General features: G+C 72.4%; 47 protein-coding genes, 1 tRNA gene and 2 pseudogenes (1 of these 50 running past the window's edge). 33 read left to right on the plus strand and 17 right to left on the minus strand.

Annotated elements, in window-relative coordinates; all coding sequences use genetic code 11:
- Positions 1–789, minus strand: partial view of a DEAD/DEAH box helicase gene (locus AB0N31_RS13490; protein ID WP_366058506.1) — the 5' end (the start) only. The gene continues 1764 nt to the left of window position 1, outside the view; only the first 789 of its 2553 coding nucleotides appear in the window; the start codon lies at positions 787–789; the stop codon falls past the left edge of the window.
- An 81-nt stretch (positions 790–870) separates the two neighbouring features.
- Between AB0N31_RS13490 and bldG the strand changes: the two genes are divergently transcribed.
- The 11 genes from bldG (at position 871) to AB0N31_RS13545 (ending at position 17324) form a co-directional block, all read left to right on the plus strand.
- Positions 871–1212 (plus strand): anti-sigma factor antagonist BldG, encoded by a 342-nt coding sequence (bldG, locus tag AB0N31_RS13495; protein ID WP_009189842.1) that lies wholly within the window; start codon positions 871–873, stop codon positions 1210–1212.
- Positions 1213–1323: 111 nt separating this feature from the next.
- Positions 1324–1755, plus strand: coding sequence for an ATP-binding protein (locus AB0N31_RS13500; RefSeq protein ID WP_366058507.1), 432 nt, complete (start codon positions 1324–1326; stop codon positions 1753–1755).
- A 327-nt stretch (positions 1756–2082) separates the two neighbouring features.
- On the plus strand, positions 2083–4488 hold the full coding sequence (locus AB0N31_RS13505) for a sodium-translocating pyrophosphatase (RefSeq protein WP_366058508.1): 2406 nt from the start codon (positions 2083–2085) through the stop codon (positions 4486–4488).
- A 194-nt stretch (positions 4489–4682) separates the two neighbouring features.
- Positions 4683–5285, plus strand: coding sequence for a small secreted protein (locus tag AB0N31_RS13510; RefSeq protein WP_366058509.1), 603 nt, complete (start codon positions 4683–4685; stop codon positions 5283–5285).
- Positions 5286–5349: 64 nt separating this feature from the next.
- Positions 5350–6867, plus strand: a complete 1518-nt coding sequence (locus AB0N31_RS13515; RefSeq protein ID WP_366058510.1) for a methyltransferase — start codon at positions 5350–5352, stop codon at positions 6865–6867.
- A 482-nt stretch (positions 6868–7349) separates the two neighbouring features.
- Positions 7350–7547 carry a hypothetical protein gene (locus AB0N31_RS13520; RefSeq protein ID WP_366058511.1) on the plus strand — a complete coding sequence of 66 codons (198 nt, stop codon included), beginning with the start codon at positions 7350–7352 and terminating at the stop codon, positions 7545–7547.
- Positions 7548–7826: 279 nt separating this feature from the next.
- Positions 7827–10658 (plus strand): type I DNA topoisomerase, encoded by a 2832-nt coding sequence (topA, locus tag AB0N31_RS13525; RefSeq protein WP_366058512.1) that lies wholly within the window; start codon positions 7827–7829, stop codon positions 10656–10658.
- A gap of 124 nt (positions 10659–10782) precedes the next feature.
- Positions 10783–13998 carry a dTMP kinase gene (gene tmk / locus AB0N31_RS13530; protein ID WP_366058513.1) on the plus strand — a complete coding sequence of 1072 codons (3216 nt, stop codon included), beginning with the start codon at positions 10783–10785 and terminating at the stop codon, positions 13996–13998.
- Between the two features lie 201 nt (positions 13999–14199).
- A complete protein-coding gene (locus tag AB0N31_RS13535) occupies positions 14200–15405 on the plus strand; it encodes a DNA polymerase III subunit delta' (protein WP_366058514.1) in 1206 nt (401 codons plus the stop codon).
- 166 nt (positions 15406–15571) lie between these two features.
- Complete coding sequence (locus tag AB0N31_RS13540; RefSeq protein ID WP_366058515.1) at positions 15572–17143, plus strand: alpha/beta hydrolase; 1572 nt, start codon at positions 15572–15574, stop codon at positions 17141–17143.
- A gap of 107 nt (positions 17144–17250) precedes the next feature.
- Positions 17251–17324, plus strand: a tRNA-Thr gene (locus AB0N31_RS13545).
- 162 nt (positions 17325–17486) lie between these two features.
- On the opposite strand, the pseudogene AB0N31_RS13550 reads toward AB0N31_RS13545, so the two are convergent.
- Both AB0N31_RS13550 and AB0N31_RS13555 read right to left on the minus strand, forming a co-directional pair.
- Positions 17487–17722 (minus strand): annotated as a pseudogene (locus AB0N31_RS13550) (DNA-binding protein); the annotation flags it as partial.
- 125 nt (positions 17723–17847) lie between these two features.
- Positions 17848–18300, minus strand: coding sequence for a DUF5707 domain-containing protein (locus AB0N31_RS13555; protein ID WP_366058516.1), 453 nt, complete (start codon positions 18298–18300; stop codon positions 17848–17850).
- A gap of 267 nt (positions 18301–18567) precedes the next feature.
- On the opposite strand from AB0N31_RS13555, the gene AB0N31_RS13560 reads away from it, so the two are divergent.
- The gene (locus tag AB0N31_RS13560; RefSeq protein WP_366058518.1) at positions 18568–20907 is read left to right on the plus strand and encodes a histidine kinase; all 2340 of its coding nucleotides are present in this window, start codon (positions 18568–18570) and stop codon (positions 20905–20907) included.
- Positions 20904–21587, plus strand: coding sequence for a response regulator transcription factor (locus AB0N31_RS13565; RefSeq protein ID WP_366058519.1), 684 nt, complete (start codon positions 20904–20906; stop codon positions 21585–21587). Before AB0N31_RS13560 ends, AB0N31_RS13565 begins: the two co-directional genes overlap by 4 nt.
- 280 nt (positions 21588–21867) lie before the next feature.
- Here the strand turns inward: AB0N31_RS13565 and AB0N31_RS13570 are convergent.
- Positions 21868–22827 (minus strand): annotated as a pseudogene (locus tag AB0N31_RS13570) (D-2-hydroxyacid dehydrogenase family protein).
- Between the two features lie 694 nt (positions 22828–23521).
- Here AB0N31_RS13570 and AB0N31_RS13575 point away from each other — a divergent pair.
- The gene (locus tag AB0N31_RS13575; RefSeq protein ID WP_366058521.1) at positions 23522–26791 is read left to right on the plus strand and encodes a BTAD domain-containing putative transcriptional regulator; all 3270 of its coding nucleotides are present in this window, start codon (positions 23522–23524) and stop codon (positions 26789–26791) included.
- Here AB0N31_RS13575 and AB0N31_RS13580 read toward each other — a convergent pair whose 3' ends face one another.
- Together AB0N31_RS13580 and AB0N31_RS13585 are read right to left on the minus strand one after the other, a co-directional pair.
- On the minus strand, positions 26792–28480 hold the full coding sequence (locus AB0N31_RS13580) for a bifunctional 3'-5' exonuclease/DNA polymerase (protein WP_366058522.1): 1689 nt from the start codon (positions 28478–28480) through the stop codon (positions 26792–26794). It lies immediately after the preceding gene.
- A 130-nt stretch (positions 28481–28610) separates the two neighbouring features.
- On the minus strand, positions 28611–29375 hold the full coding sequence (locus tag AB0N31_RS13585; RefSeq protein ID WP_366058523.1) for a Clp protease N-terminal domain-containing protein: 765 nt from the start codon (positions 29373–29375) through the stop codon (positions 28611–28613).
- An 85-nt stretch (positions 29376–29460) separates the two neighbouring features.
- On the opposite strand from AB0N31_RS13585, the gene AB0N31_RS13590 reads away from it, so the two are divergent.
- The gene (locus AB0N31_RS13590; RefSeq protein WP_366058524.1) at positions 29461–30567 is read left to right on the plus strand and encodes a DUF2786 domain-containing protein; all 1107 of its coding nucleotides are present in this window, start codon (positions 29461–29463) and stop codon (positions 30565–30567) included.
- 239 nt (positions 30568–30806) lie between these two features.
- Here the strand turns inward: AB0N31_RS13590 and AB0N31_RS13595 are convergent, their stop codons facing one another.
- The 4 genes from AB0N31_RS13595 to rpmB all read right to left on the minus strand — a co-directional run bounded on the left by AB0N31_RS13595 (position 30807) and on the right by rpmB (position 32657).
- Positions 30807–31340 (minus strand): DUF4232 domain-containing protein, encoded by a 534-nt coding sequence (locus AB0N31_RS13595; protein WP_366058525.1) that lies wholly within the window; start codon positions 31338–31340, stop codon positions 30807–30809.
- Positions 31341–31435: 95 nt separating this feature from the next.
- A complete protein-coding gene (locus AB0N31_RS13600; protein WP_366058573.1) occupies positions 31436–31912 on the minus strand; it encodes a hypothetical protein in 477 nt (158 codons plus the stop codon).
- 203 nt (positions 31913–32115) lie between these two features.
- Positions 32116–32421 carry a 30S ribosomal protein S14 gene (rpsN, locus tag AB0N31_RS13605; protein WP_366058526.1) on the minus strand — a complete coding sequence of 102 codons (306 nt, stop codon included), beginning with the start codon at positions 32419–32421 and terminating at the stop codon, positions 32116–32118.
- Positions 32421–32657: a 50S ribosomal protein L28 gene (gene rpmB / locus AB0N31_RS13610; protein WP_366058527.1), complete on the minus strand. Its 237-nt coding sequence runs from the start codon at positions 32655–32657 to the stop codon at positions 32421–32423. Before rpmB ends, rpsN begins: the two co-directional genes overlap by 1 nt.
- Positions 32658–32719: 62 nt before the next feature.
- Between rpmB and rpmG the strand changes: the two genes are divergently transcribed.
- The 5 genes from rpmG to AB0N31_RS13635 all read left to right on the plus strand — a co-directional run bounded on the left by rpmG (position 32720) and on the right by AB0N31_RS13635 (position 35587).
- Positions 32720–32884, plus strand: coding sequence for a 50S ribosomal protein L33 (gene rpmG / locus AB0N31_RS13615; RefSeq protein WP_366058528.1), 165 nt, complete (start codon positions 32720–32722; stop codon positions 32882–32884).
- 6 nt (positions 32885–32890) lie between these two features.
- A complete protein-coding gene (locus AB0N31_RS13620) occupies positions 32891–33145 on the plus strand; it encodes a type B 50S ribosomal protein L31 (RefSeq protein ID WP_366058529.1) in 255 nt (84 codons plus the stop codon).
- Positions 33142–34338, plus strand: coding sequence for a GTP-binding protein (locus tag AB0N31_RS13625; RefSeq protein ID WP_366058530.1), 1197 nt, complete (start codon positions 33142–33144; stop codon positions 34336–34338). The genes AB0N31_RS13620 and AB0N31_RS13625 overlap by 4 nt, the downstream gene beginning before the upstream one ends.
- A 4-nt stretch (positions 34339–34342) precedes the next feature.
- Positions 34343–34576, plus strand: coding sequence for a 30S ribosomal protein S18 (rpsR, locus tag AB0N31_RS13630; protein WP_363087389.1), 234 nt, complete (start codon positions 34343–34345; stop codon positions 34574–34576).
- 750 nt (positions 34577–35326) lie between these two features.
- Positions 35327–35587, plus strand: a complete 261-nt coding sequence (locus AB0N31_RS13635; protein WP_366058531.1) for a DUF397 domain-containing protein — start codon at positions 35327–35329, stop codon at positions 35585–35587.
- A 96-nt stretch (positions 35588–35683) separates the two neighbouring features.
- Here AB0N31_RS13635 and AB0N31_RS13640 read toward each other — a convergent pair whose 3' ends face one another.
- Positions 35684–36187 carry an ATP-binding protein gene (locus AB0N31_RS13640; protein ID WP_366058532.1) on the minus strand — a complete coding sequence of 168 codons (504 nt, stop codon included), beginning with the start codon at positions 36185–36187 and terminating at the stop codon, positions 35684–35686.
- Between the two features lie 352 nt (positions 36188–36539).
- Here AB0N31_RS13640 and AB0N31_RS13645 point away from each other — a divergent pair, with 352 nt between their 5' ends.
- The 5 genes from AB0N31_RS13645 to AB0N31_RS13665 all read left to right on the plus strand — a co-directional run bounded on the left by AB0N31_RS13645 (position 36540) and on the right by AB0N31_RS13665 (position 41556).
- Complete coding sequence (locus AB0N31_RS13645; protein ID WP_363087700.1) at positions 36540–37364, plus strand: helix-turn-helix transcriptional regulator; 825 nt, start codon at positions 36540–36542, stop codon at positions 37362–37364.
- A gap of 179 nt (positions 37365–37543) precedes the next feature.
- On the plus strand, positions 37544–39004 hold the full coding sequence (locus AB0N31_RS13650) for an aldehyde dehydrogenase family protein (RefSeq protein WP_366058533.1): 1461 nt from the start codon (positions 37544–37546) through the stop codon (positions 39002–39004).
- Positions 39005–39119: 115 nt separating this feature from the next.
- Positions 39120–39761 carry a PadR family transcriptional regulator gene (locus AB0N31_RS13655; RefSeq protein ID WP_366058534.1) on the plus strand — a complete coding sequence of 214 codons (642 nt, stop codon included), beginning with the start codon at positions 39120–39122 and terminating at the stop codon, positions 39759–39761.
- A gap of 83 nt (positions 39762–39844) precedes the next feature.
- Positions 39845–40801, plus strand: a complete 957-nt coding sequence (locus AB0N31_RS13660; RefSeq protein WP_366058535.1) for an ATP-binding cassette domain-containing protein — start codon at positions 39845–39847, stop codon at positions 40799–40801.
- Positions 40798–41556, plus strand: a complete 759-nt coding sequence (locus AB0N31_RS13665; protein ID WP_366058536.1) for an ABC transporter permease — start codon at positions 40798–40800, stop codon at positions 41554–41556. Before AB0N31_RS13660 ends, AB0N31_RS13665 begins: the two co-directional genes overlap by 4 nt.
- A gap of 1 nt (position 41557) precedes the next feature.
- On the opposite strand, the gene AB0N31_RS13670 is transcribed toward AB0N31_RS13665, so the two are convergent.
- Both AB0N31_RS13670 and AB0N31_RS13675 read right to left on the minus strand, forming a co-directional pair.
- Positions 41558–42958, minus strand: coding sequence for a glutamate decarboxylase (locus AB0N31_RS13670; protein ID WP_366058537.1), 1401 nt, complete (start codon positions 42956–42958; stop codon positions 41558–41560).
- A 105-nt stretch (positions 42959–43063) separates the two neighbouring features.
- The gene (locus tag AB0N31_RS13675; RefSeq protein ID WP_366058538.1) at positions 43064–44347 is read right to left on the minus strand and encodes an ion channel protein; all 1284 of its coding nucleotides are present in this window, start codon (positions 44345–44347) and stop codon (positions 43064–43066) included.
- A gap of 185 nt (positions 44348–44532) precedes the next feature.
- Between AB0N31_RS13675 and AB0N31_RS13680 the strand changes: the two genes are divergently transcribed.
- Positions 44533–45297 (plus strand): MerR family transcriptional regulator, encoded by a 765-nt coding sequence (locus tag AB0N31_RS13680; RefSeq protein ID WP_366058539.1) that lies wholly within the window; start codon positions 44533–44535, stop codon positions 45295–45297.
- Between the two features lie 15 nt (positions 45298–45312).
- Here AB0N31_RS13680 and AB0N31_RS13685 read toward each other — a convergent pair whose 3' ends face one another.
- Complete coding sequence (locus AB0N31_RS13685; RefSeq protein ID WP_086771861.1) at positions 45313–45678, minus strand: YbjQ family protein; 366 nt, start codon at positions 45676–45678, stop codon at positions 45313–45315.
- A 139-nt stretch (positions 45679–45817) separates the two neighbouring features.
- Here AB0N31_RS13685 and AB0N31_RS13690 point away from each other — a divergent pair, with 139 nt between their 5' ends.
- Positions 45818–46804 carry a VTT domain-containing protein gene (locus tag AB0N31_RS13690; RefSeq protein ID WP_366058540.1) on the plus strand — a complete coding sequence of 329 codons (987 nt, stop codon included), beginning with the start codon at positions 45818–45820 and terminating at the stop codon, positions 46802–46804.
- Between the two features lie 45 nt (positions 46805–46849).
- Here the strand turns inward: AB0N31_RS13690 and AB0N31_RS13695 are convergent, their stop codons facing one another.
- The gene (locus AB0N31_RS13695; protein WP_366058541.1) at positions 46850–48511 is read right to left on the minus strand and encodes a threonine/serine exporter family protein; all 1662 of its coding nucleotides are present in this window, start codon (positions 48509–48511) and stop codon (positions 46850–46852) included.
- A gap of 208 nt (positions 48512–48719) precedes the next feature.
- Positions 48720–49211: an inorganic diphosphatase gene (locus AB0N31_RS13700; RefSeq protein ID WP_007452023.1), complete on the minus strand. Its 492-nt coding sequence runs from the start codon at positions 49209–49211 to the stop codon at positions 48720–48722.
- Positions 49212–49290: 79 nt separating this feature from the next.
- On the opposite strand from AB0N31_RS13700, the gene dacB reads away from it, so the two are divergent.
- The 6 genes from dacB to folE all read left to right on the plus strand — a co-directional run bounded on the left by dacB (position 49291) and on the right by folE (position 57040).
- Positions 49291–50937 (plus strand): D-alanyl-D-alanine carboxypeptidase/D-alanyl-D-alanine-endopeptidase, encoded by a 1647-nt coding sequence (gene dacB / locus AB0N31_RS13705; protein ID WP_366058542.1) that lies wholly within the window; start codon positions 49291–49293, stop codon positions 50935–50937.
- A gap of 182 nt (positions 50938–51119) precedes the next feature.
- Positions 51120–52211, plus strand: a complete 1092-nt coding sequence (locus AB0N31_RS13710) for a zinc-dependent metalloprotease (protein WP_366058574.1) — start codon at positions 51120–51122, stop codon at positions 52209–52211.
- 210 nt (positions 52212–52421) lie between these two features.
- Complete coding sequence (gene tilS / locus AB0N31_RS13715) at positions 52422–53456, plus strand: tRNA lysidine(34) synthetase TilS (RefSeq protein ID WP_366058543.1); 1035 nt, start codon at positions 52422–52424, stop codon at positions 53454–53456.
- Between the two features lie 51 nt (positions 53457–53507).
- Positions 53508–54068: a hypoxanthine phosphoribosyltransferase gene (gene hpt, locus AB0N31_RS13720; protein WP_366058576.1), complete on the plus strand. Its 561-nt coding sequence runs from the start codon at positions 53508–53510 to the stop codon at positions 54066–54068.
- Between the two features lie 184 nt (positions 54069–54252).
- A complete protein-coding gene (gene ftsH / locus AB0N31_RS13725; protein WP_366058577.1) occupies positions 54253–56292 on the plus strand; it encodes an ATP-dependent zinc metalloprotease FtsH in 2040 nt (679 codons plus the stop codon).
- A 142-nt stretch (positions 56293–56434) separates the two neighbouring features.
- Entirely contained in the window at positions 56435–57040 is a 606-nt protein-coding gene (gene folE, locus AB0N31_RS13730; RefSeq protein ID WP_363092829.1) for a GTP cyclohydrolase I FolE, read from the plus strand.
- A gap of 81 nt (positions 57041–57121) precedes the next feature.
- On the opposite strand, the gene AB0N31_RS13735 is transcribed toward folE, so the two are convergent.
- Positions 57122–57607, minus strand: a complete 486-nt coding sequence (locus AB0N31_RS13735; protein ID WP_366058544.1) for a DUF3180 domain-containing protein — start codon at positions 57605–57607, stop codon at positions 57122–57124.
- Between the last annotated feature and the right edge of the window lie 64 nt (positions 57608–57671).

The raw sequence follows: 57671 nt of genomic DNA on the forward strand, positions 1-57671 counted from the left end.
GTAGCGGGCGCACAGGCGACGCAGGCGGCGCAGCACCTGGGCCACGTGGGAGCCGAACACGCCGCGGTAGGTGTGGCACTCGTCGATGACGACGTACTTCAGCGATTTCAGGAAGGAGGACCAGCGGGGGTGGGACGGCAGGATGCCGCGGTGCAGCATGTCCGGGTTGGTGAGGACGTAGTTGGCGTACTGGCGGATCCACTCGCGTTCCTCGACCGGCGTGTCGCCGTCGTACACCGCCGGGCGTACCGCGGTGCCCAGCGGTTGTGAAAGTTCCTTCACGGATCGGCACTGGTCGGCCGCCAGCGCCTTGGTCGGCGCCAGGTACAGGGCCGTGGCGCCACGCCCGTTCGGCGCCTGCGAGCCGTCCAGGAGGGTGGACAGGACCGGTACGAGATACGCCAAAGACTTGCCGGAGGCGGTTCCGGTCGCGACGACCACCGACTCGCCGTCCAGGGCGTGCTCCGCGGCGGCGGCCTGGTGCGCCCAGGGATGCTCGATGCCGCAGGCCTGCAGGGCCGCGATGACCTCCGGACGAATCCGGTCAGGCCAGACGGCATGGCGGCCCGCGCGCGGGGGCACATGCTCCGTATGAGTGATGCGCGACGCCCGGCTCGGTCCCGGGGCGAGCCGGTCCAGGATCCGGCCCGGCGACAGGCGGGGCGCGGGCTGTGCCGGGGATCGATCGGATCGGTGATTCTTGGCCATCGGCACCGAGTGTGTCACTGGCGTGACGGACAATGGAGCCAAGGCGTCGTGCACGCCTGCCGGTAAGTGATTGAATGCCATCGCGGCTGGCGTACCGTCCCGGGGGCTCCTGCTCAGGTGTTCCGAGGGACGACCGCTCGATAGCAAGGTGCTGGAGGATCCGTGGACCTGTCCCTGTCGACCCGTACCGTCGGCGATCGTACGGTCGTCGAGGTCGGTGGCGAAATCGACGTATATACCGCGCCCAAGTTGCGCGAGCAGTTGGTCGAGCTGGTGAACGACGGCAATTTCCACCTTGTCGTCGACATGGAGGGCGTGGACTTCCTCGACTCCACCGGGCTCGGCGTGCTGGTCGGTGGCTTGAAGCGGGTGCGTGCCCATGAGGGCTCGCTGCGCCTGGTCTGCAACCAGGAGCGCATTCTGAAGATCTTCCGCATCACCGGTCTGACCAAGGTGTTCCCGATTCACACCTCGGTCGACGAAGCGGTCGCGGCCACCGACTGACCACCTCGTCCGGGCCCGTGTGGCCCGGACGGCCCAGTTGAACACACCGGGGTACCGGGCTTTCGGCAGCCCGGCCCCCCGACAGCACGCCCGTAGTTCCGAGGGGGATGCATGGCCACCGTTGAGCTCCGCTTCAGCGCGCTGCCCGAGCACGTCAGGACCGCCCGACTGGTGGCGGCAGCGGTGGCGCGCAGGTCCGGAGTGGACGAGGCCGTTCTCGACGAGGTCAGGCTCGCCGTCGGTGAAGCCTGCTCCCGTGCCGTCGGACTCCATCAGAGCGGTGGCATCACCGCTCCGGTGAAGGTATCGCTCATCGAGGAGGAGAAGCAGTTCTCCATCGAGGTGGGCGACGAGGCTCCGCGGGTCGCGCTCGGCGACCGGGCGCCGGGTTCCGGTGACATCGACGCGGACGCCGAGGAGGACGAGATGGGCCTCGCGGTCATCAGCGGCCTCGTCGACGACGTGGAGGTCAGCGCCGGCGAACACGGCGGGCTGATCCGTATGACGTGGCCGACCGCACCGTCGGCCGCGGCGCTCGGCTGACCCCGGCGCTCCCCGTCCGGCCCAGCCGGACGCACACGTACCCGAAGGGCCCCACGAGGTGGGGCCCTTCGGCATGTGCGCAGGTGCGACGGCGCGCTTACAGTGGTGCCAGCAAGTGAATCTTGAAAAAGTGAATCTTGCCGGACGGGAAAGTGAATCTTGCCGGAGTTTCGTGAATCCGTTCACGAACGACAATGCCGTGAGGGCATTACCGTGACGGATTTTCGCACGAAGGCGAATTCTGTTTGCCGCACACTGTTTTGATCAGGTTCCGGTATCTAGAATCCGTCCACATCTTGAGCTCAGCCCAAGCGTCAAGGAGGACGAATGGCGGGGCTTTCTCTCCCTCATCGGTTGGACCACTCCACAACCTTCGCGGCCGCAGTGCTGACCGACGGCAACCGACTCCTCGTGGTGGTCATCGGGGTCGTCGCACTGGCCGCGCTCGTGGTCGCGGGCGTGCTGCTGCGCCAGGTGCTCGCGGCGGGCGAGGGCACCGAGAGCATGAAGAAGATCGCGGCGGCGATCCAGGAGGGCGCCAACGCCTACCTGACCCGGCAGCTGCGCACACTCGGCGTATTCGCCGTCGTGGTGTTCTTCCTGCTCATGTTGCTGCCCGCGGACGACTGGAATCAACGCGCGGGACGATCGATCTTCTTCCTGGTCGGCGCGGCGTTCTCGGCGGGCACCGGCTATATCGGCATGTGGCTCGCCGTGCGCAGCAATGTGCGCGTCGCCGCCGCGGCACGGGAAGCGACTCCGGCGGAAGGGGAACCGAAAAAGGATCTCACCGCCGTTTCGCACAAGGCGATGAAGATCGCATTTCGTACGGGCGGCGTGGTCGGCATGTTCACGGTCGGGCTCGGTCTGCTCGGCGCCTCGTGCGTGGTGCTGGTGTACGCGGCCGACGCGCCGAAGGTGCTGGAGGGCTTCGGTCTCGGCGCGGCGCTCATCGCGATGTTCATGAGGGTCGGCGGCGGCATCTTCACCAAGGCCGCCGACGTCGGTGCCGACCTGGTCGGCAAGGTCGAGAAGGGCATCCCGGAGGACGATCCGCGCAACGCCGCGACCATCGCCGACAACGTGGGCGACAACGTCGGCGACTGCGCGGGCATGGCGGCCGACCTGTTCGAGTCGTACGCCGTGACGCTGGTCGCCGCGCTGATCCTCGGCAAGGTGGCCTTCGGCGACGCCGGCCTGGCCTTTCCGCTGCTCGTGCCCGCGATCGGCGTGATCACGGCAATGATCGGCATCTTCGCGGTCGCGCCGCGCCGTTCCGACCGCAGTGGCATGTCCGCGATCAACCGGGGCTTCTTCATCTCCGCGGTGATCTCGCTCGTGCTGGTCGCCGTGGCCGTGTTCGTCTACCTCCCCGGCACGTACGCCGACCTGGACGGCGTCACCGACGTGGCGATCCTGGGCAAGGACGGCGACCCGCGCGTCCTGGCCGTCGTCGCCGTGGCGATCGGCATCCTCCTGGCCGCCGTCATCCAGCAGCTGACCGGTTACTTCACCGAGACCACGCGCCGCCCGGTGCGCGACATCGGCAAGAGCTCGCTGACCGGTCCGGCCACCGTCGTCCTCGCCGGAATCTCCGTCGGCCTCGAATCGGCCGTGTACACCGCCCTGCTGATCGGCCTGGGCGTGTACGGGGCGTTCCTGCTCGGCGGCACGTCGATCATGCTGGCGCTGTTCGCGGTGGCGCTGGCCGGCACCGGCCTGCTCACCACGGTCGGTGTGATCGTCGCGATGGACACCTTCGGACCGGTCTCCGACAACGCGCAGGGCATCGCAGAGATGTCCGGCGACGTGGAGGGGGCGGGAGCGCAGGTGCTCACCAACCTCGACGCCGTCGGCAACACCACCAAGGCCATCACCAAGGGCATCGCCATCGCCACGGCCGTGCTGGCCGCGTCGGCGCTCTTCGGGTCGTACCGCGACGCCATCACCACCGGCGCGCGGGACGTCGGCGAGAAGCTCTCCGGGGACGGTGCGCCGATGACCCTCATGATGGACATCTCGCAGCCCAACAACCTGGTCGGCCTGATCGCGGGCGCGGCGGTCGTCTTCCTCTTCTCGGGGCTGGCGATCAACGCGGTGTCGCGTTCGGCGGGTTCCGTGGTCTACGAGGTGCGGCGGCAGTTCCGGGAGAAGCCCGGGATCATGGACTACAGCGAGAAGCCCGAGTACGGCAAGGTCGTCGACATCTGCACCAGGGACGCCCTGCGGGAACTCGCCACGCCCGGACTGCTCGCGGTGCTGGCGCCGATCTTCGTCGGGTTCACGCTCGGCGTCGGCGCCCTCGGCGCGTTCCTCGCGGGCGCGATCGGCGCGGGCACGCTGATGGCGGTGTTCCTCGCCAACTCGGGCGGTGCCTGGGACAACGCCAAGAAGCTCGTCGAGGACGGCCACCACGGCGGCAAGGGCAGCGAGGCCCACGCGGCGACCGTCATCGGCGACACCGTCGGCGACCCCTTCAAGGACACCGCGGGACCCGCGATCAACCCGCTGCTGAAGGTCATGAACCTGGTGGCGCTGCTCATCGCGCCCGCGGTGATCAAGTTCAGTTACGGCGACCACGAGAACCTCGGCGTACGGGTCGCGATCGCGGTCCTCGCGCTCGTGGTGATCGTCGGCGCGGTCTACGTCTCCAAGCGGCGCGGCATCGCCATGGGTGACGAAGACAACGCCGACGAGCCCGCCAAGTCCACCGACCCGGCGGTGGTTTCGTAGGGGCCGGGGACGGCCCGCAGCTCAAAGGACTGGCGGACGGCACGTGCTGACGCGTCGTCCGCCCGCCCCGCTGCGCGCGGACCCGGGTCGTGAGCCTTCTCTCTCTTGGTATAAATGGCTTCATTTATTTTCATAGCGGACATTCGTCCTGGGGTTGTCGCCCGGTCGGCGTGTATGTTCCGGGGCCGAGAGCCATGGAAGGGGCCGATCCGGTGAACAAGAAGCTCGCGGCCGCACTGTCCGGCAGTGCGGTACTCGTACTGGCGTTGTCGGGATGCAGCAGCAGCGACGACGGCAACAAGGAACTCGACGCCTGGGCCAAGCAGGTCTGCGACGCGCTGCCCGCCCAGGACGCGAAGGTCGACGCGGCCAACGCCGCGATCAAGAGCGCCGCCACCGACAACAACGCCCCGGTGAATGTCCAGAAGACCGACTCCCAGGCCTTCCAGGACATGTCCGACGCCTACAAGGCGCTCGCGCAGGCCATCCAGAAGGCGGGGACGCCGCCCGGTGTCGACGGCGGCGAGAAGAAGAAGCAGGACGCCGTGACCGCGCTGAACGGCCTGTCCACCTCCTACGCCGGCCTGAAGAAGCAGGTCGACGCGCTCGACACGAAGGACCAGGGGAAGTTCGCCGACGGACTCCAGGACATCGCCACCGAACTCGGCAAGCTCAGCAAGAGCGGCAACACCGCGCTGAAGAACCTCGAGGAGGGCGACGTCAAGTCCGCCATGGCCCAGCAGGACAGCTGCAAGAAGGTGGCGGCCTCGTCGTCGGCCCGGGCCACGACCAGCTGACGGCGGGGGCCGGTCGGCCGACCGGGGCGGGGCGTGCGGCCCGCCCGCGGGACACAATGGGGGCGTGAGTAACGCCACCTTGTCCCCCCTGCCCTCCGCCGGCCACCCCGACGTCGCCGCCCGGCTGCGCGAGGCCCTGCTCGCGGCCTCCTTCACCGCCGACGGCCTCCTCGACCTGCTCGGCGCCCCCGCGTACGCGGCTCTCGCGCGCAGCGAGACCGTGCCCGCGCTGCGCGCGACCCGCGGGGACACGCCACTGGAGACGCTCGTCCGTCTCTTCCTGCTCCAGCAGCCGGTGCCGTACGCGCGCGTGGAGGACGTGCTGCCCGTGCACGCGTGCGTGGAGACCGGCTGGCTGACGCGCGCGGGCGCGGACGACGTCGCCGCGACCGTGGACGTACGCCCCTACGGCGGGCCGGACGGCGAGGACTGGTTCATCGTGTCCGACCTCGGCTGCGCCGTCGGCGGGGCCGGCGGCGTCGGCAGCCGTGCCGAGGGTGTCGTCCTGGGCGTCGGCGGGGCGTCCACGACGCTCGCCGGGATCACCGTCCGCACCCCGGTCTCCGCCGCGCTGGACCTGGGCACCGGCTCCGGGATCCAGGCCCTGCACGCCGCCCGGCACGCCACGCGCGTGACGGCGACGGACCTCAACCCGCGCGCTTTGCACATCACCGCGCTCACCCTGGCCCTGTCCGGCGCGCCCGCCGCCGATCTGCGCGAGGGCTCGCTGTTCGAACCGGTCCGGGACGACGAGACGTTCGACCTGATCGTGTCCAACCCGCCGTTCGTCATCTCTCCGGGGGCCCGGCTGACGTACCGCGACGGCGGGATGGGCGGGGACGATCTGTGCCGCTCGCTCGTTCAGGAGGCGGGGGAACGGCTGAACGTGGGAGGGTTCGCGCAGTTCCTCGCCAACTGGCAGCACGTCGAAGGGGAGGACTGGCAGGACAGACTCAGGTCGTGGGTGCCGCGCGGATGCGACGCGTGGATCGTGCAGCGCGAGGTGCAGGACGTCACGCAGTACGCCGAGCTGTGGCTCAGGGACGCCGGTGACCACCAGGGCGACCCGGCGGAGTACCGCGCGCGGTACGACGCGTGGCTGGAGGAGTTCGAGGCGCGCAAGGTGAAGGCCGTCGGCTTCGGCTGGATCACCCTGCGCAGGACGGCGTCCGACGAGCCCACCGTCACCGTGGAGGAATGGCCGCACTCCATCGAGCAGCCGCTCGGCGACACGGTCAGGGCCCACTTCGAACGGGTCGACTATCTGCGCGGGCACGACGACGCGGCCCTGCTGGCGGAGAACTTCCGGCTCGCCGCGGAGGTCGTGCAGGAGCAGGTCGGGCTGCCCGGCGCCGAGGACCCGGAGCACGTGGTGCTGCGCCAGCACCGCGGCATGCGCCGCGCCACCAAGGTGGACACGGTGGGCGCCGGGTTCGCCGGCGTGTGCGACGGCTCGCTGAGCGCGGGCCGGATCCTGGACGCCATCGCGCAGCTCGTCGGCGAGGACCCCGTCCTGCTGCGCGACCGTACGCCCGCGCAGATCAGATTGCTGGTGGAACAGGGGTTCCTCGAGCCGGCCTGAGCCGCCCGGGAGCGAAACAGGCCAACATCTTCCTCTCACCGGCACTTCGCGATCACAGGCGACCGAACCGCACCCACGGATCGTGGAAAAGTGGTGTGACGAGAACGGCAGGGGAGAACGGCGGCGCCGGGAAGACCGAGATCCGCGGCATCGAATTCGAGGTGTCACGGGTGCTCACCCGGCACGGAGGGCGTCGCCGCCCGATCGCCTCGTCGCCCGGCCGTCCGGGCAGCGAGGGCCGCGCGTCCTGGACGGATGTGAGGACCGTCGCATGTGCCGCTCGCGCCCTCTCCTCGCACCCGTCTCCCACACCCACCGCTCGTGCCCGCCGGTCGCCCCGGACGCCGTACCACCCGCCGGTGACCCGTCGCCCCCGTCCGTGGGCCCGGCGTTCACCTCGGGTTCGTCCGGGCGCCGCCCGTGCGTGCCAGTCTCCGGGCGACGGGACACGCGCGAGTGGGAGAGAAGGAGCGCGGGCGATCATGGAGAGTGGACCGGCGATCTTCACCGGGATGGTGTTCGCGCTGTTCGGGGGCGGTCTGCTCGTGTGGACCGCGGTGCGCGTGCGGCAGCGGCAGCCCGCCGCCCAGGGTGTGAGCCCTGTCGCATCGACGACCGTCGCGGCGCTCGCCGCGGTCGTCTCGCTCGCCGTCGGCGCATGGTGTCTCGCTCGCGTCTGAACCGCTTCCGTGGATCTTGTCCGTGCCCTGGTGAGATCCGCGCGAGGGATCGGCGGTGGACAACCGGCGGACGTCGCTCCGGTGCGCGGAAAAAGAGCCGGTGGACACTCCGGGCGGCAGGAATGGCGGTAGTCGGGTTACCGTTCGAGTGGCCGTTGCGGGCTTTTCCCGTTTGACACGGGGGCGGGATGTACCGTCACACTCCGCAGCGTCACCATGACCCGACCCCGGGAGCAAGGCCTGGGGATGCCCCAGCGTCGACCGGAGAGAAGAGCGAAGTTGTCCCCGACCAGCGAGACCGCGAAGGGCGGCCGCCGACTCGTCATCGTCGAGTCGCCTGCCAAGGCGAAGACGATCAAGGGCTATCTCGGCCCCGGATACGTGGTCGAGGCGAGCGTCGGGCACATCCGCGACCTCCCCAACGGTGCCGCGGAGGTGCCGGAGAAGTACACCGGTGAGGTCCGCCGCCTCGGCGTGGACGTCGATCACGACTTCCAGCCCGTCTACGTGGTCAATGCCGACAAGAGGGCCCAGGTCAAGAAGCTCAAGGACCTGCTGAAGGACTCGGACGAGCTGTTCCTCGCCACCGATGAGGACCGCGAGGGCGAGGCGATCGCCTGGCACCTCCAGGAGGTGCTGAAGCCCAAGGTCCCGGTCAAGCGGATGGTCTTCCACGAGATCACCAAGGCCGCGATCCAGGCCGCCGTCGCCAACCCGCGCGAGCTGAACCAGAAGCTGGTCGACGCCCAGGAGACCCGCCGCATCCTCGACCGCCTCTACGGCTACGAGGTCTCGCCGGTCCTGTGGAAGAAGGTCATGCCGAAGCTGTCGGCTGGCCGGGTGCAGTCCGTCGCCACCCGACTCGTCGTGGAGCGGGAACGCGAGCGCATCGCCTTCCGTTCCGCTGAGTACTGGGACCTGACGGGCACCTTCCTGACCGGCCGTGCGGGAGACTCGTCGGACCCGTCGTCGCTGGTCGCCCGCCTCCAGACCGTCGACGGCAGGCGGGTCGCCCAGGGCCGCGACTTCGACTCCCTGGGACAGATCAAGAGCGCGAACACCCTCCACCTCGACGAGGCCCACGCCCGCGCGCTGGCCGCCGCCCTGGAGAACACCCGGTTCTCGGTGCGGTCCGTCGAGTCGAAGCCGTACCGGCGCTCGCCGTACGCGCCGTTCCGTACGACGACGCTCCAGCAGGAGGCCTCGCGAAAGCTGGGCTTCGGTGCGAAGGCGACCATGCAGGTGGCCCAGAAGCTGTACGAGAACGGCTTCATCACCTACATGCGTACCGACTCCACGACCCTGTCGGACACGGCGGTCAACGCCGCCCGCGCCCAGGTCACGCAGCTGTACGGCGCCGACTACCTGCCGGCGCAGCCGCGGACGTACGCCGGGAAGGTCAAGAACGCGCAGGAAGCGCACGAGGCGATCCGCCCTTCGGGTGATCGTTTCCGCACGCCTGCCGAGACCGGCCTGACCGGCGACCAGTTCAAGCTGTACGAGCTGATCTGGAAGCGGACCGTCGCCTCCCAGATGAAGGACGCGACGGGCAACAGCGTCTCGGTGAAGATCGGTGGCACCGCCGCCGACGGCCGGGACGTCGAGTTCGGCGCCTCCGGCAAGACGATCACCTTCCACGGCTTCCTGAAGGCCTACGTCGAAGGCGCCGACGACCCGAACGCCGAGCTGGACGACCGCGAGCGCCGTCTTCCCCAGGTCGGCGAGGGCGACGCGCTCACCGCCGAGGAGATCACGGTCGACGGGCACGCCACCAAGCCCCCGGCCCGCTACACCGAGGCCTCGCTGGTCAAGGAGCTGGAAGAGCGCGAGATCGGCCGCCCGTCGACGTACGCGTCGATCATCGGCACGATCCTCGACCGCGGTTACGTCTTCAAGAAGGGCACGGCGCTCGTCCCGTCGTTCCTCTCCTTCGCCGTGGTCAACCTCCTGGAGAAGCACTTCGGGCGGCTCGTCGACTACGACTTCACCGCCAGGATGGAGGACGACCTCGACCGCATCGCCCGCGGTGAGGCGCAGGCCGTGCCGTGGCTGAAGCGGTTCTACTTCGGCGAGGGCACGGGCGCCGGCGGAGCGGCCGAGGCGGGCAACGGCGACGGGGACCACCTCGGCGGCCTCAAGGAACTGGTGACCGACCTGGGCGCGATCGACGCACGCGAGGTGTCGTCGTTCCCCGTGGGCAGCGGCATCGTGCTGCGCGTCGGCCGCTACGGCCCCTACATCGAGCGCGGCGAGAAGGACTCCGAGAACCACCAGCGGGCCGACGTCCCCGAGGACCTCGCCCCGGACGAGCTGAGCGTCGAGTACGCGGAGGAACTGCTCGCCAAGCCGAGCGGTGACTTCGAGCTGGGCGCCGATCCGGAGACGGGCCGTCAGATCATCGCCCGGGCGGGCCGCTACGGCCCGTACGTCACGGAGGTGCTCCCCGAGGGCACCCCGAAGACCGGCAAGAACGCCGTCAAGCCGCGCACGGCCTCGCTGTTCAAGACGATGTCGCTGGACACCGTCACGCTGGAGGACGCCCTCAGGCTGATGTCGCTGCCGCGCGTCGTCGGCACGGACGCCGAGGGCGTGGAGATCACCGCGCAGAACGGCCGCTACGGCCCGTACCTCAAGAAGGGCACGGACTCGCGGTCGCTCCAGAGCGAGGACCAGCTCTTCACGATCACGCTCGAAGAGGCGCTGGAGATCTACTCCCAGCCCAAGCAGCGCGGCCGGGCCGCGGCCAAGCCGCCGCTGAAGGAGCTGGGCCAGGACCCGGTCAGCCAGAGGCCGGTCGTCGTCAAGGACGGCCGCTTCGGGCCGTACGTCACCGACGGGGAGACCAACGCGACCCTGCGCTCCGGCGACAGCGTCGAGGAGATCACCCCGGAGCGCGGCTACGAGCTGCTCGCCGAGAAGCGGGCGAAGGGGCCCGCCAAGAAGACGGTGAAGAAGGCGCCCGCGAAGAAGGCGACGGCGAAGAAGGCCGCGCCGGCCAAGAAGACGGCCGCCAAGAAGACCGCCGCGAAGACGACCACGGCCGCGAAGAAGACCGCGACGAAGAAGGCGACGGCGTCCAAGGCGGCCTCGACGGCGGCTTCGGAGGACTGAGCCGCGCCGCGGTTCCCCGGAAGCCGTTCACAAAACGCACGCCCCGGCATCACTTTGGTGTCGGGGCGGACGTAGGCGTGGACGGGCTTTCCGGGCCGTCAGTCGCTGCCGATAGGCTGAAAGCATGACGCGAGCCGAGCAGCCAACGGCCCACCCGCCGGCCCCGGACGACGCCCTGGTGGCGGACTCCCGAGAGCGCGCCGTACGCGCACTGTTGCGTGAGCCGCAGCTCAGGCGGCTGTGGAGCGCGCAGTTGGTGAGCGGCGTCGGTGACGCCCTCGCCCTCCTCGTGCTCGTCCTCCTCGCCCTCCAAGCGGCCATCGCCGAGGGCGCGTTCGGCGGCGGCTACCGGGGCGTGGCGTTCGCGGTCGCGATCGTCTTCGCGGTCCGGGTGCTCGCCACCGTGCTGTTCGGCGCCGTCCTCCTCGGTCCGCTGACCTCCCTCACCTCGCCGGACGGACCGCTGGACCGCCGCTGGACCATGGTGGGCGCGGACGGTGTGCGGGCCGCCCTGCTGATCGTCGCTCCCCTGTGGATCGACTGGACGCCCGACGACGCCCTGGCGCTGCTGCTGGTCACCGTCTTCGTGACCGGTGTCGCCGAGCGGTTCTGGACGGTCGCCCGCGAGGGCGCCGCCCCCGCGCTGCTGCCCGCCCCGCCGCTGGAGGGCGCGACGGTACGGCCGCTACCCGACCACATGGACGCCCTGCGCCGGCTGTCCCTGCGGACCACCTTCCTCGCGATCCCGCTGGCGGCCGTCACCCTGGTCGCCGCCGCACTGTTCAACAACCTCCTGGGCGCCGGCATCGACTGGTTCGGCCAGCACCAGGCGGCCCTCGCCTCGTACGTGGCGGGCGGGCTGTTCGCCGGCTCCCTGTCCGTCGTGGTCTTCCTGGAACTGCCCGGCACCCGCACCCCCCGCGCGCGGTCCCCGCTCGAGGGGCTGCGCCGCCCGCGGACGGCCAGCGGTCCCGAAGGGGGCCGCACCGGCGCCATTCCGGTGCTCGTCCTGGCCTGCGCCGCCGTGGCCGGGGCGATCGCCGCCGCCGTCGCCGTGGCGGTGCTGCACGCCACGGACCTGGGCGGCGGCCCGGTGCTGTACGGCCTGCTCGTGCTCGCGCTGACCGGCGGCGTCGCCGTCGGCGTCCGTACGGCACCGAAGGTGCTGGTGACGCTGTCGCGGCGCCGGCTGCTCGCGCTGGCGATCGCCTTCACCGGCCTGGCCCTGCTCGCGGCCGGGCTGGTCCCGGACGTCACCACCGTGCTGCTGATCTCGGCCCTGGCAGGTGTCGGCGCGGGCGTCGCCGCCAACACCGGGCACGCGCTGCTCGACCAGGAGACCGAGGACCAGCGCCGCACGCGCGTCACGGAGCACCTGCACGCGGTCGTGCGCGTGCTGGTGGCGCTCGGTGCCCTGATCGCCCCGCTGGTGGCGGCACTGATCGGGCCGCACCGCCTGGAGAACGGCAAGTTCGTCTTCGCCCACGGCGGGGCCGCCTTCACGCTCATGCTGGTCGGCGCGCTGCTGCTGCCGGTGGCCGCGCTGGTGCTCGCCAAGGTCGACGACCGCTCCGGCGTCCCCCTGCGCAACGACCTGCGGGACGCGCTGCTCGGCGGCGACGACCCGGTCCAGGCACCCACGACGAACGGTTTCTTCATCGCCCTGGAGGGCGGCGACGGCGCCGGCAAGTCCACCCAGGCCGAGGCCCTCGCCGAGTGGATCAGGGCCAAGGGCCACGAGGTCGTCCTCACGCGCGAGCCGGGCGCCACGCCCGTGGGCAAGCGGCTGCGGTCGATCCTGCTCGACGTCTCCAGCGCCGGTCTGTCGCACCGGGCGGAGGCCCTGCTGTACGCGGCGGACCGCGCGGAGCACGTCGACACCGTCGTCCGGCCCGCCCTGGAGCGCGGCGCGGTCGTCATCACCGACCGGTACATCGACTCGTCCGTGGCCTACCAGGGCGCCGGCCGCGACCTGTCCCCGACCGAGATCGCGAGGATCTCGCGCTGGGCGACGAACGGCCTCGTGCCGCATCTGACGATCCTGCTGGACGTCTCCCCGGAGACCGCCCGCGAGCGCTTCACGGAGGCGCCGGACCGCCTGGAGTCGGAGCCGGCCGAGTTCCACGCGCGCGTGCGTTCCGGCTTCCTCACGCTGGCCGCCGCCGACCCGGGCCGCTACCTGGTCGTCGACGCCGGCCAGGAGCCCGAGGCCGTGACCACCGTCGTACGCCACCGGCTCGACCGGGTGCTGCCGCTCTCCGAGGCCGAGATCGAGGCCCGGGAGGAGGCGCGGAGGAAGGCCGAGGAGGAGGCCCGCCGCAAGGCCGAGGAGGAGGCCGCCCGCAAGGCAGAGGAGGAGCGCCTGGAGCGGGAGCGCCAGGCGCAGCTCGCCAAGCTGCGCGCCGAGGAGGAGGAGCGCAAGCGGCGCGAGCTGGAGGAGGCGCAGCGGCGCGAGGCCGAACGGCAGGCCGAGGAGGCCCGGCAGCGCGCCGAGGAGGCGCGCCGGCGCGCCGAGGAGGAGCGGGTGCGGCTCCTCGCGGAGGAGAAGGCCCGCGCCGAGGAGGAGGCCCGCCGCAAGGCGGAGGAGGAGCGGCGCCGCAAGCAGGCCGAGGAAGAGGCCCGGCTGCGCGCCGAGGCCGAGGCGCAGCGCCTGGAGAAGCAGCGCAAGGCCGAGGAGGCGCTGCTGCGGGCCGAGGAGGCGCGGCGCGCGGCGGAGCAGGCCACCGCCGCGGCCCAGGCCCGGCTCCGGCCCGCCCCGCCCGCCCCGCCCGCGGCGGCCGCGGTCGCCCCGGACGCGCCGACCGAGCCCACGCCGGTGGTCACCCCGACGAACGCGTCGGGCGGGCCGGTCGAGGACACCGCCGTGCTGCCCCCGGTGCGGATGGACAAGGATCCGGTCGGGAGGGCGGCCGACACGACGCCGCCGATCACCGGGAAGACCGCGGCGCGGGTGTCGGACGCCGAGGTGACGACCGAGCTGCCGCAACCGCCGGCGCCTGCCGGGGCCGCGGACGAGACGGCCGTACTGCCGCCGGTGCGCGGCGGGAGCACCGAGGACGAGACGGCCGTGCTGCCCGCGGTCTCCGCGGAGCAGCCCGACGACCGGGTGCCGCCGGGGTACTTCCGTGACGAGTGCGCGGCGCGGCCCGACGGGACCGAGGACAGTACGCGGGAGCTGCCGCAGATCGACGAGACGGGCGCGCCCCGTCAGCGGCCGCGCTCGGACTGGGCCGAGGAGACGCCGCTGGACGACCTGCCGTCGCTCGCGGACGAGCTGCTGGGCCCGCACCGCAACGACGACGACTCCGACGAGGGCCGCGGGCGGGGCCGGCGGCGCTGACGTCCGTGCCCGTGCCCGTGGGCGGGGCCGGCGCCGCTGTCGCCCCCGTCCCGGCCGGGGCGGCGCCGCCGACGTCCGTGAGCGCCGGGCCGGGTTGTCAGTGACTGCCCGCACAATGGAACCGGCAAGGCGCAGGGTGATCCGCGGTGCGGACCGGCCGGCGCCGCGGGACGTGAACGTGACGGAAGGGCGGCGTGGGCCATGACCGTGTGGGACGACCTCGTCGGGCAGGAGAGGGTGAGCGAGCAGCTCGCCGCCGCCGCCCGGGACGCCGATGCGCTCGTCACCGCGGCCGCGGCCGGCACCGCGCCGCCCGAGGCGTCGAGCATGACGCACGCCTGGCTGTTCACGGGGCCGCCCGGCGCCGGCCGGATCCAGACGGCCCGGGCGTTCGCCGCCGCGCTCCAGTGCGTGAGCCCGGACCGGGCGCTCGGCGGGGTCCCCGGCTGCGGCTTCTGCGACGGCTGCCACACGGCCCTCGTCGGCACGCACGCCGACGTCTCGACGGTCGTCGCCGTGGGCGCGGAGATCCTCGTCAAGGACATGCGGGACACGGTCCGCAAGTCGTACACCGCCCCGGCGACCGGACGCTGGCAGATCATCCTCGTCGAGGACGCCGAGCGGCTGAACGAGAAGTCGGCCAACGCCGTCCTCAAGGCCGTCGAGGAACCGGCCCCGCGCACCGTCTGGCTCCTGTGCGCGCCGTCCATCGAGGACGTCCTGCCGACGATCCGTTCCCGCTGTCGGCACCTGAATCTGCGCACCCCCTCCGTGGACGCGGTCGCCGACATGCTCGTACGGCGCGAGGGCGTCGATCCGGCCGTCGCCGCGGCCGCCGCCCGCGCCACCCAGGGACACGTCGACCGGGCCCGCCGCCTCGCCACCGACCCGGCGGCCCGCGAGCGCCGCGCCGCCGTGCTGAAGCTGCCGCTGCGCGTCCAGGACGTCGGCGGCTGCCTCAGGGCGGCGCAGGAACTCGTCGACGCCGCCGCCGAGGACGCCAAGCAGCTCGCCGAGGAGCGGGACGGCAAGGAGACCGACGAGCTGAAGGCGGCGATGGGCGCCGTGCAGGGCGGCCGGATGCCGCGCGGCACGGCGGGCGTGATGAAGGACCTGGAGGAGATGCAGAAGCGGCGGCGCACGAGGACGCAGCGCGACAGCCTCGACGTCGCGCTCTCCGACCTCACCGCCTTCTACCGCGACGTCCTCGCCCTCCAGCTCGGCTCCCGCATCGCCCTCGCCAACGTGGACGCCGAGGACACCCTCGAACAGCTGGCCCGCGCCGGTACCCCCGAGTCCACCCTGCGCCGTATCGAGGCGATCGCCGCCTGCGGAGAGGCCCTCGACCGGAACGTGCCTCCGCTGCTGGCGGTCGAGGCGATGACGATGGCGCTGAGAGCGGGCTGAGCGCGGCGCGGGACGACCGACGCCGGGTGGTGAGGAGAGGCGGTCGGCGGGTGCCTGAGGGGCGGTCCGGGGACCGGTGGGTGCGAGCGGATTGACGGGGTCACTCGTCCGTGGCAGTTGGCGTACGCTCCGCGTTCAGGTCGTCGCCCACGGTTACGCTCGCTGGATGCACACCAGGCGCTCCCCCCACCGGTTCCGCACCGGCGTCACGCTCCTCTCCTTCGCCGCCCTGCTCGTGTCGGCCTGCTCCTCCGGGAGTTCGACGAGTTCCGCCAGCCCGGCGGCCGCCCGTGCGGTCCTGACCGCGCTTCCGCAGGCCACACCGTCCGCGCTGGCGTCGTACTACGGGCAGAAGCTGAGCTGGCGGGACTGCGGCGTGCCCGGATTCCAGTGCGCCACGATGAAGGCGCCGCTCGACTACGCCCGGCCCGGCGGGGGCGACGTCCGGCTCGCCGTCGCCCGCAAGAAGGCGACCGGCCCGGGCAAGCGGATCGGCTCGCTGCTGGTGAATCCGGGCGGGCCGGGCGGCTCGGCCGTCGGCTACCTCCAGCAGTACGCCGGCATCGGCTACCCGGCCCAGGTCCGCGCCCGTTACGACATGGTCGCCGTCGACCCCCGCGGTGTGGCCCGCAGCGAGCCCGTGGAGTGCCTCGACGGGCGCCAGATGGACGCGTACACGCAGACCGACGTCACTCCCGACGACCGGCGGGAGACCGACCGGCTCGTCGGCTCCTACAAGAAGTTCGCGGAGGGCTGCGGCGCCCGGTCGGCCAAACTGCTGCGGCACGTCTCCACCGTCGAGGCGGCCCGCGACATGGACATCCTGCGCGCGGCCCTCGGGGACCGGAGACTGACGTACGTGGGGGCGTCGTACGGGACGTTCCTCGGGGCGACCTACGCGGGGCTGTTCCCGGAGCGGGTGGGGCGGTTCGTGCTGGACGGTGCGATGGACCCCTCGCTGGCCGCCCGGCGGATGAACCTGGACCAGACGGCGGGGTTCGAGACGGCGTTCCGGTCGTTCGCGAAGGACTGCGTGCGGCAGCCGGACTGCCCGCTCGGCACCAAGGCCGGGGAGGTCGGCAAGAACCTCAAGGCGTTCTTCGGCCGGCTCGACGCCCGCCCGCTGCCCACCGGCGACGCGGACGGCCGCAGGCTCACCGAGTCCCTCGCCACCACCGGCGTGATCGCCGCGATGTACGACGAGAGCGCCTGGGGGCAGCTGCGCGAGGCGCTGACCGCGGCGATCCGCGAGAACGACGGCGCCGGTCTGCTCGTCCTCTCCGACAGCTACTACGAGCGGGACGCCGAGGGCGGCTACGCCAACCTGATGTTCGCCAACTCGGCCGTGAACTGCCTGGATCTGCCGGCCGCGTTCAACGGCCCCGACGAGGTGCGCAAGGCGCTGCCCGCCTTCGAGAAGGCGTCCCCCGTCTTCGGCGAGGGCCTCGCCTGGGCTTCCCTGAACTGCGCCTACTGGCCGGTCGCGCCCACCGGGGAACCGCACCGCATCGAGGCGAAGGGCGCGGCCCCCATCGTCGTCGTCGGCACCACCCGCGACCCGGCGACCCCCTACCGCTGGGCCCAGTCCCTGGCCCGCCAGCTCGCCTCGGCCCGTCTGCTCACCTACCGAGGCGACGGCCACACCGCCTACGGCCGCGGCAGCGCCTGCATCGACTCCGCGATCAATGACTACCTCGTCCGCGGCACCCCTCCGGCGGACGGAAAGCGCTGCTCGTAGCCCCGTGGCCACCCCGGGGCGGCCGCCTCCCGGGGTGGTTCTGAGCACTCCCGGAAACTGTGTAGACTTACCGACGTTGCTGATCGCACCATAGGTGCGCACGGCGCGCCGCCTTAGCTCAGATGGCCAGAGCAACGCACTCGTAATGCGTAGGTCTCGGGTTCGAATCCCGAAGGCGGCTCTGTGAAAGCCCCAGGACTCACTCGCCGTGACCTGGGGCTTTCGCTTTGCCCCGCCTCGTCGGGCCCGGTTCTGGTCGTAGCCGCGGGGGCCGGCCTCCGGTTGGTGGCCTCCGGGTGGTGGTGAGGGGCCGGAGGGCGCGGCCCGCCCGGCAGGCGCTGCTTCAGACCTTGACCACGTGGACGCCGGGACCGCACGGCATCAGGAGGTCCTCGGGGTCCGAGGTCAGGACGGTCACGGGGGAGGGGAGGACCGTCGCGGTGGCGACGGCGATCGCGTCGAGTGCGTGTGGCCGTGCGGGCCGGTTGTGGCGAGGAGTTTGCCGGCGTGGCGGGAGATGGCTTCGGTGGGCGGGACGATGTCGACGCGGGAGACGGCGTAGTCGAAGCGGGCCTCGCTCCCGGCCCCGCCGCAGGGAGCCCTGCTCACGTTCCGCCGCGCGCCTGGTGGAGGTGCACCACGCAGGCGCGCCGTCGTCGGCAGGACCTGACAGGAAGCCGTGGCCCGGGGGCCGCCGCTCGCGGTCAGCGGGTCACGGTGAACTCGGACGTGTGCGGGGTGAACTTCGTGTCCCCGTCCTCGGCCGTCGCCAGGGTCGAGATGTGCCAAGCGCCCGGGGCCAGTTCGGCCGCCTCCGCCTTCGTGACCTTCAGGTTGTAGGTGCAGCGGGACGTGTCGGCCGAGGTGTTCCGGCAGGTCGCGCTCTCCACGGACCTCATCTCCGCCTCGGTCGGGTCCAGGTCGGAACTCGCGGGCCAGGCCAGGACCTTCAGGCTCCGGACGCCGGAGTCGTCGCTCACGTCCGCGGTGAAGGTGAGCGAGCCGGCCTGGGCGTCGGTCGGCGGGACGTAGCGGGTCGAGGCGTTCTCGACGGTCAGCTTCTGGGCCGTCTGCGTCGAGGCCACGGCGAGACCGGCGGCGGTTCCGCCGAGGACGACGACACCGATGATCGACGACACGATGATGCGCTTGGACATGGAAATCCCCCTGGGATCGGTCGTGCGGAAGAGGTGGACACAGCTGGAGAGGTGCTCGGGCGGGTCGGCCGCAGAGCGCCTTCTCGATGTGATCGAGCCTATGGGCGGGCCGGTGCGCGGTCCTCGGGCGGCAGGACGATTGCCCGGTCGAACCGGAGGTAGAGGGCTGCTGCGCATCGCCGCCCTTTTCTGTATCCCAGGGTGGAGGGCCGGCTCCGCCTCCAGCCCGAGGGAGCCGTTCGGCCGCGGCCATAGCCTTGGTGCGTCATGAATCGAACCGACGGCCGGCTGGTTCCGGTCCTGCTGATCTGCGTCCAGGCCGTGGTGTGGCCCGGGGCGGCGCTGGTGCGCGGGGACGTACCGCCCGCGTCCGCCCTCCTCGTGGCCGTGCTGGTCGCCGGACCGGTGACGGCCGCCCTCTCGCTCCGCCGCGCGCGCCCCGTCGTCGCCCTCCTGCTCGTCGCCGCCGCCTGTGCGTTGGGTGCCGGGCCGTTGCCCGTCGGCGCGATGGCGGTCCTCGGTACCGCGGGCGTCGCGCTGGCGCTGTACACGGTGGCGACCGAGCGCGACACCTTCACCGCCGTCCTGTGTGTGGTCGCCCTCGCCGTCTGGCAACTGCTGCAGAACATCAGTCTGCACGGGCTCAGTGACCGCGACGGGCTCGACCTCGTCCTGACCGCCCTGCTGTACGCCACCGCCTGCGGCGCCGGTCTGCTGGTGCGGCGCACCCGGCGCGCACGGCGGACGGGCGAGCAGGTGCTCCGGCGTGCCGAGGCCGAGCGCCACCGGCTGCCGGCGGTCGAACGGCGCCGCATGGAAAGGGAGTTGCACGATGTCAGTGCCCATCATCTGACCGCTGTGGTGGTCACGGCGGGCGCGGCGCTCGGACTGCGTGAGCGTCGGCCCGAACTCGCCGAGGAAGCCCTGGAGTTCGCGGCCGAGACCGGGCGTGAGGTGACCCGCGCGCTCGGCGCGGTGCGGGCCCCGGCCCCCTCGCGGGAGGAACTTCCCTCCCCGCAGGAGCGGTTGCGTGCCCTTGTCGTCGGGTTCCGCCGGCTGGACCAGCGGGTGGAGTACGAGATCGGTCCGCTGCCGGACGGCGCCGTCGCGGACGCGGCGTACGGCATCGTGCGCGAGGCGCTGACCAACGTCGCCCGGCACGCCCCCGGTGCCGCCACGACGGTGCGCTGCCGGTACGGCGACACCCGCACCGACGTCGTGGTCACGAGCGAGGCACCGCCGGCCGGTGCGGCGGCGCACGGCGCGGGCCTCGGCTCGGGTCGCGGCCAGGGCTTCCTGCGGTCCCGGGCGCGGGAGGCGGGCGGCACGCTGACCAGCGGCCCGACGGCGGACGGCGGCTGGGAGGTGCGCGCGGTCCTGCCCGGCCGTACCGCCGCACCGGTGGAGGCGTCCGTGCCGCGGACCTACCGTCTCGCGCAGGTGACGGCCGCGGTCGGGCTGTGCCTGCAACCGCTGCTGCCGGTGCTGGTCGTCCGGTCGCAGACCACGTCGAGCGGGTCGCAGGTCTCGGCGGGGGTGCTCTTCGCGCTGCTGGCCGCGGCGCAGGCCGTCGCGCTGCTGTGGCTGCGGCGGATGCCCCGCGCCGCCCTGGGCGTGCTGCTCGGTCTGGCGCTGCTGTGGCCGGTGGCGATGGCCGTGGGCGAGTACACGGGTCCTGTCGTCGTGCCGCCCGTGCTGAGCATGGCCGCCACCTGCGTGGCGCTCGCCGCCGACGCCGCCCGCCGTGCCGCCGCGCCGCCCTCCGACGGGCCCGGACCGCGCCCCGGGCTCGTCCCGTCGGCCGCCGTCGCCGTGCACGCTGTCGCGGCGAGTGCGGCCGTCCTGGACCGCGGCACGGACCTGGCCGGCTGGGTGGTCGCCGTGGCGGCGACGGCCGGGGCGGCCCTGTCGGCCGGTGCGGCCCGGTGGGCCGGGACCGTGCGCGGGCGGCGGGACCGGGCCGACCGCGGTGTGCGGGAGGAACGTCTCGCCGCCTGGACCGAGGAGGCCGTACGGGAAGCCTGGGCCGAGCGGCGCCGGATCGCCGCGGGGCTGGAGAGCACGGTGCTGGCGCGCGCCGCCGACATGGTCGCGGAGGCGGAGGCGGGCCGGCTCGACGCCACCGCCGACCGGGCCCGCGAGGCACTGGCCGCGATGCGCGCGCTGCTCGACACGGTCCGGGAGGGGGAGCCGGACCCGGCCGGGCCCGAACTGCGGCCGCAGCCCACCCTCCAGGCCCTCGACCTGCTCGCCCGGCAGTGCCGGGCCACCGGCCGCGAGGTGGAGATACGGCTCACCGACCGCGTGCCGCGGCAGCTGCCCACGGCCGTGGACCTGGCCGCCTATCACGCCGCCGAGACGATGCTCGCGGCCGGCGGAGAGGGGCCCGTCGTGCTCGAACTCGACGCCGACGACGACGTGCTGACACTCACGGCCACCGGGGTGCCCGGCTCCGGACTTCCCGCCGTACGGGAGCGGCTGGCGGAGCGGGTCGCGGCGCTGGGCGGCACCCTGACCGCGGAACGACACGGCCCCTTGCGCCTCCGGCTGCCGCTCGCGGGCGCGCCGGTTCGCGAGCGGGACGACGAGGAGGAGGGGGAACGATGAGCCTCAGGGTGCTGGTCGTCGACGACCAGGACGTCGTACGGGCGGGGCTCACCGCCGTCATCGACGCCGAGACGGACATGACGGTCGTCGGCGAGGCCGGTGACGGCGCGACGGCGGTGCGGCTCGCCGGGGAACTGGCGCCCGACGTGGTCGTCATGGACTCGCGGATGCAGGACCCGGACGGCATCGCCGCCACCCGGCTCATCACCGGCCGGGAGAACGCGCCCCGCGTACTGGTGCTGACCAGCTTCGACCTCGACGTCCACGTCTTCGACGCGCTGCGCGCCGGCGCTTCCGGCTTCCTCCTCAAGGACGTGACCGCGGCCGAACTCCTGCACGGCATCCGGATGGTGGCCGCCGGCGAGGGGGTCCTCGCCCCGTCCGCGACCCGCCGCCTCATCGGCCACTACGCCTCCGGAGCGGGCACCGGGTCCCGGTCCCGGAACGGCCCCCGCCAACCGGTCGGCCCGGCCGGCCGCGAGCGGCACCTCCTCACCCTGATCGCCTCCGGTCTCGACGACGCGGAGATCGCCCGGCAACTCGGCCTCACCGTCGGCACCGTGAGATCCCGCATCGACGCGCTCCTCGGCGGACTCGGGCTGCGCGACCGCGTACAGGCGACGATCCTCGCCTACGACCTCGGTCTCGCCCGTCCGAACCCGCCCGCCTCCCCCGTCTGACCGGCCGACCGCCGACCGGAGGGAGCGCGTGCGGTCGGGGGAGGGGGTGCGTGCGGTCGGGCGGACCGGGTGCGTCCGCACCTCCCTGTGCGGACCGGCGCCGGTCCGCACGGACCCGGCAGGGCACGTGGGGTCGGCAGGCCGGGCGCCTCCGCAGCCCGGGACGCGCACCGGCACGGCCTCGGGCACCGGCACGGCCCCGGGCAGCGCGCGGCTCAGGACAGGGCGCGGCTCCGGGCAGGTCCGGCCGGACGCCGGTGGCCGGGCGGGCCGGGCCCTCTCAGCCCAGCACCCGCACCGGGGCTCCCGCCAGATAGGCCTGGATGTCCTCCACCGCCTGCCCGTGGTAGCGCTCGTAGTCGGCGCGCGAGACGTACCCGAGGTGCGGGGTCGCCGGCAGTCGCGGTGCCGTGCGCAGGGGGTGGTCGCCGGGCAGGGGCTCCACGTCGTACACGTCGAGCCCGGCACCGGCGATACGGCCCTCGCGCAGGACGGTCAGCAGGGCGGTCTGGTCGACGATCGCGGCGCGGGAGGTGTTGACCAGGTAGGCCGTCGGCTTGAGGAGGGCGAGTTCGGCCGGGCCCAGCGGGCCACGGGTGCGGTCCCCCAGGGCGAGGTGGACGGAGACGAAGTCGCTGTCGGTGAGCAGGTCCTCCTTGGACGGAGCCAGGCGGACGCCCACCTCGGCCGCACGCTCCGCGGTGAGGTTCTGGCTCCACGCGCTGACGTCCATGCCGAAGGCGAGGCCGACCCGCGCGACCAGGGCGCCGACCTTGCCCAGGCCCAGCAGGCCGAGGCGGCGGCCGTGCAGGTCGGCGCCGACGGTGGACTGCCAGGGGCCGCCCGCGCGCAGGGCGCCGTTCTTCCGGACGAGCCCGCGCGCCAGGCCGAGGAGCAGGGCCCAGGTCAGTTCGGCGGGCGGGGTCGAGGAGCTTTCGGTGCCGCACACGGTGACGCCGTTGGCACGTGCGGCGGCATGGTCGATCACCGAGTTGCGCATGCCGGACGCGACGAGGAGCCGCAACCTCGGCAGTCGGTCCAGCAGCGAGGACGGGAAGGCGACGCGTTCGCGGAGGGTGACCACACAGTCGAAGTCGGCTAGCGCGGAGGCGAGTTAGTCCTCGGTGCCGAAATGGTCCGTGAACACGACGACCTCCACCCGGTCGCCCAGCGGCGACCAGTCGGCGACGGTGGTCGCCACGTTCTGGAAGTCGTCCAGCACGGCACAGCGGAAGGGCATGACGGTCTCCTCCGGTACGTCCGGCACGGCGCGGACGGGGCGGCGGCCCACGCCTGCCGCGCCTCCGGGACGGAGAACGCGGGCGGTGCGTCGCCTGTGAACATCTCTGTCGGCCGGGGAGAGGGGGAAGGGAAACCGGCGCAACCTTCCGCCGCGGCCCCTTGCGGTGCATCCGCGCGCGGGTCCTCGCGGCCATCGCCGACGGCGGCACCCTGTACGACGTCACGCTGCCGCGCACCCGCTCGCACGGCGGCCGTGGCTCGTCCCGAGGCGTTCCGAGAACCTGGGCCGAGCAAGGTATTGCGGTGCGGGCCCCGGTCGTTCACCTCCGCCGACCGAGGCCCACACGCGCGTCCGGAACCGGCCACGGCGGCGACACTCCCCCGAGAAACGCGTAGTACGCGCGCGCCGTCGGGCCGGATCCGATGTTGTGATCACATCAGGCTCCACCAACGAATCGCTAACATGTGGCCAACGGTTCTCCACGGCGGCGGGGACGTCGTCGCAGGTCGTCGGGTGTGAGGCCGCCGGGCGAGCGCGGTGGGCGGCCGGAACGCCGGCGGACTCCTGCGGGAGCCGTCAGGGACAGGGTGGCGGAAATCCGCCGTGCCGGGGGCGGAAATCCGCAAGAGCGGCGGGGTCCCGCCGAGGGGCGCGTCCGGGGCAGGCGCGCGGAAGGGCGAGGGTCGGCGTGATGCGGCGGTACGGGCTGCGGTTCGGACTGCTGGGCCCACCGGTCCTGTACGACATCCTCCCGGGCCGGTACGACACCGCCGTGGACCCGCACCGCACCGTCCCGGACCCGCACGACGCGGCAGCTCCCGTCCCCTTCGGTGTCCACGGCCTCCACGGCGTCCGTAGCATCCGCAGCCCCAAGATGCGCGCGCTGCTGGCCGCGCTGCTCCTCGACGCCGGTCGGATCGTCCCGGCCGAGTCGCTCAAGGAGGTGCTGTGGGGCGGCGCGCCGCCCGCCTCCGCACAGGCCTCGCTGCACAACCACGTCACGCGGCTGCGGCGCATGCTGGACGACCCGGCGCGGCTGCGGACGGTGCCGCCCGGCTACCAGCTGCGGATCGAGCACGGCGAACTCGACGTCCACGTCTTCGAGTGTCACCTCGCCACCGCCCGCGGCGCGCATGCCGTCCACGACTGGGAGCGCGTGATCGACGCGTGCGCGGCGGCGCTCACCCTGTGGCGGGGCACTCCTCTCGGCGGGCTCCCCGCCGAACTGGGCGGCTACGCCTTCAGCCGACGCCTGAGGGAGGCGCGCCTCCTGCTCCTGGAATGGCGTTACGACGCCGAACTCGGCCTCGGCGAAACAAGAGCAGGAACCGGAACCGGACCTGGAACCGGACCTGGAACCGTCGCCGGGGCCGGGTCCGGGGGCGATCCCGGATCCGGACCCGGCCGTCTCGTCCCGGAGTTGACCGCACTGGCCGCGGAGCACCCGCTGCGCGAGGCGTACCACCGTCAGCTGATGCTCGCCCTGCACCGGAGCGGCCGCCGGGCGGAGGCCCTCGCCGTCCACCGTGACCTGCGCACCCGCCTCGTGGAGGAACTCGGCATCGAACCGGGCCCGGCGGTGCGCGACGCCCACGTGGAGATCCTGCGCGGCCGGGGAACGGACACCCGATCCCCGGCCCGGCCCCCCGCCCCGGCCCCGCCCCTCACCTCAGCCCCCGCCCACATTCACCGTCCCGCCCAACTCCCTCCGGCACCACCGCACTTCACCGGCCGCACCGCCACCCTCAGCTCGCTGCGCCGCACCCTCACCGCTGTGCCGCCGGCCGGCGTGGGACCCCTCGCCGTCATCAGCGGCATGGCCGGCGTGGGCAAGAGCGCCCTGGCCCTGTACGTGGCCCACACCTTGAAGGAACGTTTCCCCGACGGGCAGCTCTACATCAACCTGCACGGCGCCACCCCGGGCATGACCCCCCTCACCGCGGGCCAGGCCCTCGCCGCGCTCCTCCGCGACCTCGGCACCGACCCGCGGCACATCCCCGAACACCCGGACGCGGCAGCCGCGTCGCTCCGTACCCTGCTCGCACCGACCCGCACGCTCCTGGTGCTGGACGACGCCGCGCACGCCGCACAGGTACGCCCGCTGCTGCCGGCCGGTCCGGGCTGTGCGGTGATCGTCACCAGCCGCTCCCTGCTGACCGCCCTCGACGGTGCCCACCCCTTCCCCCTCGCGCCCCTGTCCGACGAGGACAGCGCGGCCCTGCTGCGCGCCGCGTCGGGACGCGACGGTCTCGGCCCCGGCCATCCCCTCGTCGGCCTCACCGGCCGCCTGCCGCTCGCCCTGCGCGTCGTCGCCGCCCGCCTCGCCGCCCGCCAGGCCCTCACCCCGGACGTCCTGGCGGGCCAACTGGCCGACACCGAAGGCCGCTTGCACCACCTGGAGTACGACGACCTCAGCGTGCGCCGCTCCCTCGCGGTCGCGCACGACGCGCTCGCCGCCTCCGACCGCGAGGTCGACCGCAACGCCGCCCTCGCGCTCCGCCAGGTCGGCGCCCTCGACCTGCCCGCGTACGGCGTGCCGCTGCTGGCCCGTCTCACCGGCACCGACGAGCGCCGCGCCGAGGCCGCCCTCGACCGCCTCGTCGACGTGGCCCTCCTGGAGGAGACGGCGTACGGCCGCTACGCCCCCCACGATCTCGTACGGGACTTCGCACGCGAGCTGGCGGAGAGCGGGAGCGACGACAGCGCCGGCACCGACACCGGCAAGGGCGACAGCCACAGGTCCGGCACCGGCAACTCCGCCCCCGCCACCCCGAGGACCACCGCCCCGAGGACCGCCGCCCTGCGCTGGTACGCCGCCGTCGCCGAGCGCGCCCTCACCGCCATCGTCGAACCGGGCCCCGACCAGGACGACCGCCGGCTGCCCACCGCCGCCCAGCCGCCCACGCACGCGGCCCGGGTGCGGGACGTGCCGCCCTTCGGCGGCCCCGAGGAGGCCTTCGCCTGGGGCGACGGCGAGCTGGAGAACATCGTCGCGCTGGTCGAGGGCGGCCGGCCCGACACGGAGGCCGGTCCCCGCGGCGGCCGGTCCCGTCCGACCCGGTCCGAGGCGGACGACGCGCCTCTCGTCTCCACCCTCCTGCGCCTGATCTTCCCCTACCTCCACCGCAGCGGCCGGGTCGCCGAGATGGAGGTCCTCGGGCGGACCGCCCTGCGACTGGCGCGGGGGCTCGGCGACGAGGCCGCCGAGGCCTACGCGCTGGGCGATCTCGCGGGCCTGCACTTCCTGACCGGCCGCCAGAACGACGCCCTCGCCCTCACCGACCGGGCCCTCGCGATCTGGCGGCGCCTCGACCGGCTCTCCTGGATCCGGCGCTGCCTCAACAACCGCGGCCTGCTGCTGGAGGGCCTCGGCCGCTACGAGGAGTCCGGCCGGGCGCTGCGGCAGAGCCTGGAGTACTCGCGCCGGCTCGACGACCGGCACGGCCAGGCCGTCACCCACAGCCACCTCGGCAACCTGTACGAACACACCGACCCGCGCGCCGCCATCGAGCAGCACCGGCTCTCGCTGGCCATCGGCGACGAGATCGGGGCGGTACTCGTCCAGCACTCGGCACACTGCAACATCGGCTACGCCCACCTCGCCCTGGGCGAACCGGCCGCCGCCCGGCCGCACTTCGAGGAGAGCCTGCGCATCCTCGGCGGCCGCGGCGACTGGCACGGCGAGTCCCAGACCCGGCTCGGCCTGGTCCGCGCCCTGCGCCTGCTGGGGCGCACCGAGTGCGCCGCCCGCGAGTGCGCCGAGCTGCTGCGCCGCGCCGACGCCCGCGCCGACCGCTACACCGGCGCGCTCGGCCGCCACCAGCACGGACTCCTGCTGCGCGAGCAGGGACACCCGCGGCGGGCGCGGGAGGAGTGGCGGCGGGCGCTGGCCGCGCTGGACGGCACGGACGAGAGGGCCGTCGTGGGGGAGCTGAGGGAGCTGCTCGCCGGGGCGGAGTGATCACTTGGCGTCGGCGTAGCACTCCACGACCGCCGTGGTGAACGGGAACCGCACCGGTGTCGGACCGAACGTCAGCCGCCCGGCCAGCCCCGACGCCTCCCGGATCGCGGCGACGACCGCCTCGGCCTCCTCCTCGGGACAGTGCACGATCACCTCGTCGTGCTGGAAGAAGACCAGCTCGGCCGCCATGCCCGCGCAGGTCTGCCGCAGTGCGGCGAGCAGCAGCAGGGCCCAGTCGGCCGCGCTGCCCTGGACGACGAAGTTGCGGGTGAAGCGGCCCCGCGCGCGGGCGTCGCCGGAGGCGTACCCGGGCACCCACTGCCGGGCCTCGGACGGGTTCTCGTCCCCGGTCGGGATGCCCGCCTCCTCCGCCGCGTCCTCGCCGGGGCCGGCCGCGGGCGGGCAGGTCCGCCCCAGCCAGGTCCGCACCAGCCGGCCCTCCTCGCCGGCCCGCGCCGCGTCGTCGACGTACGCCACCGCGCGCGGGAAGCGGCGGCGGAGCGCGGCGAGGTTCTTGAGTCCGTCGCCGGAGGTCTGGCCGTAGACCGCGCCGAGCACCGCGAGCTTGGCCTGGGCGCGGTCGCCGGAGAACGCGCGCTCGGAGACGGCCTGGTAGAGGTCGCTCTCCCGGCCGGCCACCTCCATCAGTCCCGGATCGCGGGAGATCGCCGCCAGGACGCGGGGCTCCATCTGGTCGGCGTCGGCGACGACGAGCCGCCAGCCGGGATCGGCGACCACGGCCCGCCGGATCACCTTGGGGATCTGCAGACCGCCCCCGCCGTTGGTCACCCAGCGGCCGGTGACGGTGCCCCCGGCCAGGAACTCGGGCCGGAAACGGCCGTCGCGCACCCAGTCGTGGAGCCAGGACCAGCCGTGCGCGACCCAGATGCGGTACAGCTTCTTGTACTCGACCAGCGGCTTCACGGCCGGGTGGTCGAGGGACTCGATCTCCCAGCGACGGGTGGACCTGACCCTGATGCCGGCCTGCGCGAACGCCTTGACCACGTCGGCGGGCAGGTCCGGCCGCACCCGGCGTCCGAAGGCCGCCGACACCTCGTCCGCGAGTTCCGCGAGGCGCCGGGGCTCACCCCCGCCCGCGTACCGCTCGCCGAGCAGGTCGTGCAGCAACTCGCGGTGGACGTCGGCGCTCCAGGGCAGGCCGGCGCGGTTCATCTCCGCGGCCACCAGCATCCCGGCCGACTCGGCCGCCGTCAGCAGCCGCATCCGCTCCGGGTGCTCCGCCCGGTCGTGCCGCCGCTGCTGCTCGGCGTAGACCGCGAGGAGGTCGGCGAGGGGGAGGGCGGTGGCCTGCGGTTCGAAGAGCGGGGACTGCGCGCCGGGTTCGGCGGCGCGCTGCGGGGGATCCGGCGGGACGGGGCCGCCGCGCAGCCGGGCCAGGGCGGCGGCGGCCGAGCGGGGCTCGCCGTGCCGCCCCTCGTGGCCGAGGAGGAGGGTCTCGGCGTCCTCGACGTCGTAGCACCGCTCGACCCGCACCCCCGCGGCGAGCAGACGCGGATACACCTCGGTTGTGGAGCGCCACACCCACCGGCTCACGTCCGGCCGCGCCCGGACCGCCGCCGCCAGGTCCGGCTCCCGGACGACGGGGCCCGCGGGCAGCCCGTCCGGACCGAGGGCGGCCAGCTCCGCGCCGCCACCCTCGGCCGGGGCGAGTGCCCAGCGTTCGGTCATGCTGCGAGTGTCGCAGGCAGGTCTGACAACGGCCTGAGGCCGGCGGACGCGCCCGTCCCCGGTGCGCCCGTCCTCGGACCTCGTGCGCGTCCTGAGGCCCCCGACACGTCCTGAGACCTCCGGTGCGTCGTCAGGCCTCGTGCGCGTCCTCCGGCCCCTGGGCGCCCTCCCGCTCCCGCAGCCCCTGCACCTGGGCCAGCGCCTCCTCGACGTACCGCTCGACGCCCGCCTTGTCGACGCCGAGCCCGCTGAGCACGCCCGCGCCGTTCTCGAACTCCAGCAGGGCCAGCAGGATGTGCTCGGTGCCGATGTAGTGGTGGCCGAGGCGCAGGGCCTCGCGGATGGTGAGTTCGAGGACCTTCTTGGCGTCCGAGCCGTAGGGGACGAGTTCGGGCACCTCGTCGGCGGCGGGCGGCAGCGCGGCGGTCGCCGCCTCGCGCACGGCCTCCGGGGTGACGCCCTGCGCTGCCAGTGCCTTGACCGCGAAGCCCTCCGGCTCGGTGAGCAGACCGAGCATCAGGTGGGCCGGCAGGCCCTCCGGGTTGCCGGCCGTCTTGGAGGCGCTGTGGGCGGCCATGACGGTGTTCCGCGCGCGCGGGGTGTACCGGCTGAAGCCCTGGCTCAGGTCGAGGTCGGCCGGCTCCCTCGGCACGAACCGCTTCTGCGCGGCCTGCCGCGTCACGCCCATGCTCCGGCCGATGTCGGTCCAGGACGCCCCCGAACGCCGGGCCTGGTCGACGAAGTGGCCGATCAGGTGGTCGGCCACGTCACCGAGGTGCTCGGCCGCGATGACGGCGTCCTGGAGCTGTTCGAGGGGCTCCGGCCGGACCTTCTTGATGGCGTCGATGAGGTCGTCGAGACGGATGGCGGAGGTGGGACCCTGTCGCGAAGTCATCTGTCAACCGTAAGTTGACACCTGGGCGCTGTCAACCCGTGGTTGACGATCGCGGGTCGCCGCGCGCGCGTGGCACGATCCATGGGTGAGCAGCACGCCCAGCACCGTCGAACGCGCCTTCCAGGCGGCCCTCTACGACGACACCGACACCGCCCTCGACACCGGCGCGTCCCTGCTGGCCGCCGACCCCGCCGCGGCCGCCGAACTCGACCGGCGCGGACAGGAGTTCCTGGCGGCCGCCTGGCGCCGCGGGTGGCAGCCCGCGGACCTCGTACGGCTCGTGCGCCGCGACCTGGAGGACACGCACGTACGGCTGCTCGCGGCGCTGATCCGCGCGCAGGCCCCGCACGACCGGACGCGGGGCCGGCGCTGGTCGGCCCAGCTGGAGGAACTGCCCACCGGCCCCGCACCCCGCACCGGCGACCGCTTCTCCCACGCGACGGCGGTCCTGGAGCTGTACCGGCTGCTGCTGCGGCTGCCCACCCTCGAACCCCTCCAGGAGGCGAGCGGGCAGCCGCGCTCCGACTCCCGCATGCTCACCCGCATCCGCGCGCTGCTCGCCAAGGCGGAGGCGACCGGGTTCCCCGAGGAGGCGGAGGCGCTCACCGCGAAGGCGCAGGAGCTGATGGCCCGGCACAGCGTCGACGAGGCGCTGCTCGACGCGGCGGCTCCGGCGCCGGACACCCCCGGCGCCCGCCGGATCGGCGTCGAGCCGCCGTACGAGCAGGCCAAGGCGGTGCTGCTGGACGCGGTCGCCGGCGCGAACCACTGCCGGGCCGTGTGGAACGAACCCTTCTGCTTCTCCACGGTCGTCGGCTTCGAGGCCGACCTCGAGGTGGTGGAACTGCTCTACACCTCGCTCCTCGTGCAGGCCGGGACCGCCATGACGAAGGCGGAGGCGGCACAGCGGGCGGGTGGGCGCCGACGCACGAAGACCTTCCGTCAGTCCTTCCTGGCCGCCTACGCCCACCGCGTGGGCAGCCGCCTGGCCGCCGCGGCCGAGACCCCGGTCAGCGCCGACCTCCTCCCGGTCCTGGCCTCCCGAGAGGTGGCGGTCACCGCGGCCACGGACCGCCTCTTCCCCCGGACGACCACCACCCGCCTGCGCGGCGTCACCGACGAAGCGGGCTGGACCGAGGGCGCGGAAGCGGCGGAGCGGGCGCAAGTCCACTCACGACCACATCTCCCGTGACCGGGGGCGCACGCCCCGACGCGCCCGCATCCCCGCGACCCCGTGCGCCCACCTGGCGACCCCACGCCCCGCCCGCTCCCGGAAACCCCGCGACCGCGCCCGCGGACAGGCGCCGCGTCGCGAGTCAGGGCCGCGCGCCGGGCCGCGCGCCGGGCCGCGAGTCAGGGCCGCGTCGCCGTACCGGGGCGGCGACCTGTCCGCCCGCGACCTCGCCGCCCTGCCGCCGGGCCCGGACGCGATCAGTCCCCCGCCACCTGGAACGCGCTCACCGAGGCGTCCGGCTTGTCGCCGTCCTTGAGGGCGACCGCGCCGTACGACCAGTCCAGGCTCTCGGTGGCCGGGGCGTCCGCGAGGCCGCACGTGAGGGTCTTGGCGGCGAGGCTGCCCTCGCCGTCCTCGCCGCGGACGTAGGTGATCGTGAAGGAGACGGTGGCCTGTGCGGCGAGGGGCAGCGGCTGCGCCTCGGCGGCCTCGTCGTGGGGGACGGAGACGGTGGTCCCGTCGGCCTCCAGCTCGACCTTCGGGAAGCCCTCCAGGGTGCATTCCTTGCCGCCGTTGGTGACCGTGACGGTCACGTTGCCGGTGTCACCGGCGGCGGGGGCGGCGTTCACGGCGCCGGCCGCCATGGTCAGGTCACCGGCGGCGCAGGCGGTGCCGGAGGCGGAGGAGGTCTTGCTCTCCCCGTCGCCGGAGGCGCTGTCGTCCCCGCCGCCGCAGGCGGTGAGGAGGAAGGCGGCGGCGAGGGCGGTGACGGTGATCGGAACGGCGCGCATGAGTGGTCCCTACGGTGACGTGACGGTGCTCGGGAGGATCATCACGCATCAACGCCCTCTTCCGGTGCGCGGCCCCCGCCCCGGTGACCGCTTCGCTATCCCAGACCGGCCGTCGGCAGCCCGGACGGCCACTGCCCGCCCTCCGCCTTGGTGTACGTCTCCCCGCCGGCCGCCCCGTCCCAGGTGATCTCGAGGCTCTTGCCGTCGACGGATTCGACCATGCCGGTCGTCCGGTCCTTCTTCCCGCTCGGGCAGGTGAGCCGGATCATCGTCATGTCCGACTCCTTGCCGGCGGTCCCGCTGCACACGGTCCCGCCGGTCGCGAAGAGGGCGGCCTGCTCACCGGTGATGATCAGGGCGACGGCCCGGCCGTCCGCGGTGGCGAGCCAGCTGCCCTCCAGCTCACCGGAGGCCGTCACCGAACCGCCCGTACCGCCGCCGCTGCCCGCGCTGGACGTGACACCCGGCGTGGCAGGGGACGAGCTCCCGGAGTCGCCGGACCCGCCGTCGTCGCTGCACGCGGTCAGTGCGAGCGCCCCCGCCAGCGCGCCGGCCACGGCGGCGGCCCGCACCCCCCGGCGGGACGCCCCGCGCGCGGGACGCGGGGCGGGCGAGGGGCGCGAGAGGTTCGCCGAAGTCACTGCGGGCTCCCAAGCTGTAGCCGGACGGCCGGGCCGACCGGAAGGACCGGTGAGAACCGGAAGGACCGGCAGCAAGCTACCAGCCGGGAAACAAGGAGGACCCGCCCGGAGGGGAACGAGGACCCGCCCCGCCCTCACCAGGAAGCCTTGCGCACCCCCGGCAGATACCCCGCGTGCGCCTGCCCCCGCAGACTCACCCGGGACAGCCCGAACGCCCGGTGGTACCCGCGCGGCCGCCCGTCCACCTGATCCCGGTTGCGCACGCGCGTGGCGCTGGCGTCCCGCGGCTGCCGGCGCAGTTCCCGCTGCGCGGCCAGCCGTTCCGCGTCCGTGGACGACGGCCGGCGGACGGTCTCCTTCAGCTCGGCCCGCCGCTCGGCGTACCGGGCGACGGCCTCCCGCCGCTTCCCGTTCTTCGCGATCTTGCTCTTCTTCGCCATCAGATCCGCACCCCCCGCGCCCGGATCCGGGCGACGGCGGCCTCGACGCCGATCGCGTCGACCGTCCTGATCCCCTTCGTGCCGAGCCGCAGCCGTACCTGACGGCCCTCGCTCGGCAGCCAGTACCGCTTGGTCTGGATGTTGGGGTCGAAGCGGCGCGAGGTGCGCCGGTGGGAGTGGGAGACGCGGTTGCCGAAGCCCGGCCGGGCGCCGGTCAGCATGCAGTGCGCGGACATGGGTGACGTACCTCTCCTCGAAGCCTGATGCTAATGGAATTCATTTTCAGTAAGGTAGCAGCATGGCACACAACGAACTGCGCCCGGTCATCAAGCTCCGCTCCACCGCGGGGACCGGCTACACGTACGTCACCCGCAAGAACCGCCGCAACGACCCGGACCGTATGACCCTGCGCAAGTACGACCCCGTCGCCGGCCGCCACGTCGACTTCCGAGAGGAGCGCTGACCAGTCATGCGCAAGGGAATCCACCCGTCGTACGGCCCCGTCGTCTTCCGTGACCGCGCCGCGGGCCACGCCTTCCTCACCCGCTCCACGATGAGCAGCGAGAAGACCGTCGAGTGGGAGGACGGCAACACCTACCCCGTCGTGGACGTCGAGATCTCGTACGTCAGCCACCCCTTCTACACCGGCACCGCCCGCGTCCTGGACACGGCCGGCCGCGTGGAGCGCTTCGAGCGCCGGTTCGGGAAGCGGGGCGGCGCGTGAGTCTGCCGGTGGTGATCGTCGGCGGGCTGCACGCCGAGGCCCGCCGGGCGACGGTCGCGCGGCTGCTCGCCGACGTTCCCGGCAGTGTGGCGCTCCACCACGACCTGGCGACGGCGGCGGCCGGCACGGTCGTCCGCACGATCAGGGACGCCGAGGGCGTCCTCTTCGCGGGCGAGGCGCCGCTGGTGGACGACTGCGCCTGCTGTGCCCTGCGCGAGGATCTCGTGCCCGAGCTGCTCCGCCTCGCCGACGACCCCGCCACCCGGCTCGCGGTCGTCGAGCTGTGGGACTCCGTCGAGCCCAGGGCGATGGCCGAGGTGGTCGTCGCCGGCGGCCTCACGGTCACCGGCGTGATCACCGCGGTCGACCCGGCGCTCCTGCTGCCGTACCTCGGCAACGGCGACGACCTCGCCGAGCGCGGCCTGGCCGCCGCCACCACCGACCGGCGCACGGTCGCGGACACCTTCGCGCGGCAGCTGGAGTACGCCCCCGTCCTGGCCGTGGCCGACTCCCCGGAGGCCGACGACGAGGACCGCGAGCTGCTGGCCCAGCTCCATCCGACGGCCCGCCGGGTTCCCGTCCGAGGCGGCCGACCCGGGGACCCGGCGGACACTTCCGCACGTGCAGGTGCAACGGAACCGGCGACTGAGCCGCGTTCACCGCTCGTCGCCGCCGCTTTCGCCGGCTTCGACGTCGAGGCCGCCGCCGCGGCCCAGCACCCGGCCTGTGCCCTGCTGCCCGCCGAGGCCGACGCGCACGGCGTCACCACCTTCGTCTGGCGCCGCCGCCGTCCCTTCCACCCGGAGCGGCTGTACGCGGCGCTGGAGGACCTGACCTGCGCCGCCGCCCGCAGCCGGGGCAGGTTCTGGCTCGCCGACAAGCCGGACGTGCTGCTCCACTGGGACGCCGCCGGTGGAGCCCTGTGCGTGGAGTCCGCCGGCCCCTGGCTGGCCTCCCTGCCGGATGCGGCCTGGGAGATGCTCCCGCCGGTGCGCCGCGCCGCGGCCGCCCTGGACTGGCACCCCGAGCACGGCGACCGCCGCCAGCACCTGGTGTTCACCTCGCCCGGCCTCGACCGTGACGGACTCCACGAGCTGCTGGAGTCGTGCCTGCTCACCGACGCCGAGTACGCCGCCGGGCGCGACGCCTGGAAGCGGCTGCCGCCCGCCTTCGACACCCTCCTGGAGGTCTGACCCCGTGCCCCGCAAGAGCGAACGCCCGCCCGCCAGGAACCGGCCCAACCCGCTGGACCGGGCCGGGATCACCTACATCGACTACAAGGACACCGACCTGCTGCGGAAGTTCGTCTCCGACCGCGGCAAGATCCGCAGCCGCCGGGTCACCGGCGTCTCGGCCCGGCAGCAACGCCGTCTGGCACGGGCCGTGAGGAACGCCCGCGAGATGGCGCTCCTGCCGTACGGCACCCGCTGACACCCGGCGGACCCCGGCCGCCACCGTACGACGGCTCCCCCCGTCGCCGTACGGCCCGATCGCCGTTCGCACGACGGGACGTGCGCCGGCCGTCCCGTCGGGTCGGCGGCGCGACCGCCCGGATGTCCGCCGGCCGACCGCCTTCACAGGCCTGCCGGACGGGGCCGGCCCTCGCCCCCGTGGATGACACCCTCGTCATCCACGGGGGCGAGTCCGTTTCGCGCGGGGGAGGCGGAGGCCGGGGCCCCGGCCTGCTCGCGGCCGGGGCGGCGACGGCGCGACGGCTTCCACGGCCCCGGTGCCGGGGCCACCGGACGTGTCCCGCGGGCCGGTCGGCGTACCGAGCGGACGGTCGGCGTCCGCCCGGGCGGGGGTGATCCGGCCCCGCGCGGCGGCCCGCTCCGGAGCCGGTATGCCGAACAGCGGCCGGGGCGGCGGAACATCGAGGGCACCCGGTGCGTCTCTTCCTGTGCACGAGTGGTTCGATCCGTACCACCTCTCGTGTCCGCACTGCCGCGGACCGCGCGAAAGTGCCGGTGGCGCATGGGGAACGGGCTGCGGGGCAGACGCGGGAACAGGCCCCAGGACCATCCGGGCTCGGTAAAGCAGGCGTCACAGCTGTAACTGCGTGGGCACCGCCCGTGCACGTGCATCTGCTCATGCAGACGCACGTGAACGGGGCTATGATCCGGAACAGTTGACCATGGCATCTATGGCCACACGAGCCAGTGCACCATCAGGGAGCGACCTGTGGACCACGACGTTGACGGGGGGCACGACGTGTACAACGGCATGGCGGCCACACACTTGTACGGGGTTGCCTGGCAGAAGAGCCGGCACAGCAACAGTCAAGGGTCCTGCGTCGAGTTCGCGCGACTGCCCGGCGGGGACGTGGCCGTGCGCAACTCGCGCTTCCCGGACGGTCCCGCCCTCGTCTACACCCGGGCCGAGATCGAGGCGATGCTCCTGGGCATCAAGGACGGCGAGTTCGACCATCTGATCGCCGGCTGACGGAGGTCCGCTCCGGCGTGCGGCACGCCGGGAGAACCGGTGCACAAGGGGCTGCGACGCGCGTAGAACCGCGGCACCGGAAGGCGCCGCGGTTCGTCATCCGGCGGGCTTGTGCAACCGGAACAGCGCCCAGACGACCTTGCCGCCCAGGTTCGGGGAGAGCGGTTGCCATCCCCAGCCCTCGGTGAAGGAGTCGACGAGGAACAGCCCGCGCCCCGACTCCGCCGCGAAGTCGTCCACCTCGCGCGGCAGGGGGCTGTCCCGGCTGGGGTCGCGCACCGCGCACACCAGTCGCCCGGTCCACCGCAGCAGGTGCAGTCGCACGAGCGACTGCTGCCCAGGCATGCCCGGGACGGCGTCGGCCGACATCCCGTGCCGCAGGGCGTTGGTCACCAGTTCCGAGACGACCAGACATATGTCGTCGGACCGCTCGCCCACTTCCCACTGGCCGAGGGTTCTCCTGGTGAACTGCCTTGCCTCGCGCACCGCTTCGAGGCGGGTCGGCAGAGCGCAGGAGGCCGCGTCGGACACGGCCGCGGGATCAAGCGGCGGAAGGCCCTGCCGTAACGGCTCGAGCATGGTCGATCCATTCGTCCCCATGCGAGGCACTCCCGGGATTCGCGGTCGTTGCGATGCAGCGGTGGCGCGGGACCATGGTTTCCGATGCGAAGGGCAGATGCAAGGGCAGATGCACGTGCACGTGACCGAAATGGGCCTGCCCGTACCGCTTCTTGGCCATTTTTTCCGCCATCTTCTTGCAGTTGACGGGCACTTTCCGCGCTTTCTCCTCACCCTTCCCCGGTGTCGCGCTGGGGGTACCCTTTGGCTTTTTCCGTCTCTGTAATCGGGCGAGTACTGCTCGAAGTGTTTTAGTGGCAGACTGCGGATCCGAGGACGGCTGGGGAGGCTGGCGAACGTGAGCGCGGGAGAGCCCGGATCGGTGGTGCGGCGGATGCTGCTCGGCTCGCAACTACGGCGGTTGCGTGAAGCCCGTGGCATCACGCGCGAGGCGGCGGGATACTCGATCCGGGCTTCGGAGTCGAAGATCAGCCGGATGGAGCTGGGCCGGGTGAGCTTCAAGACACGTGACGTGGAAGACCTGTTGACGCTGTACGGCATCTCGGACGACGCCGAGCGCCAGGCGCTCGTCGGACTCGCCCGCGAGGCCAACGTGGCCGGCTGGTGGCACAGCTACTCCGACGTCCTGCCCAACTGGTTCCCCACCTACGTCGGGCTGGAGGGCGCCGCCGCCCTGATCCGGGCGTACGAGGTGCAGTTCGTGCACGGCCTGCTCCAGACCGAGGCGTACGCGCACGCGGTCGTGCGGCGCGGGATGAAGGGTGCGAGCGCGGCCGACGTCGACCGGCGCGTGGCCCTGCGCCTGGAGCGGCAGAAGTACCTCGTCGCCGAGAACGCCCCCGACTTCCACATCGTCCTCGACGAGGCGGCCCTGCGGCGGCCGTACGGGGACCGCGAGGTCATGCGCGAGCAGTTCCAGCACCTGATCGAGATCTCCGAGCGTCCCAACGTGCGGCTGCAGATCATGCCGTTCAGCTTCGGCGGGCACTCCGGTGAGTCCGGTGCCTTCACCATCCTGAGCTTCCCCGAGTCCGACCTGTCGGACGTCGTCTACCTGGAGCAGCTCACCAGCGCCCTCTACCTGGACAAGCGCGAGGACGTCGCCCAGTACGAGCAGGCGCTGAAGGAACTCCAGCAGGACAGCCCCGGCCCCGACGAGAGCCGGGACCTGCTGCGCGGGCTGCTCCAGCTCTCCTAGGGCGTGTCTGGCAATTCCCGCCGGGCGCGCCGCGCGCATGGGGTTTCCCCTCGGGCAACCCCATGACTGCGCCAACTGTCCGACTGCGGCCCCAACTCCCTTGAAACACACATACGATGACGCGTGATCAGATCGTTGTGCCGATCGCAGCCGGTGGCAGCAGGGGATTGAGGGATCACATGTCGTCGTACTTCACCGACCTGGCCCAGCAGTACATCGACGGTAAGTGGCGTCCAGGGACGGGGTCCTGGGACATCATCGACTTCAACCCCTACGACGGCGAGAAGATCGCGTCGATCACGATAGCCACCGTCGACGAGGTCGACGAGGCCTACCGCGCCGCCGCCCGCGTCCAGAAGGAGTGGGCCGCGACCAACGCCTATGCCCGCCGCTCGGTCTTCGAGAAGGTGCTGCGGCTGGTCGAGGAGCGCGAGGCGGAGATCAGCGAGATCCTCGTCGACGAGGCCGGCGGCACGTTCGGCAAGGCCGCCTTCGAACTCCACCTGGCCAAGGAGTTCCTGCGCGAGTCGATCCACCTGTCGCTGCGTCCCGAGGGCCGGATCCTTCCCTCGCCGATCGACGGCAAGGAGAACCGCGTCTACCGCGAGCCGGTCGGCGTGGTGGGCGTGATCAGCCCCTTCAACGTGCCCTTCCTGCTGTCGCTGAAGTCGGTCGCCCCCGCGCTGGCCCTCGGCAACGGCGTGGTGCTCAAGCCGCACCAGAACACCCCGATCTCCGGCGGTACCGTCATCGCCAAGCTCTTCGAGGACGCGGGTCTGCCCCCGGGCCTGCTGAACGTCGTCGTCACCGACATCGCCGAGATCGGCGACGCCTTCCTGGAGCACCCCGTCCCGCGGGTCATCTCCTTCACCGGCTCCGACAAGGTCGGCCGGCACGTCGCCACCGTCGCCGCCTCGCACTTCAAGCGGTCCATCATCGAACTCGGCGGCAACAGCGCGTTCGTCGTCCTCGACGACGCCGACGTGGACTACGCGGTCGACGCCGCCGTCTTCAGCCGCTTCGTCCACCAGGGCCAGGTCTGCATGGCCGCCAACCGCATCCTGGTCGACCGCTCGCTCGCCGACGAGTTCACCGAGAAGTTCGTCGCCAAGGTGAAGACCCTCAAGGCCGGCGACCCGCGCGACCCGCAGACCCTCATCGGCCCCGTCATCAACTCCTCGCAGGCGGAGGCCGTCTCCGGCGTCGTCGAGCAGGCCATCGGCGAGGGCGCGACCGCCCTCCTGCACGGCTCGACGACCGGCAACCTCGTCGAGCCCTCCGTGCTGAGCGGCCTGCCCGCCGACTCCGCCCTGCTCCAGCAGGAGGTCTTCGGTCCGGTCGTCTTCCTCGACACCTTCGACGGCGAGGAAGAGGCCGTACGCCTCGTCAACGACACCCCCTACGGGCTCAGCGGCGCCGTCCACACCGGCGACATCGAGCGGGGCGTCGCCTTCGCCCAGCAGATCGTCACCGGGATGTTCCACGTCAACGACGCCACGGTGCACGACGAGCCGATCGTGCCGTTCGGCGGCGAGAAGAACTCCGGCGTCGGCCGCCTCAACGGGGAGACGACCCTGGAGGCCTTCACGACGACGAAGTGGATCTCGGTGCAGCACGGGCGCAGCAGGTTCCCCTTCTAGACCCTTCCGGCCCCTCCTCCCGGCACGCCGCAGGCCGCCCCCGGCGTGTCGGGGAGCCGTCTCCCGGTTCCGGCCGGTTCCCCCTGCGGGTTCCGGGCGGCCTAGTCTGGACGCCATGTCAGCGATCCGTCTCCTCGTGCTGGGCTCGGTGCGCCAGCACGGGCGGGCCCACGGCTACCAGGTGCGCAACGACCTGGAGTACTGGGGCGCCCACGAGTGGTCCACCGCCAAACCGGGCTCGATCTACCACGCCCTGAAGCAGATGGCGAAGCAGGGACTGCTGCACGCGCACGAGATCGCCCCGTCCACCGTCGGCGGCCCGCCCCGCACCGAGTACGAGATGACCGAGCGGGGCACCGAGGAGTACTTCCGGCTGGTGCGCGAGTTGCTGACCGCCTACGACCAGAAGATGGACGTCAAGTCGGCGGCCATCGGCTTCATCGTGGACCTGCCGCGCACCGAGGCGGTGTCGCTGCTGAAGGAGCGGATCCGGCGCATCGAGGAGTGGCGCTCGGCCGTCACCGAGCACTACGTGCCCGAACAGGGCCCGGAACAGCTCGGGCACATCGGCGAGATCATGAACCTCTGGATCCACACGGCGGACGCCGAGGCGGAGTGGACCTTGGGCCTGATCGCGCGGATCGAGGGCGGGGCGTACACGTTCTCCGGCGAGGGCGAGCCGTTCGTCGGTGTCCTCGCGGACGACGCGGAGAACCCTTACGCGACGGGGGAGCGGCACCCCGGGGACAATCACTGATCAAGTTTGACGAGTGGGTCCGGACGCATTACGTTGGAGTGGTAGTCAAGTTTGACTAATGAGGGGATGCGGGGGCTCGTGACATGACTGATGCGGTGATCACCGTCGAGGACGTACGCAAGAGGTACGGCGACCGGCAGGCACTGGACGGGCTCGACCTCACCGTGGCCCGCGGCACGGTGCGCGGAGTGCTCGGCCCCAACGGCGCCGGCAAGACGACGCTGGTCAGGATCCTGTCCACGCTGCTGCGACCCGACTCGGGCCGGGTCGAGGTGGCCGGGTACGACGTGGTGCGCCGGGCCCGCGAGGTCCGCCTGCGCATCGGCCTGCTCGGCCAGCACGCGGCACTGGACGAAGGGCTGGGCGGCCGCCAGAACCTGGAGCTGTTCGGCCGCCTCCACCACCTGGGCGCCCGCCGCGCGCGCACGCGCGCGGACGAACTGCTGGAGCGCTTCGAGCTCGGCGACACCGGCCGCACACCGGTGCGCTCCTACAGCGGCGGCATGCGCCGCCGCCTGGATCTCGCCGCGTCCCTGATCACGGAACCGGAGGTGCTGTTCCTGGACGAACCGACCACCGGGCTCGACCCGCGCGGCCGCGCCGAGGTGTGGTCCGCGGTCCGCTCCCTGGTCGGCGGCGGCACGACGGTCGTGCTCACCACCCAGTACCTGGAGGGGGCCGACCAGCTCGCCGACCGCATCTCGGTCGTGGACCGGGGCCGGGTCGTCGCCGACGGCACCGCGGACGAACTGAAGGCGCTCACCGGCGGCGACCGCATCGACGTCGTCCTGCGGGACGCGGGCCTGCTGGGCGCCGCGCTCGCCCTGCTGCCCATGGCCAGGGAGCAGATCACCGTCGATCCCGACCGCAGGCTGCTCAGCGCCCCGGTCACCGACCGCATGGCCGCCCTCTCCGCCGTCGTCCGCGCCCTGGAGGAGGCCGGCCTGCAGGCCGAGGACGTGGCCCTGCGCCGCCCCACGCTGGACGAGGTGTTCCTGCACCTGACCGGGCAGGACGACCGCACGAAGGAGGCCGTGTGAGTACGTACGCGCTGACCGATTCCTGGACCATGACCCGGCGCGAACTCGCCCACTGGGCACGGCAGCCGGGCCGGCTGGTCGTCGGTCTCGTCTTCCCGGTGATGCTGCTGCTGATGTTCGCCTATCTCGTCGGCGGCGGCCGCGAGGTGAACGGCGACTACCTCGACTACCTGGTCCCCGGCATGCTCGCGCTCACCATGGCCTTCGGCCTGGAGGGCACGATGCTCGCCGTCACCCAGGACCTCGACAAGGGCGTCATCGACCGCTTCCGCTCGATGCCGATGACCGACGGCGCGGTCCTGGTCGGCCGCTCGGCCGCCGACATGCTGCAGTCGGCGCTGGGCCTCGCGGTGCTGATCGGCGTCGGGTACGCCCTCGGCTGGCGCGCCCAGGGTGGTGCCGGGGCCTTCCTGGGCGCCGTGGGCCTCCTCCTGCTGCTCCGCTTCGCGATGCTCTGGATCGGCATCCTGCTGGCGCTGGTGGCCGGGAAACCGGAGATGGTCCAGGCCGTGCAGATCCTCATCTGGCCGGTCGGTTTCCTCTCCAACGCCATCGCCACCCCCGCCTCCATGCCCGGCTGGCTCGGCACGGTCGTCGAGTGGAACCCGATGTCCAGGACGGCGACCGCCGTACGCGACCTGTTCGGCCCGGCGGGGGCGACCGACGGCCTCTGGCCGGCCGTCGTCTGGCCGCTGGTCCTGCTCGCCGTCTTCTTCCCGTCGGCGGTGCGGAGGTTCGGGCGCATGAGCGGCTGACTCAGTGGTGGAAGCCGGTGGCCGCCCCCTTGTCCCGAGTCTGCGGGTGCGGCTGCCGGCGCAGCTCCGGAAGCAGCCGCGTCAGGTCGTCGACGAACAGGTCGGCCAGGTCCGACGAGAAGCCGTTGCGGCACACGATCCGCACGACGGACAGGTCCTCGCGATTCGGCGGGAAGGTGTACGCCGGCACCAGCCAGCCGTGCTCACGCAGCCGCCGGGAGACGTCGAAGACGTCGTACGACTCGACACCCGGGGCGGTGGTGAAGGCGAAGACGGGCAGTTGGTCGCCCCGGGTCAGCAGCCGGAAGTCGCCGAGCGCCTCCACCCGGTCGGCCAGGTCCCGGGCGATGTCCCGCGTGGAGCGCTGCACGGCCTGGTAACCCGAGCGGCCCAGCCGCAGGAAGGTGTAGTACTGCGCGACGACCTGGGCGCCGGGCCGCGAGAAGTTCAGCGCGAAGGTCGGCATGTCGCCGCCCAGGTAGTTGACGCGGAAGACCAGTTCCTCGGGCAGGGCGTCCTTGTCGCGCCACAGGGCCCAGCCGACACCGGGGTAGACCAGCCCGTACTTGTGCCCGGAGGTGTTGATCGACGCCACGCGAGCGAGGCGGAAGTCCCACACGAGGTCCTCGTCCAGGAAGGGCGCGATCATCGCGCCGGACGCCCCGTCGACGTGCACCGGCACGTCCAGGCCGGTCCGCTCCTGGAGGGCGTCCAGGGCCGCGCACAGCTCGGCGATCGGCTCGTAGGACCCGTCGAAGGTGGAGCCGAGGATGCCGACGACCCCGATGGTGTTCTCGTCGCACAGGTCGGCGGCGGCCTGCGGGTCCAGGTGGAAGCGCTCGCCCTCCATGGGCACCAGGCGGGCCTCCACCTCCCAGAAGTTGCAGAACTTCTCCCAGCAGACCTGGACGTTGACCCCCATGACCAGGTTGGGCCGGGCGGCCGGGTCGGTGGTGCGTCTGCTCCACCGCCGCTTGAGGGCCATCCCGGCCAGCATGCACGCCTCGCTCGACCCGGTCGTCGAGCAGCCCACGGCCGCCGACGGGTCAGGCGCGTTCCACAGGTCGGCGAGCATGGCCACACAGCGACGCTCCAGCTCTGCGGTGCGCGGGTACTCGTCCTTGTCGATCATGTTCTTGTCGCGGCACTCCGCCATCAGCAGCCCTGCCTGCGGCTCCATCCACGTGGTGACGAAGGTGGCCAGGTTCAGCCGGGAGTTGCCGTCCAGCATCAGTTCGTCGTGCACCAGCTGATACGCCGTCGAGGGCGGCGTCGGGCCGTCCGGCAGCCGGTGCTTGGGCGGCGCCTCGGTCATACCGCTGACCGGGTCCGTCTCGCCGTAGAAGGGATTCACGGAGCGGGAGCGCTCGTCGGCCTTGGCAACGCCTTTGTGCAGGGGCACGGGATTCTCCTGTCAGGGCTCGGGGCTCGGGGTCAGTGGTCGAGGGTGCGGGGTCGGCGTCGGCGTCCTCCCCGCTCGTTCATCGGATCGAAGGGTCCGATCGGTTCACCGGATCGCCGCCCCGTCCTCCCGCAGCTGCATCCGCTGCCTGCCGGTCACCAGTAGCCAGGCCGGCAGCGAGGCGACGCACAGCAGCGTGATGACGGCCGGGGAGGAGACCAGGACGGCGGCGACGAAGAGACTCAGCCAGCCCTGCCGGGTGACGGCGAGGAGGACCCCGAGCACGGCTGTCGCGGCTCCCACCGCGGGATGCACGGCGGGCACGAGGGCGTGCGCGGCCAGCCCGAGGGCGACCCCCGCGAACACCGCCGGGAAGATCCGTCCGCCGCGGAAGCCGCAGGACGTGGCGACGAGCAACGCGGCCAGTTTCACCACCGCCATCGTGGTGAACTCTCCAGCCGTCCAGCCGTCGGGATCGTGGGCCAGCTCCGCCATCTCGTCCAGCCCCTTGAAGAGCGTCAGATGACCGCCCACGGCCGCCAGCAGCCCCAGCACGACCCCGCCGACCGGCAGCGCCAGCATGGGGTGCTGCAGTCGCGCGAACGTGCCGTGGACATACGGGAGGCCAAGCACGGCGGCCATGCCGAGCAGCGCGCCCACGGAGGCGATCACCATCGCGGACAGCAGATCGCCCCAGTCGGGTTGCCCGAACGCCGGCAGGCCGAGGTCGAAGCTCGGACGGTCCAACAGGATCATCGTCGTCGAACCGGCCGCGGCCGCGACGAGCGGCGTGAAGACGTCGTTCCACAGAGGTCCTTCGGTCTGCCGCCCGGCCAGCGCCTCGGAGATCACCAGCGCCGCCGCGACCGGTGTGCCGAACAGCGCCCCGATCGTCGCGGACTCCGCCAGCACCGGCCATACCCGGTCCGGCGCCCGCGGCAGCAGCCGGCGGCCCAGCCAGTACGCCAGCCCCACGTTCGCCGCGATCACCGGATTCTCCGGGCCCAGACTCGGGCCGCCCGCCAGCATCAGCATGGCCGCCAGCAACAGCCCCGGCAGCACCTCGGGCGGCAGTACGGGGGCGTTGAGGCCGGTGGTCGCCGGATCGGGGCCCGCGTGCCCCGGCACCTTCCACACCACCAGGCCGACCGCGACGCCGGTGGTGGTGAGGACGACGAGCATCCACAGCACCGAGTAACGGCCCACCCCCAGGGCGTCCGGCAGGTTCTCCCACAGCACGTTCTGCAACTGCCCGGCCAGTTCGCTCACCAGCAGCAGGAGCAGGCCGGCCAGCACACCGACGACCAGGGCGGGCAGGATCGAGAGCAGCAACGCGCGCGTGGGGCTCGCCGGGGAGGGGGGCGCATGTCGAGCGGTGTCGTGAGCCACGGGCTCACGATAAGCGGGCAAAACGGGCATCGCTCCTGGGGGAGAGCCGCCCGGGGGGCGCCCGGGAAGGACGCCACCCGTGACCCGTGACGGAGCGCTGCCGTGACGGCGGGCTTGCACCTCACGTCGCGTGAGGGCCCACCGTGGAGGACGAACACAGAAGGGAACAGAAGGGAGCGGACGAAGTGAGCTACTCCGTGGGACAGGTCGCCGGCTTCGCCGGGGTGACGGTGCGCGCCCTGCACCACTACGACGGCATCGGCCTGCTCCCCCCGAGCGAGCGCAGCCACGCGGGCCACCGGCGCTACAGCGACGCCGACCTCGACCGGCTGCAGCGGATCCTGTTCTACCGGGAGCTCGGCTTCCCGCTCGACGAGGTCGCCGCCCTGCTCGACGATCCGGAGGCGGACCCGCGCGCGCACCTGCGCCGCCGGCTCGACCTGCTGACCGCCCGGATCGAGCAGCTGCAGGAGATGGCCGCGGCCGTGGAACACGCGATGGAGGCACGTGAGATGGGCATCGACCTGACCCCCGAGGAACGCTTCGAGGTCTTCGGGGACAAGGACCCCGAGCAGTACGCCGAGGAGGCCGAGCGGCGCTGGGGCGGCACCGAGCTGTACGCGGAGTCACAGCGCCGGGCCGCCCGCTACACCAAGGACGACTGGCGGCGCATGCAGGCGGAGGTGGCCGACTGGAGCGGACGCTACGACGCGCTCATGGCGGCCGGCGAACCGCCCACCGGCGAGCGGGCCATGGACATGGCCGAGGAACACCGGCAGCACATCAGCGGCTGGTTCTACGCGTGCTCCCACGCGCTCCACCGGTCCCTGGGCGAGATGTACGTCACCGACGAGCGGTTCAAGGCCTTCTACGACTCCACCCGTCCGGGTCTCGCCGAGCACCTCAGGGAGGCGATCACCGCCAACGCGGCCCGGCACACGTCCGCGTAGGGCCCCGGCCCGGGGTCACTCCCGGGCCACGACCACCGCCGTCCCGTACGCGCACACCTCGGTTCCCACGTCGGCCGCCTCCGTGACGTCGAAGCGGAAGGCGAGCACGGCATTGGCGCCACGCGCGCGTGCCTGCTCCACGAGCCGGTCCATGGCCTGGTTGCGGGTCTCCACGAGCGTTTTGGTGAGGCCCTTCAGCTCGCCGCCGATCATCGACTTCAGCCCCGCCCCGATCTGGCTCCCGAGGTGCCGCGAACGCACCGTCAGCCCGAAGACCTCACCGATGACCTGCTCGACCCGGTGTCCGGGTACGTCGTTGGTGGTGACGACCAGTACGTCCGGCTGGGGCCCCTGGCCGCCGCCGTAATCTTCGATGCCCATGCTCACAGGTTTGCCCGGGCGGGCTCACAGCGCATCCCGGGGACCCCCGTGGAACCTGGGGCGCACACATGACGTTGATAGCTTTGTGCGGCCGTAGAAGGACGCTGAATTCCCTCACCCCCGTCAGGAGCCCGGAACCGTGACGACCCTTGCCCTCGGACCGAGCTGGCTGGACCCCGACTACCTGCTGGACAGCTTCGGCATCTGGGGTCTGCTGCTCATCGTCTTCGCGGAGTCGGGCCTGCTCATCGGCTTCTTCCTGCCAGGTGACTCGCTGCTGTTCACGGCGGGCCTGCTGATCACGTCGAACCAGCTGGACTTCCCGCTGTGGGCGGCCATCGCCCTGATCTGCGTCGCCGCGATCCTGGGCGACCAGGCGGGCTACATGTTCGGCAAGAAGGTGGGCCCGTCCCTCTTCACCCGCCCGGACTCCCGCCTCTTCAAGCAGGAGAACGTCACCAAGGCGCACGAGTTCTTCGAGAAGTACGGCCCCAAGTCGCTGGTCCTGGCCCGCTTCGTGCCCATCGTCCGCACGTTCACACCGATCATCGCCGGCGTCAGCGGCATGCGGTACCGGTCCTTCCTGATCTTCAACGTCATCGGCGGCGTCCTGTGGGGCGCGGGCGTGACCCTGCTCGGCTCCTGGCTGGGCAACATCGACTTCGTCAAGAAGAACATCGAGCCGATCCTGCTCCTGATCGTCCTTCTCTCGGTGGTCCCGATCATCATCGAGTTCCTCCGCGCCCGCTCCCAGTCCAAGAAGAACCCCCCGCAGGCCGAGCCCTCCGCCCAGCCGGCCCAGGCCCCGGCGCAGGCCATGGACGACGCCACCACCCGACTCCGCCGCATCGAGGACCACGACCCGTACGGCGACCAGGGCCGCAGCCAGTACCAGGCCGGTGACCAGGGCCAGAACCAGTACCAGGCCGGCGACCAGGGCCAGAACCAGTACCAGGGCGAGTACCAGCCCGACTACTACGGCCAGCAGTACCAGCAGCAGTACCCCCAGCAGCAGTACCCGCAGGAACAGCAGTACCCGCAGCAGCAGTACCCCCAGCAGGACTGGCAGCCCCAGCCCCAGCCGCAGCAGCAGAACGGCCAGTACCCGCACAACCAGGGCTACTGAGACGCGACCGCGGGCACGGGAGATCCGCCGGGACCGGCCCCGGCGTCAGAATCCCCGTGTCCGCTTGGCGGCCCGCCGCTTCTCCGCGGACCCGATCCGCAGGAACAACCGCGAGATCTCCGACCCCAGGTTCACGCCGATGGCGATGGCCATCGCCAACGCGGCCGCCTTGGTCAGAGAGACCAACCCCGCGTCCACCTCGTTCTGCGCGATGGCCAGCAGCCCGAAGTACGTGGCCGAACCGGGCAGCAGCGGCCCGATCGCCGCGGTCGTGTAGGGCAGCGCGGACGCGAACCGGTACCGCGACAGCAGCTGCCCGAACAGCCCGACCACCCCCGCCGCGACGGCGGTGGAGGCCACCGGCGAGATGTCACCGGCGTAGTGCATCGCGCCGTACACCGACCAGGCGACGCCTCCGTTCAGCGTCACGGCCAGCACGGTGGACCGCTCCTGCTGGAGCAGCACCGCGAAGGTCAGCGACAGCAGCATCGACGCGCCGATCTGCCACAGCGGCCGCTCGGTGATGCCCAGGTAGGCGTCGGGGTTGAGATGGGCGCCCAGCTGCACGCCGAGGTAGAGCATGACCAGCACGCCGACGACGATGCCGACGAAGAAGTACATGACCTCCAGCAGGCGGGCGGCGGCGGTGATGTAGAAGCCCGTCAGACCGTCCTGGACGCCCGCCACGAGGGCCCGGCCGGGCAGCAGCGCGAACAGCCCACCCGTGATGACGGCGGACGCCTTCACGTCGACGTGTCCGAGCGTCAGCGCGATGCCTATCGCGGCGGGCGGCATCGCGGCCACCAGGAACTGGTAGAACTCCGGCAGCCCGCGTCCGGCGCACAGCCACGCCAGCCGGTCGCCGAGCATCGCGCCGATCGCCGCCGCCACGAACACGATCAGGTCGCCGCCGACGAGCACCGAGGCCGCGCCGGCCAGCAGTCCGCTCGCCGAGGTCAGCACCCAGGTCGGATACGGGTGCCGGTTGCGCCGCATCTCGGCGAGCCGCCGGTACGCCTCCTCCAGGGAGATGTGCGTCTCGGGGTCGCTGAGGTCGTCGACGAGGTGGAAGACGGCCGCCAGCCGGGTGTAGTCGGTGCCCCGGCGCCGCACGGTCCGTGAGGCCGTCACCGGGTCCTCGACCAGGGAGGGCTGGTACGAGATCGACAACAGGGTGAAGGTGACGTTCGGCTCGCAGCGGTCGAGCCCGTAGGAGCGGCAGACCGCGAACATCGCGGCCTCCACGTCCTCGGCGCCCTCCCCGCCCGCCAGCAGCAGCTCGCCGATGCGCAACGTCAGGTCGAGCACGCGCGGGACGGCCGGGCCGCCCTCCTCCGCCTTGGGCGGCGGCTCCGGCGCGGGCCGCTCGGCCACCGGCATGCGCAGCATCGTCCGCATCCGGTCCTGCCAGGGCACGTCCTTGGTCAGACTGACCACGGGAAAGCCCTCGGCGGGCGTGAAGGCGGGCGGGGCGTGCCCCGAGCCGTACGTCCTCGGCGGACTGAACGCCGACCCCTCGGACTCACCGCCGGCCGGCTGCGCGACGTCCAGGCCGACCGGGACGGCGAACTCCGACGTGGTCTCCGACTCGCTCCCGCCCCTGGGGACGGCCAGCCCCCGCGGGATCGCGAACTCGGAGGTGATCTCCGGATCGAACGTGCCCTTCGCCTCGTCCGACTGCGGCTTGCGGTCCTCCGCCTCCGTCACTGGGCAACGCTCCCTGAACGACACATTCCGTAGACCTCAGTATGCGCACCGACGTACGCGCCTCGACGTATGCGCCTCGACGTACGCGTACCGACGGGTGCGTACTGACGTATGCCCAGGGACGCGGGCTCACCGACATCTGCGCCCGGCATGCCGGAGGGCCGCACGCGTGCGTGCGGCCCTCCACGGCCCCTCGGGGCCGAGCGACTCAGTGACCGCCCTGGTCCTTGAAGCGCTTGTACGACCGCTCGATCTCGGCCTCGGCGTCGGTGCGGCCCACCCAGTCGGCGCCCTCGACGGACTTGCCGGGCTCCAGGTCCTTGTAGACCTCGAAGAAGTGCTGGATCTCCAGCCGGTCGAACTCCGACACGTGGTGGATGTCCCGCAGGTGCTCCACGCGCGGGTCGGTCGACGGGACGCAGAGCAGCTTGTCGTCGCCGCCGGCCTCGTCGGTCATGCGGAACATGCCGATCGCGCGGCAGCGGATGAGGCAACCCGGGAAGGTCGGCTCGTCCAGGATGACCAGCGCGTCCAGCGGGTCACCGTCCTCGCCGAGAGTGTTCTCGACGAAGCCGTAGTCGGTCGGGTAGGCGGTCGAGGTGAAGAGTCGACGGTCCAGGCGGATCCGACCGGTCTCGTGGTCCACCTCGTACTTGTTCCGCGAACCCTTCGGGATCTCGATCGTGACGTCGAACTCCACCGGTGGCTCCTCCATGATCAGCACATAGTTCTGGTGGTTAAGTGTCCCTCACGCAGGTGTGTGATCGCGAAAGGGGCTGGTGATCGTGCCCGAGCTGAGGCCTTGGCGGGCCGCGAGACCGCACGTGGTGCGGGCCGCGGACGCCGTACGACCACGTCTGGCGCGGGTCGCAGGGGTCGTACGGCCACGTCTCGCGCGCGCGGCGGCGGCCGCCGGGCCGCGGGTCGCACGGCTCAGGCAGGCGGCGAAACCGCAGCTCGCGCTGATCACGAGGCCGAGGCCCGGCCGGACCTGGCAGTACACCGCGGGTGCGACGACCGCCGGGCTGGCCCTGGCCGTCGGCGTGGCGACCGCCGCCGGCCCCTGGGACTCCTCCGGTCAGCGTACGGCCGAGCGGGACCGGGTCGCCGCACTGGAGCGGGTGGGTGGCGCAGATCACGGCCGCGGGACCGGAGCGTCCGACACGGCGGCCGGGGCACCGCGGCCCGCGCCCAGTGCCGCGTCCGTCCTGACCGGCCTCGGCGGCGCGACGACCGCCGTGAAGTCGGTCCCGGGCTCCGCCGCCCTCACGCGCGTCCTCGGCCCGCTCCTCGCCGACCCGGCCCTCGGCACCCGTCGTACGGCCGCCGTCGTCGACGTGACCACCGGCAAGCGGCTCTACGGCAGCGGAGCCGACGACGCGCTCACCCCGGCCTCCACCACGAAGATCGCCACCGCGGTCGCCGCGCTCACCGCGCTGGGCGCCGACCACCGCCTCACCACCCGCACCGCCCTGGAACCCGGCACCGGGGAGGTCGTCCTCGTCGGCGGCGGCGACCCCACCCTCACCGCCCGCGGGACCACCGAGGGCTGGGCCGACCTGCGCACCCTCGCCGCCTCCACGGCCACGGCCCTGAAGAAGCGCGGCATCACCCGGGCGACGCTGTCGTACGACACCACCCTGTACGCCGGCACCGAAGTTCACCCGATCGGAGTCAACCCGAACCTGGCCCGGGTCACCGCCCTGACCGCCGACGAGGGCCGCGCGGACGGCTCGGCGAGCGGCCCGGCGACCCGCGTGCCCGACCCGGCGGCGGACGCGACGAGGAAGTTCGCGGACTTCCTGGGGGCGTACGGGATCAAGACGTCCGCGCCCGGACTGTCGAAGGCTTCCGCGCACGCGGAGACGCTGGCCACGGTCGCCTCGCCCCCGCTCGCCTCGCTCGTCGAGCGGATGCTGACCAACAGCGACAACGACATCGCCGAGGCGCTCGCCCGCCAGACCGCCCTCGCGACCGGCGTGCGCGCCGACTTCGCCGGCGCGGGCAAGGCGATCCGCACCCAGCTGGGACGGCTCGGACTGCCGTTGGACGGCGTCGACTTCAGGGACGGCAGTGGCCTCGACCGGAACGACCGCCTGACCGCGAACCTCCTGACCGCGCTCCTCGTCAAGGCCGGCGACCCCGTCCGCCCCGAACTGCGCCCCGTCCTCACCGGCCTGCCCGTCGCCGGCTTCACCGGCACCCTCAGCACCCGCTACACGGAGGGCGCGGCCGACGCGGCTGGTGTCGTCCGCGCCAAGACCGGCACCCTGACCGGCGTCAACACCCTCGCCGGCACGGTCGTCGACCGCGACGGCCACCTCCTGGCCTTCGCCGTCCTCACCGCGAACACCACCGACCCGGCCGCGGCCCAGACGGCCCTGGACCGGGCCGTCACGGCCCTGGCGGCCTGCGGCTGCGGCTGAAGCCGGCCCGTCCGGCGTCCGGTCACGCGCCCGCCCCGCCCCGGACCGAGGGCCGCACCGACCCGGACGCCGCCCCCGCCCCGACCCTGAGGCATCCCCCACTCCCGCCCCACGCCCTGCCCGCAACGGCACCCCTCACGTACGGTTGACGCATGACGAGCATCGGTGGTGCCTCTTCCGGGATGGTCGACTGGAATCTCGCGGTCGCGACCGCGACCCGCCTCGTACGGCCGGGCCCGGAGGTGAGCCGCGACGAGGCCCGCGCCGTCGTCGCGGAACTGCGTCGGCACGCCAAGGTCTCGGAAGGACACGTCCGGGGCTTCACCCGTCTGGGAACCGAGGAGATGCACGACACCCCCGTCCTGGTCGTCGACCGTCCCGGCTGGATCCGGGCGAACGTGGCCGGCTTCCGGGAACTCCTCAAGCCCCTCCTGGACAAGGTGGAGGGACGCCGCAGCGGCAGCGCGGTCCTCGGCGCGGTCGGCGGCAAGGTCACGGGCGTCGAACTCGGCATGCTGCTGTCGTTCCTGTCCTCCCGCGTCCTCGGCCAGTACGAGACCTTCGCCCCCGCCACCCGCGAGCTGCCCGCGGGTGCGAACGGCGGCGGGCGGCTGCTCCTCGTCGCGCCGAACATCGTGCACGTCGAACGCGAACTCGACGTGAGCCCCCACGACTTCCGCCTCTGGGTGTGCCTGCACGAGGAGACGCACCGCACGCAGTTCTCCGCGGTGCCCTGGCTCCGCGACCACCTGGAGGGTGAGATCCAGTCGTTCTTGGCGGAGACGGACGTCGACCCCGCGACGTTCCTGGAGCGGATCAGGGAAGCGGCCCAGTCCCTCGTCGGCGGACGCCCCGAGGGGGAGGAGGACGACGGCGGCCGTTCCCTGGTCGAGCTGGTCCAGAGCCCCGCCCAGCGGGAGATCCTCGCCCGGCTCACCGCCGTGATGTCCCTCCTGGAGGGCCACGCCGACTTCGTCATGGACGGGGTGGGCCCGGACGTCGTGCCGACCGTCGCCGAGATCCGCGAGAAGTTCCAGCAGCGTCGCACCAAGGGTGCCTCGCGGCTGGACATGGCCCTGCGCAAGCTGCTCGGCCTGGACGCCAAGCTCAGGCAGTACAAGGACGGTGAGCGTTTCGTGCGGGCCGTCGTCGACCAGGTCGGCATGGACGGCTTCAACCGTGTGTGGACCTCGCCGAACACCCTCCCCACCAAGGCCGAGATCGCGAAACCGGCGGACTGGGTCGCCCGGGTGCACCGCAAGGCGGACTCCTGAACCGCTGAGCCGGTGACGAGCACGGCGGCGGACGGGAACCGAAAATCGGCCGACGGCAGGAGAACGCCCCCGCAATCACCCGTCCGAGGGACCGTGAGTCCCCATCAGGCGTGCAATGCTCGGGGAACGGCCCGGTTCTGTCACGATCTACACACTCTGCGTGACCGACCTCGGGTTCAACCCCCGAAAATTTCATGAAGGGAACCGGACATGGGTCCCCATCCTGCGGTCGCGGCGATACGCCTGGCGGTCCGCCGCGTCCTCCACGACATCCTCACCGACCACCACAGCGCCCCTGACGCCCCTGACGCCCCTGCGCACGAGCGTCCGCCCTCGCCGCTCGTGCTCGTGGCCTGCTCCGGCGGCGCCGACTCCATGGCGCTCGCCTCGGCTCTCGCCTTCGAGGCCCCCAAGCTCGGCGTCCGCGCCGGCGGCGTCACCGTCGACCACGGCCTCCAGGCCGGCTCCGACCTGCGCGCCGACGAGGTCGTCCTGCGCCTGCGCGAACTCGGCCTCGACCCGGTGGAGGCCACCGCCGTCACCGTAGGCCGCGAAGGCGGCCCCGAGGCCGCCGCCCGTGACGCCCGCTACGCCGCCCTCGACGCCGCCGCCGACCGCCACGGCGCCGCCGCGATCCTCCTCGGCCACACCCGCGACGACCAGGCCGAGACCGTCCTCCTCGGCCTCGCCCGCGGCTCGGGCATCCGCTCCCTCTCCGGAATGGCCGCGGTCTCGGGGGCCGGCGGCCGCTACCGCCGGCCCTTCCTCGAGCTCGACCGGCAGACCGCCCGCAAGGCCTGCATGGTCCAGTCCCTCCCCGTCTGGGACGACCCGCACAACGCCGACCCGGCCTACACCCGCTCCCGGCTCCGCCACGAGGGGCTGCCCGCCCTGGAGAAGGCCCTCGGCAAGGGAGTCGTCGAGGCCCTCGCCCGTACGGCCCAGCTCTCCCGCGACGACGCCGACGCCCTCGACGCCTGGGCCGGCCGGGCCGAGGCCGCCGTCCGGGACAGCGCCGGTCTGCTGGAGTGCGCCAAGCTCTACGCCCTGCCGCCCGCCGTCCGCCGCCGCATCCTGCGCCGCGCCGCCATCGAGGCGGGCGCCCCGGCCGGTTCGCTCTTCGCCCGGCACATCGAGGAGATCGACCGGCTGATCACCGGCTGGCGCGGCCAGGGAGCCATCAATCTCCCCGGCAAAGTCGTCGCCCAGCGGCAGGGTGGCAGACTGGTGATTCGGCAAGGCTGAATCCCGCCCCTCCACTCGGAGGGGCGGCGGCCGGTGGGACGACCGAAAGTGATGCGGGTGGACGCGAAAGACATGGGTGCCGACCTCAAGACGGTGCTCATCACCAAGGAAGAGATCGACGCCAAGCTGGCGGAGCTGGCGGCGGAGATCGACACGGAGTACGCGGGCAAGGACCTGCTCATCGTCGGCGTCCTCAAGGGCGCGGTGATGGTCATGGCCGACCTCGCGCGGGCGCTGTCCACCCCCGTCACCATGGACTGGATGGCCGTGTCCTCCTACGGCGCGGGCACCCAGTCCTCCGGCGTGGTGCGGATCCTCAAGGACCTCGACACCGACATCAAGGGCAAGCACGTCCTGATCGTCGAGGACATCATCGACTCCGGACTGACCCTGTCCTGGCTGCTGTCCAACCTCGGCTCGCGCGAGCCCGCCTCCCTCAAGGTGTGCACGCTGCTGCGCAAGCCGGAGGCGGCCAAGGTCGCGATCGACGTGGAGTGGGTCGGATTCGACATCCCCAACGAGTTCGTCGTGGGGTACGGCCTCGACTACGCCGAGAAGTACCGCAACCTGCCGTTCGTCGGTACGCTCGCGCCCCACGTCTACGGCGGCTGAGCCACAAGAGCGTCCTGTGCAGGACGATCGGGAACCCCAGCGGGTTCCGCGCCGTTGAAGCATGCAGACGGGTTCGCCCGGCTTCCCCGTGCGGCTTCGCGCGACGATGCTGGGGTACCGTCAGAAGAACTGTCTTATCAAACTCACTATGGCAGGAGGGACGGGGCGGCACCGCTCCGTATGGATGGACGTGAAGCGATACTTCCGTGGGCCGGTCATGTGGATCGTGCTGGCCGTCCTTGCCGTGGTCGTGTTGATGCAGGTCGTCGGCTCGTCCGGCGGCTACAAGACGGTGGACACCGGCCAGGTCGTTGCAGCGATCAACGACAACAAGGTCGAGTCGGCCAAGCTCACCACCGGTGACGAGCAGACCATCAAGGTCACGCTCAAGGACGGCACAAAAGTCGAGGGCAGCTCGAAGATCCAGGCGAGCTACATCGGCGATCAGGGCGTGACCATCGCCAATACGCTGCAGACCAAGTACCAGGACAAGCAGATTCCGGACGGTTACACGGTCTCTCCGACGAAGCAGAACGCCTTCGTCGGGATCCTGCTGTCCCTGCTCCCCTTCGTCCTCATCGTCGTCGTCTTCCTGTTCCTGATGAATCAGATGCAGGGCGGCGGCTCCCGGGTCATGAACTTCGGCAAGTCCAAGGCGAAGCTCATCACCAAGGACACGCCGAAGACGACGTTCGCGGACGTCGCCGGCTCGGACGAGGCCGTCGAGGAGCTCCACGAGATCAAGGAGTTCCTCCAGGAACCGGCGAAGTTCCAGGCCGTCGGCGCCAAGATTCCCAAGGGCGTGCTCCTGTACGGGCCTCCCGGCACCGGCAAGACCCTGCTCGCGCGCGCCGTCGCCGGCGAGGCGGGCGTCCCCTTCTACTCGATCTCCGGTTCCGACTTCGTCGAGATGTTCGTCGGCGTCGGTGCCTCCCGGGTGCGTGACCTCTTCGAGCAGGCCAAGGCGAACGCCCCGGCGATCGTCTTCGTCGACGAGATCGACGCGGTCGGCCGCCATCGCGGCGCCGGCCTCGGCGGCGGTCACGACGAACGTGAGCAGACGCTGAACCAGCTGCTCGTCGAGATGGACGGCTTCGACGTGAAGGGCGGCGTGATCCTCATCGCCGCCACGAACCGGCCCGACATCCTCGACCCGGCGCTGCTGCGCCCCGGCCGCTTCGACCGCCAGATCGCGGTCGACCGCCCGGACATGCAGGGCCGTCTGGAGATCCTCAAGGTCCACCAGAAGGGCAAGCCGGTCGCGCCCGACGTCGACCTGGCCGCCGTCGCCCGCCGCACCCCCGGCTTCACGGGTGCCGATCTCTCCAACGTGCTGAACGAGGCCGCGCTGCTCACGGCCCGCTCGGACAGGAAGCTGATCGACAACCAGATGCTGGACGAGGCGATCGACCGTGTGGTCGCGGGCCCGCAGAAGCGGACCCGGATCATGTCGGACAAGGAGAAGAAGATCACCGCGTACCACGAGGGCGGCCACGCCCTGGTCGCGGCGGCTTCCCCCAACTCCGACCCGGTGCACAAGATCACCATCCTGTCCCGCGGCCGCGCGCTCGGCTACACGATGGTGCTCCCGGACGAGGACAAGTACTCGACCACCCGGAACGAGATGCTCGACCAGCTCGCCTACATGCTGGGCGGTCGCGCCGCCGAGGAACTGGTCTTCCACGACCCGACCACCGGCGCCGCGAACGACATCGAGAAGGCCACCGCCACGGCCCGCGCGATGGTCACCCAGTACGGCATGACCGAGCGTCTCGGCGCCATCAAGTTCGGCGGCGACAACACCGAGCCGTTCCTCGGCCGTGAGATGGCCCACCAGCGCGACTACTCGGAAGAGGTCGCCGCGCTGGTCGACGAAGAGGTCAAGAAGCTCATCGAGAACGCGCACAACGAGGCCTGGGAGATCCTGGTCGAGAACCGCGACGTCCTCGACAACCTGGTGCTGCGGCTGCTGGAGAAGGAGACGCTGAACAAGGAGGAGATCGCCGAGATCTTCTCCGCCATCGTCAAGCGCCCGGCACGGCCCGCGTGGACCGGCTCCTCGCGGCGCACGCCGTCCACCCGTCCGCCGGTGCTCTCCCCCCGGGAGCTGGCACTGACCAACGGGGCCAACGGCGCGGCGCCCGCGATCAGCACCGCCAAGTCCTCGGCGGTGGACCCCGCCTCGGTGGCCGAGCCGGCCCCCGAGGAGCGTCCGGAGAGCTGACGCTCCGGGTCCCGGTGCTCCCACCAGGCCCGGAATGCATGCCGCGCCCCCCAGGTTCTAGCCTGGGGGGCGCGGCATTTCGGTTGTGGCCGCACCGTCACGCGTCCACCACACGCGACCCGTACAGGAACGAGGCACCAGGATGACCGACCCCGTGACGCTGGACGGCGAGGGCCCCGTCGGCGAGTTCGACGAGAAGCGGGCCGAGAACGCCGTACGCGAACTGCTGATCGCGGTCGGCGAGAACCCTGACCGGGAGGGGCTGCGGGAGACGCCCGGGCGAGTGGCCCGCGCCTACCGGGAGATCTTCGCGGGCTTGTGGCAGCAGCCCGAGGACGTGCTGACGACGACGTTCGACCTGGGGCACGACGAGATGGTGCTGGTGAAGGACATCGAGGTCTACAGCACCTGTGAGCATCATCTGGTGCCGTTCCGCGGTGTCGCTCATGTCGGGTACATCCCGGCCACCAGTGGAAAGATCACCGGTCTGTCCAAGCTGGCCCGTCTGGTGGACGTCTACGCCCGGCGCCCGCAGGTGCAGGAACGTCTCACCACGCAGATCGCGGACTCCCTGATGGACATCCTGGAGCCGCGCGGAGTCATCGTCGTCGTGGAGTGCGAGCACATGTGCATGTCCATGCGAGGGATCCGCAAGCCCGGTGCCAAGACCCTCACGTCGGCGGTCCGCGGACAGCTGCGGGACGCGGCGACGCGCAACGAGGCGATGAGCCTGATCATGGCGCGCTGAGACCGCTCACGACGGCCGCTGAGGCGGCCTGGGACGCGGCGGGGCGGGGCGAGGCGATCGGCGGCGCTTCCACGCCCGGCTTCACGCCGCCGAGGCCGCTCCCGAGTTGTCGTCGTCGTCCTCGGGGAGCTTGCAGACGCGCTCCAGGAAGATGGCCGCCGCTATGACACCGATACCCGCCAGGACCGAGAACCCGGCGTAGATCGCCTGGTCGCGGCGGGCGGGGATGTCGAGGGACTCCAGCAGGAAGATGCCGGCACCGCCGTACATTCCGGCGACGAGGGCGGCGACCAGCGCGCTGGCCTGGCCGAAGACGACCGCGCGGGCCGCCATCAGGGGATCGACGCCCTTGGCCTCGGGGCGGCGCTCGCGCTGTGCCTTGAGACGGGCCCGGATCGAGAGCGCCGTGGCCAACAGCACCACGGCGATCACGGCGAGGACGATGGGGGCGGCCAGCGGAACGCTCGGCAGGGTCCCGATCGAGTTCCAGAGGCGGGCGCCGGCCCACGACAGAACGCCCGCGACGACGAAGACGCCGGCCAGCATCCTGATGCGCAGCTCTCTCACGGTGTCCCTTCGATTCCCCCGGGTTCCACGGCCCGTGGCCGTGGACGGTCGTCGTCCTGACCTT

It is taken from the genome of Streptomyces sp. NPDC051051 (genome assembly GCF_040682975.1).
Taxonomy (GTDB): domain Bacteria; phylum Actinomycetota; class Actinomycetes; order Streptomycetales; family Streptomycetaceae; genus Streptomyces.

Bases quoted from the DNA above. Each gene is read 5' to 3' on its own strand.
- AB0N31_RS13555 (WP_366058516.1), bottom strand. From the start codon at position 18,300: ATGTCCAAGCGCATCATCGTGTCGTCGATCATCGGTGTCGTCGTCCTC.
- AB0N31_RS13500 (WP_366058507.1), top strand. From the start codon at position 1,324: ATGGCCACCGTTGAGCTCCGCTTCAGCGCGCTGCCCGAGCACGTCAGG.
- ftsH (WP_366058577.1), top strand. From the start codon at position 54,253: ATGGACGTGAAGCGATACTTCCGTGGGCCGGTCATGTGGATCGTGCTG.
- AB0N31_RS13510 (WP_366058509.1), top strand. From the start codon at position 4,683: ATGGAAGGGGCCGATCCGGTGAACAAGAAGCTCGCGGCCGCACTGTCC.
- AB0N31_RS13660 (WP_366058535.1), top strand. From the start codon at position 39,845: ATGACTGATGCGGTGATCACCGTCGAGGACGTACGCAAGAGGTACGGC.
- AB0N31_RS13505 (WP_366058508.1), top strand. From the start codon at position 2,083: ATGGCGGGGCTTTCTCTCCCTCATCGGTTGGACCACTCCACAACCTTC.
- AB0N31_RS13685 (WP_086771861.1), bottom strand. From the start codon at position 45,678: ATGGGCATCGAAGATTACGGCGGCGGCCAGGGGCCCCAGCCGGACGTA.
- AB0N31_RS13655 (WP_366058534.1), top strand. From the start codon at position 39,120: ATGTCAGCGATCCGTCTCCTCGTGCTGGGCTCGGTGCGCCAGCACGGG.
- AB0N31_RS13595 (WP_366058525.1), bottom strand. From the start codon at position 31,340: ATGCGCGCCGTTCCGATCACCGTCACCGCCCTCGCCGCCGCCTTCCTC.
- AB0N31_RS13520 (WP_366058511.1), top strand. From the start codon at position 7,350: ATGGAGAGTGGACCGGCGATCTTCACCGGGATGGTGTTCGCGCTGTTC.
- rpmG (WP_366058528.1), top strand. From the start codon at position 32,720: ATGGCACACAACGAACTGCGCCCGGTCATCAAGCTCCGCTCCACCGCG.
- AB0N31_RS13580 (WP_366058522.1), bottom strand. From the start codon at position 28,480: ATGACCGAACGCTGGGCACTCGCCCCGGCCGAGGGTGGCGGCGCGGAG.
- rpsN (WP_366058526.1), bottom strand. From the start codon at position 32,421: ATGGCGAAGAAGAGCAAGATCGCGAAGAACGGGAAGCGGCGGGAGGCC.
- AB0N31_RS13535 (WP_366058514.1), top strand. From the start codon at position 14,200: ATGACCGTGTGGGACGACCTCGTCGGGCAGGAGAGGGTGAGCGAGCAG.
- rpmB (WP_366058527.1), bottom strand. From the start codon at position 32,657: ATGTCCGCGCACTGCATGCTGACCGGCGCCCGGCCGGGCTTCGGCAAC.
- AB0N31_RS13540 (WP_366058515.1), top strand. From the start codon at position 15,572: ATGCACACCAGGCGCTCCCCCCACCGGTTCCGCACCGGCGTCACGCTC.
- AB0N31_RS13640 (WP_366058532.1), bottom strand. From the start codon at position 36,187: ATGGGGACGAATGGATCGACCATGCTCGAGCCGTTACGGCAGGGCCTT.
- AB0N31_RS13575 (WP_366058521.1), top strand. From the start codon at position 23,522: ATGCGGCGGTACGGGCTGCGGTTCGGACTGCTGGGCCCACCGGTCCTG.
- AB0N31_RS13710 (WP_366058574.1), top strand. From the start codon at position 51,120: ATGGTCGACTGGAATCTCGCGGTCGCGACCGCGACCCGCCTCGTACGG.
- tmk (WP_366058513.1), top strand. From the start codon at position 10,783: ATGACGCGAGCCGAGCAGCCAACGGCCCACCCGCCGGCCCCGGACGAC.
- AB0N31_RS13565 (WP_366058519.1), top strand. From the start codon at position 20,904: ATGAGCCTCAGGGTGCTGGTCGTCGACGACCAGGACGTCGTACGGGCG.
- AB0N31_RS13620 (WP_366058529.1), top strand. From the start codon at position 32,891: ATGCGCAAGGGAATCCACCCGTCGTACGGCCCCGTCGTCTTCCGTGAC.
- AB0N31_RS13560 (WP_366058518.1), top strand. From the start codon at position 18,568: ATGAATCGAACCGACGGCCGGCTGGTTCCGGTCCTGCTGATCTGCGTC.
- AB0N31_RS13650 (WP_366058533.1), top strand. From the start codon at position 37,544: ATGTCGTCGTACTTCACCGACCTGGCCCAGCAGTACATCGACGGTAAG.
- hpt (WP_366058576.1), top strand. From the start codon at position 53,508: ATGCGGGTGGACGCGAAAGACATGGGTGCCGACCTCAAGACGGTGCTC.
- folE (WP_363092829.1), top strand. From the start codon at position 56,435: ATGACCGACCCCGTGACGCTGGACGGCGAGGGCCCCGTCGGCGAGTTC.
- AB0N31_RS13645 (WP_363087700.1), top strand. From the start codon at position 36,540: ATGCTGCTCGGCTCGCAACTACGGCGGTTGCGTGAAGCCCGTGGCATC.
- AB0N31_RS13585 (WP_366058523.1), bottom strand. From the start codon at position 29,375: ATGACTTCGCGACAGGGTCCCACCTCCGCCATCCGTCTCGACGACCTC.
- tilS (WP_366058543.1), top strand. From the start codon at position 52,422: ATGGGTCCCCATCCTGCGGTCGCGGCGATACGCCTGGCGGTCCGCCGC.